Genomic DNA, 57,671 nt, shown 5'->3' with positions numbered 1-57,671 from the left:
TACGATATGTTTATAACGCTTTGTTGCGACATCTCTGCATACAGCTGAAAGGGAACTATTAACCATAAGCCCACCAGCAAAGGGAGTAATATAAAAATAGAGCGATTTAAAATAAAAAAGAAGTTTGATTTAACGCCACTTACCTTATCAAGCATAAAGCTAAGTGCTACCCCAGATATAAACCATATAAGTAGCATTCTCCAAGGAGCAAACATCAACATAAAATACTCTACGTATTGAGATGTATAAGTACTTTTAAAGTGAAAACCCCAATTTTCGCTGTACAACATACCTATGTGATAAAAAATAAGTACAGCAAACGCAATTACTCTTAACCAATCAAGAAAGTAATGACGATTATTTAAATGAGTTGTGAGGTGTAATTGTTTATTCATGCTTAAGCCAATATATGCGTATTGGTACTAGTAAGGCTTAAACAACTCGCAAAAACTATTCATAAGTGCTTATATTACAAGCAATAGTGATAAAAGGTGGTATTTAGGGATAAACCCACCGCATAAATATAAGCACATATTATGAACCTACAACACTTTCAGCGTTTTCAAACCCTATATGCCTCTGCATTACTTTGCGCATATATTTTGATAAACAATACAATAAACGCTACAACCCAAATAATGGAGGCAAAAAGAGCTGGTGATTTAACATTTTTAATTTGGGAGCCATTTGTATGGGAGTATTCAAGCGCGCTAGGATCATTGCTTATGTTTCCGGCTTTAATTTGGTTTTTGAAAAACACACCTTTTAATTGGCAAAAAGTACCTGCTTCATTGGCTATGTATTTTGGCGCTTCGATTATATTTAGCATGTTACATATTGCTATTATGGTTGGTAGTCGCAAGCTTGTATATTTAGCTTATGGTCGCTCTTATGATTTTGGACTGAGTTGGTTTGAATTAATATACGAATACCAAAAGGATGCTATTAGCTTTGTGTTTTTTATTACGCTAATAAAAGTATATCAATATGTTGTTCAGCAGTTATTAGGGGAGGCATCTTCTATAGAAGAAAGCGAGCAACAAGCAACACCCACTCTAAACCGTTTGCTCGTAAAAAAGCGTGGCAAAGAATTTATTGTAAAAATAGACGATGTTGATTGGCTTGAATCATCAGGTAACTATGTAAACTTATATATTGGCACGTCTATTTACCCTTTAAGAACGACCCTTACAGTACTAAGTAAGCAATTAGAAGATAAAGGCTTTTGTAGAGTCCACCGCAGCCATGGCGTAAACCTTGATAGAATAGAGTCTATTACACCGCTACCTAGTGGTGATAGTGAAATAAAGCTAACTACAGGTAAAGTACTTAACCTATCTAGACGCTACAAAGAGCAATTTAAGCTAAAGCTGAAATAAAAAAGGCTACCTAAGTAGCCTTTCATTATTATTTTTTAACTGGTCGTTTCCAGCCGGTTAAATTACGCTGTTTAGAGCGTGCTATTGCAAGCTGCTCATCTTCAACGGTACTGGTGATCACAGAGCCTGCACCTATTGTTGCTGTTGCACCAATATTTACAGGAGCAACAAGTGATGAATTTGAACCAATAAAGGCGTTATCACCAATAATGGTTTTTGCTTTATTAACTCCATCGTAGTTACAGGTAATTGTACCTGCGCCTATATTCACTTTTTCGCCAATTTCAGCATCGCCTAAGTAACTTAAGTGGTTTGCTTTAGAACCCTTACCTAAGCGGGTTTTTTTCATCTCTACAAAGTTACCAATGTGCGAGTCTTCTTCCATTACCGCACCTGGGCGTAAGCGGGCGTATGGGCCTAGCGTACATTGAGCAGCTACGCTTGCATCTTCAATTAGGGTATTTGCTTTTATTACAACGTTGTCGCCTATGGTACAGTTTTTAAGTACGCAGTTAGGGCCAATTTGTACATTATTACCAAGAATAACATTGCCTTCAAAAATAACGTTTATATCAATTAATACGTCTTCGCCTGTTTTAACGTTGCCACGAACATCTATACGGGCTGGGTCGGCGAGGGTGGCACCATTTAACATTAGCTCTTCTGCTTGCCACGCTTGATAAGCTCGTTCAAGGCCTGCAAGTTGTACGCGGTTGTTTGCGCCTTCAACTTCCATTGCATGATCTGGCTGCGCCGATGCAATTTCTACACCTTCACTGTGTGCCATCGCAACGATATCGGTAAGGTAGTACTCGCCTTGTGCATTGTTGTTAGATAGATTGCCTAACCATGTTTTTAAAAGCTTGCCGCTAACCGCCATAATGCCGGTATTTACTTCGCTAATAAGTAACTGCTCAGCGCTTGCGTCTTTTTGCTCAACAATACCAACAAGCTTGCCATTTTCGCGCAGCATACGGCCGTAGCCATTAGGGTTAACCAAATTAACGGTTAATACCGCTAAACCATTATTAGGTGTTGCAGCTAATAAGCGCTCAAGCGTTGATTGCTTTGTTAGCGGAACATCGCCGTATAAAACTAATACGGTATCGTCATCATTAATATGAGGATTTGCTTGTGCAACAGCATGGCCGGTACCAAGTTGTTCTGCTTGCAGTACCCAGTTTACGTCGTTATCGGCAAGTTGTTGTTGTAATAGTTCGCCGCCATGCCCGTAAACTAAATTAGTGGTGGTTGCACCCAATGCCTTTGCGTTATCTATAACATGCTGCACCATAGGTTTACCTGCCACTTTGTGCAGTACTTTTGGTAAAGCAGAGCGCATACGAGTACCTTTACCCGCAGCAAGAATTACTGTTGTTAGAGCCATTAAAACAATTTCCTTTTTCCGTTGTTTTATTGATGAGTTAATGAAAGTGAGTTTGTCAGATTACGCATGTCACTCCATGTATACATACTCAGTCATATAATAAAAAATAATGACTGAATCTATGATAAACAAACTGTTCATAATAATTACACTTATTGTAACCAGCTTTGCCAACCGATATAAGTGTAAAGCCAAATTACAGGCACAAAAAAGCCCACATAATGTGGGCTTTTTAAAACCGGATAGGCTTACTTTTTACGTAATTGCTGAATTACGCGAAGTTGTGCAATAGCTTCTGCTAATTGCATCGCTGCTTGTTGATAATCAAACTCAGCAGCTGACGCATTAGCCATTTGGCTTTCTGCGTCACGTTTAGCTTGCTCTGCCGCTTGTTCGTCAAGGTCTTCACCACGAACAGCTGTATCTGCAAGTACGGTTACTATGTTCGGTTGAACTTCTAGTGTACCGCCAGCAATATAGATCAGTTCTTCTTCACCATGTTGCTTAACTAAACGTACCATACCAGGTTTAAGGGCAGTTAGTAGTGGGGCGTGACCGGCATTAACACCTAGCTCACCTTCACTACCAGATACTTGAATCGATTCAACTAGACCAGAGAACAAGCTCTGCTCTGCGCTTACTACGTCAAGGTGTACAGTCATAGCTGCCATACTACCCTCCTAATTACATGCTTTTAGCTTTTTCTTGAGCTTCTTCGATAGAACCAACCATGTAGAACGCTTGCTCTGGAAGGTCATCGAACTCACCGCTTAGAATACCTTTAAAGCCAGCAATTGTGTCTTTTAGTGATACGTATTTACCTGGCGCACCTGTAAATACCTCTGCCACGAAGAACGGCTGAGATAGGAAACGCTGGATTTTACGTGCACGAGATACAAGCTGCTTATCTTCGTCAGAAAGCTCGTCCATACCTAAGATTGCAATGATGTCTTTAAGTTCTTTGTAACGCTGAAGAACTGTTTGAACGCCACGTGCTGTATCGTAGTGATCTTGACCAATTACTAATGGGTCAAGTTGACGTGAAGATGAATCAAGTGGGTCTACCGCTGGGTAAATACCAAGTGATGCGATATCACGTGAAAGTACTACTGTTGCATCTAAGTGAGCAAAGGTAGTTGCTGGAGATGGATCCGTTAAATCATCCGCAGGTACGTATACCGCTTGGATTGATGTAATTGAACCTGTCTTCGTTGAAGCGATACGCTCTTGAAGCACACCCATCTCTTCAGCTAGTGTAGGCTGGTAACCTACCGCTGATGGCATACGACCAAGTAGTGCAGAGACTTCTGTACCAGCAAGCGTGTAACGGTAGATGTTATCTACGAAGAAAAGTACGTCGCGACCTTCGTCACGGAACTTTTCAGCCATAGTAAGACCTGTTAACGCTACGCGTAAACGGTTACCTGGAGGCTCGTTCATCTGACCGTATACAAGCGATACTTTATCAAGTACGTTTGAATCGTTCATCTCATGGTAGAAATCGTTACCCTCACGAGTACGCTCACCAACACCTGCGAATACTGAGTAGCCGCTGTGCTCGATTGCGATGTTACGGATAAGTTCCATCATGTTTACGGTTTTACCTACACCGGCACCACCGAATAAACCAACTTTACCACCTTTAGCAAATGGACATACAAGGTCGATTACCTTGATACCAGTTTCTAAAAGTTCTACTGAACTTGATTGCTCTTCGTATGAAGGCGCTGCACGGTGAATAGACATACGGTCTTCTTCGCCGATTGGGCCAGCTTCATCAATTGGCTCACCAAGTACGTTCATGATACGACCAAGCGTTGCTTTACCAACTGGAACTTGAATCGCTTCACCTGTATTTTCTACCGCTGCGCCACGACGTAAACCGTCAGTAGTACCTAGTGCGATAGTACGAACAACACCGCCACCTAGCTGTTGTTGAACTTCTAAAGTCAAACCAGCTAAATCGCCATCTGTTACTTTTAGTGCGTCATATACGGCTGGCACGTTGTCTTGAGAAAACTCAATATCTACAACGGCACCGATAATTTGGACGACCTTACCTAAACTCATGTCTATTCCTCTCGTTAATCTTTGCCTGAAGCATTAAACTGCGGCTGAACCAGAAACAATCTCACTAATTTCTTGTGTGATTGCTGCTTGGCGGGCCTTGTTATAAACAAGCTGTAACTCATCCATAAGGTCGCCGGCATTATCTGTTGCAGCTTTCATTGCAACCATACGGGCAGCCTGTTCAGAGGCAGCGTTCTCAACCACACCTTGGTACACTTGAGACTCAACAAAGCGTACAAGCAAAGACTCTAATATAGCGTCTGGGCCTGGCTCGTATAAGTAATCCCATGTGTGGGCAGATACTTCTTCTTCAGCTTTTGGCAAAGGGAGTAACTGATCTACTGTTGGCTCTTGCTTCATGGTATTAACAAAGTTGTTATATACCAGGAATAAACGGTCAATTTTACCTTCAGAAAATGCATCTAGCATAATTTTTACAGGACCAATTACGTCTTGTACTGAAGGCTTATCTCCAAGGCCTGCTTTTTTAGCAAGCACTTGACCGCCAAAACGTTGAAAGAAGCTAGCCGCTTTGCTACCTAAAGTTGCAAAATCAGCGTCTACGCCTTTTTCTTTCCACGCTTTAATGTCTAATGCAACTTTTTTAAACTCGTTTGAGTTTAAGCCGCCACATAGACCACGGTCAGTAGAGATAACAATATAACCAACTCGTTTTACTTCACGCTCTTCTAAGAACGGGTGAGTAAAATCAAGATTTGCTTGAGCAACACGACCAATTACTTTGCGTAATTTGTCAGCGTATGGACGGCTTGAAGCCACTCGTTCTTGCGCCTTTTTCATTTTAGACGCAGCAACCATTTCCATTGCGCTAGTGATCTTTTGAGTATTTTTAATACTCCCGATCTTGCTTTTAATCTCTTTTCCGCTGGCCATGACTCTCTCTCCGAATCAAGGTGTGCTTTAGTAAACTAAAGCGCACCATTAATAACTAAATTACCAAGTTTGCGTAGACTTGAACTTCTCAAGAAGTTCTTTAAGTTGCGCTTCGATCTCGGCGTTGTAGTTACCAGTTTCATTGATTTGAGCCACAAGCTCTGCGTATGTGCTACTTGCATAAGAAAGTAAAGCCGCTTCGAAATCCATAATCTTAGAGATTTCGATGTCTTGTAAGTAACCTTTCTCAGCTGCAAATAACGACAAAGACATTTCAGCAACAGACATTGGTGCGTACTGTTTCTGCTTCATTAGCTCTGTTACACGCTCACCATGCTCAAGTTGAGCACGAGTAGCATCATCAAGGTCAGACGCGAACTGCGAGAACGCAGCTAATTCACGGTACTGAGCTAGGGCTAGACGGATACCGCCACCTAGTTTCTTAACGATTTTAGTTTGTGCAGCACCACCAACACGCGATACCGAGATACCAGCATTTACTGCCGGACGGATACCTGAGTTGAATAAGTCAGTTTCTAAGAAGATCTGACCATCGGTGATAGAGATAACGTTTGTCGGTACGAACGCAGAAACGTCGCCGCCTTGAGTTTCAATGATTGGCAATGCCGTCAATGAACCAGTTTGTCCTTTCACTTCACCATTAGTGAACTTTTCAACGTAATCAGCGTTTACACGCGATGCACGCTCTAAAAGACGCGAGTGAAGGTAGAATACGTCACCTGGGTATGCTTCACGACCTGGTGGACGCTTAAGTAGTAATGAGATTTGACGGTAAGCAACAGCTTGCTTAGATAAATCATCATATACGATTAATGCGTTTTCACCACGGTCACGGAAATATTCACCCATAGTACAGCCCGAGAACGGTGCTAAGTACTGAAGTGCCGCAGACTCAGAAGCAGATGCTACAACTACGATAGTATTTGCAAGTGCACCGTGCTCTTCTAATTTACGTACTACGTTAGCAATAGTAGATGCTTTTTGGCCAACCGCTACGTACACACACTTAACGCCTGTGTTCTTTTGGTTGATGATTGCATCGATTGCTAGTGCAGTTTTACCTGTTTGGCGGTCACCGATTACAAGCTCACGCTGACCACGACCAACTGGAATCATCGCATCGATAGATTTGTAACCAGTTTGAACTGGCTCATCTACAGATTGACGCTCGATTACACCTGGTGCAATTTTTTCTACAGGTTCAAAACCGTCGTTATCTAAAGCGCCTTTACCGTCGATAGGAGCACCTAGTGTGTTTACAACACGACCAAGTAAGCCAGCACCAACAGGAACTTCTAGGATACGACCAGTTGTGTATACTTTTACGCCTTCAGTAAGGTCAGCGTATGGACCCATAACTACTGCACCAATTGAGTCACGCTCAAGGTTTAGTGCGATAGCATAACGGTTGCCTGGAAGCTCAATCATCTCACCTTGCATACAGTCAGCTAGACCGTGGATGCGGATGATACCGTCAGTAACAGATACGATAGTACCTTCGTTACGAGCTTCACTTACAACTTCGAACTGCTCAATACGTTGTTTGATCAGATCTGAAATTTCAGTGGAATTAAGTTGCATGCTCTTTTTCCCAATTACGATTGTAGTGTTGTGGCTAAGCGGTTTAATTTACCGCGTACTGAGCCGTCGATTACAGTGTCACCCGCCTTAATAATAAGGCCACCAACTACTGCAGCGTCTTCACTACAATTCAGCTTAACTTTGCGTGCGAAACGTTTTTCAAGTGTCGCTACCAATGACTCTTGCTGCTCTGCAGCAAGAGGGGTTGCCGAAATCACATCTACATCGATTTCTTTGTCATACTCTGCTTTAAACGCAGCGAATAACTGAGCAACCTCAGGCAGTGCAATCAAACGTCCATTTTCAGCCATCACCTTAACTAGGTTCTGACCTTGTTCGTTGAGCTGCTCAGCACATAAGTTAATAAATAACTCAGCTTGTGCAGTAGCAGTAGGCAATCCAGCTAGAATGGCTGATGCTTGTTCATTGCTGGCAACTTCGCCTGCAAAAAACAACATGTCATTCCAGCTTTCAATCGTGCCTTTTTCAACGGCAAGTTCAAAAGCCGCTTTAGCGTATGGGCGAGCGATAGTAGTCAATTCAGACATGCTCATACCCTCCTAATTACAGCTCAGCGACAAGTTTTTCAACGATGTCACTATGTGCGGCTTGATTGATTTCACGCTCTAAAATTCTTTCTGCGCCAACCACTGCCAGAGTTGCTACTTGCTTACGTAGCTCTTCTGTTACACGGTTACGCTCTGATTCGATTTCAGAGTGCCCTTGAGCAATAATTTTTTCACGCTCTTCTTGTCCACGAACAGTTTCTTCGTCAACAATAAGCACGGCACGCTTTTTAGCTTGTTCAATGATATCAGCCGCTTGAGCTTTTGCATCTTTAAGCTGCTCAGCAGCTTTTTGTTGCGCAAGTTCTAAGTCTTTTTCGGCTCTATCAGAGGCAGCTAAACCATCTTCAATTTTCTTCTGGCGAGACTCAATTGCATCATTAAGTGGTGGCCATACATATTTCATACAAAATAGTACAAACACCGTAAACGCAATTAATTCACCGATAAGAGTGGCTGTTATGTTCACGACCGCTCCTCCTTAAAATAGTAAGCTGTTCAAAAAATAAAATTAAAGTACGAACAGGATTACCATTGCGATACCAACACCGATCATTGCTACCGCATCGATTAGACCAGCTAGGATGAACATCTTAACTTGTAATGAAGGTGCAAGTTCAGGCTGACGCGCACATGCTTCTAGGAATTTACCACCCATGTTACCGAAGCCGATAGCAGTACCGATTGCACCGAAGCCGATAAGTAAAGCAACTGCGATGTACTTAAGACCTAATACTAGTTCCATTTTTTTCTCCAAAGTTTCAATTGTTAAAGTTAAATATAAAAAGTGTATAAATTAGTGATTGTCAGAGCTTGCCATGCTTAGGTAAACAATGGTTAGCATCATAAATACGAATGCTTGTAACACGATTACTAAGATATGGAATACAGCCCAAACAAAGTGCAACGGAAGTTGCATTAAACCAACTGCGCCGATAAGTATGAATATCAATTCACCAGCGTATAAGTTACCGAATAAACGCAGTGCTAACGAGAAAGGCTTAGACACTAAAGCGATTGTTTCTAGTAATAGATTACAAGGAATTAAGAAAATCATAGCTACTTTGCTATTAGAGCTAAACGGGTGAAGTGTAAGCTCTTTAATGAAGCCACCAACCCCTTTAATTTTAATAGAGTAACCAATCATCAGAATAAACACACCCAATGCTAATGCAGCGGTTAAGTTTATGTCTGTGGTTGGTACAATTTTCATGTAAACGTCGTGTGAGTCCATGCCAAAGGCTTGCTCACCAACAAAACCGGCAAATGCAGGTAAGAAATCAACTGGGATTAAATCCATTAAGTTCATTAAGAACACCCAAACAAAAATTGTTAAGGCTAATGGAGCAATTAATTTGCTTTTACCATGGTAAGTGTCACGTACGTTGTCACCAACGAACTCAACAATCATTTCAATAAAACATTGAAATTTACCAGGTACTCCTGTGTGTGCTTTTTTTGCGGCGCTACGGAAGATCCATAAAAATATTAGACCTAGTCCGATTGACCATGCGAGGGTATCTATATTCCATGTCCAGAAACCACTGTCTGCACACGCTTTGTTGAAGGCAAGACCTGAGTCGGTCATACACATCTTAGCGTTTGTTAAGTGATGCTGGATATGGCTTGATATAGTAACTTCTTCTGCAGCCATGTTATATCCCAAAGTTAATGTTTAAAAAAAACGGGCGCGAACAATCCACTAAAGAGCACCAATACATAAACACAAAAAAACGGCACTAAAACGACCGTGGTTGACTTGAGTATCAGTGCAAACAATACGATTGTTAGCATAAATTTTAATCCGTTACCGCGTTTTAACGAGGTATACGCTTGATTTGCTTTGCTTGCACCCATATATCTGAATGCATAAAGCGCAAATACTAGGTGAGGAAGTATTGCAACGCTGCTACCAGCAAGTGCTGATGTACTGGCGTTAACTCCCCAACCAACAAAAATAATTACTGCAGCTACAAGTGCTACGATACCCTGAAGACAAATTAATTTAAATGCGGCAAGCCGATAAGGTCTTGCTAACTTATTAGTCACGTTTAGTTAACCTTTATGGCGTTCTAATTGTTAGGGTGTGAAAACTGGCGAAATTATACTTAATCCTACCAGTTTTGCAACTTGAGTAGACGCTTTGTAACACAAAATAGCTACAAATGTCTCTTATTGGACATGTAAAATTTTAATGGTCGGTATTGCTGTGATTTATACGATTTAAAATGCCATCAAGCTCATCTAAGTTGGTGTAAGAAATAACCAATTTACCTTTACCTTTCGCATTGTAATTTATTTCTACTTTAGCCCCTAAGTTGTCGGCTAATTTTTGCTCTAAACGCTTAACATCTGGGTCTTTTTCAGGTGCCTCTTTCGCGACTACCGGCTCTAAAATTGAGCGTACTAATTTTTCTGTTTCGCGAACAGTCAGCGCTTTAGCAACAGCTAATCGTGCAGCGTCAGATTGCGCTTCACCTTCAAGTGCTAATAAACAACGTGCGTGGCCCATTTCTATGTCGCCATGCTCTAACAAAATTTTAACATCGCTATTTAAATTGTTTAATCGTAGTAAATTAGTCACGGTAGTGCGCGATTTACCCACTGCATCGGCAACTTGCTGATGCGTTAATTCAAATTCATTTAATAATCGGTTTAACGCAATCGCTTCTTCCATTGCGTTTAAATCTTCACGCTGAATGTTTTCAATAAGCGCAATAGCAACAGCCGCTTCATCTGGCACTTCTTTTACAATACAAGGTACGCTTTCAAGTTTTGCTATTTGCGCAGCACGCCAACGACGCTCACCAGCAATGATTTCAAAGCTATTTTCTGCAACAGGTCGTACAACAATTGGTTGAATAATGCCTTGTGAGCGAATAGAGCTTGCTAGCTCCTCTAGCGCTTCTTCAGACATATCTTTACGAGGCTGGTATTTTCCTGAATGCAAAAACTCGATAGGCAGATTTTGCAATTCATTCGTAATAGGCTGAGCAACAGCTTGTACAGTTTCAGTCACATTGACTGTGTCTTGTTCCTTGCTTGAGCTTGGCGCTGGTTTTGATGAACTTAAAAGGGCATCGAGTCCTCGGCCTAAACCTCGTTTTTTAGCAGACATGTTATTTTTTTACCTTAAAGTTAGGCGACTACCGGCGCTGTTTTTTCTTTTCTGCGTAGCATTTCGCCCGCAAGTGCTAAGTAGGCTTTTGCACCACTTGATGCGCGGTCGTAGTACATTGCTGGTGCACCAAAACTCGGTGCCTCGGCAAGACGCACATTACGTGGGATCACGGTGCGGTATACTTTATCGCCAAAATGTTGTTTTAATTGTTCTGATACATCATTTGCTAATCGATTGCGCGGATCGTACATAGTACGAAGAATGCCTTCAATTTGTAAGTTAGGGTTAACTAACTTTGCAAGTTGCGTAATAGTGTCCATTAATGCGGTTAACCCTTCAAGCGCATAATATTCACATTGCATAGGTACTAAAATAGAATCAGCAGCAGCCATGGCGTTTACTGTTAACATATTTAGTGAAGGCGGGCAGTCGATAAAAATAAATTCGTATTTATCTTGTATTTTTTCAAGCGCATTACGAAGGCGTACTTCGCGTGCAAACAATTCCATTAATTTTACTTCGGCTGCGGTTACATCACCGTTGGCCGCTATCATATGATACTCACCCGAGGTTTCAGTGATTATCACCTCATCCATTGGTTTTTCTTCAATGAGTAAATCGTAAATGGTGGCGACATCGCCATATTTGTCTACACCGCTACCCATTGTAGCGTTGCCTTGGGGGTCGAGATCTATTAACAGCACTTTACGCTTCGTTGCAGCCATAGATGCAGCGAGATTAACAGCCGTTGTTGTTTTACCAACGCCGCCTTTTTGATTTGCTAATGCGATGACTTTTGCCACTATGTCTCTGATCCCTAGTCTTTAGAAAGAATAATTAAATGTCGTTGTGCATCAAGCTCAGGCACTACTAGTGAGATTTTCTCTTCAAATTTTACACCCTCAGGTAGCGACTCTAGCTCTTCACTAGGGAACACACCTTTTAGTGCAATAAATTTGCCTGAGTGATCAATTAAGTGTGAACACCAATCAACCATATCTTGCAGTGAAGCAAACGCACGACTGAGTACGCCATCTAATTTAACACTTGGTTGATATTCTTCAACTCTTGACTGCACTGGGGTGACATTATTTAGCCCAAGCTCATGTTTAACTTGCATTAAAAAGCGAACACGCTTGCCTAAACTATCAAGCAACACAAATTGCGTATCAGGTAGTGCAATAGCTAACACAATACCCGGTAAGCCAGGACCTGTGCCTACATCAATATAATGATGACCGGGTAAATGAGGTGCAACAACTAAGCTGTCCATAATGTGCTTAATCATCATTTCTTCTGGTAAGCGCACAGACGTTAAATTATACGCTTTGTTCCATTTGTTTAGTAACTCAACGTATTTAACTAATTGCTGTTGTTGTTTTTCGGTTAGCGCAATATCAGTTTGCGCTAACAATGTTGATAATTGTTGCTGTAACACAGTTTACCTTTACCGTTACGCAGTCTTGCGTAATAAGCCTTGCTTCTTCAGATACACTAATAATAGCGAAATCGCCGCTGGGGTGATACCAGAAATACGAGAAGCTTGGCCAATAGTGTCTGGACGCGCATCTGTTAACTTAGCAACAACCTCGTTTGATAAACCCGATACCGTTGAGTAATCGAACTCTTTAGGCAAAATGGTTTCTTCATGACGAAGTTGTTTATTGATCTCATCTTGCTGGCGCGCAATGTAACCTGCGTATTTAGTGTGGATCTCAACTTGTTCAAGTGCAGCTTGGTTTGTAAACTCAGATCCTAATCCATCAATAGCCATTAAATCGTCGTAACGAATTTCTGGACGGCGAAGTAGATCCTCTAAACTTGCTTCACGAGTAAGCGGTGTTTTTAATAAGGCGTTTACTTGATCAACCACAGCATGATCTTTATGGATCCAGGTTTCTTTAATACGCTGTTTCTCTTTTTCGATCACTTCCATTTTTTCATTAAATGCCTGCCAGCGCTCATCGTTAACTAAACCAAGTTCACGGCCTTTTTCTGTTAAGCGAATATCAGCGTTATCTTCACGCAGTAATAAACGATATTCTGCACGGCTAGTAAACATGCGGTACGGTTCTTTTGTACCAAGCGTTGCTAAGTCGTCAATAAGTACGCCCACATAGGCTTCATCACGACGTGGAGTCCACGCGTCTTTGCCTTGCACTTGTAAAGCGGCGTTCATGCCGGCAATTAAACCTTGTGCACCGGCTTCTTCGTAACCAGTAGTGCCATTTATTTGGCCTGCAAAGAATAATCCGTCTATAAATTTAGTTTCTAGTGACTGCTTTAAATCACGTGGGTCAAAGAAGTCGTATTCAATAGCATAACCAGGACGACAAATATGTGCGTTTTCAAAACCATCTATCGACTGCACAATTTGTAACTGCACATCAAACGGTAAGCTGGTTGAAATACCGTTAGGGTAAAGCTCATAAGAAGTTAATCCTTCTGGCTCTACAAATATTTGATGTTTGTCTTTATCAGCAAAGCGCACAATTTTATCTTCTATTGAAGGGCAGTAACGTGGTCCAATGCCTTCAATTACGCCAGAGTACATAGGCGAGCGATGTAAATTGTTACGAATAACCTCATGGGTCTTTTCATTAGTGTAGGTGATATAACACGGTATTTGCTGTGGGTGATCGCTTTGTTTACCAATAAACGAAAATACCGGTGTAGGTGCATCACCTGGTTGCTCTTGCATCTTGCTAAAATCAACTGTACGGGCATCAATACGTGGTGGAGTACCGGTTTTTAAACGGTCTACTCTAAACGGTAATTCACGTAAACGATCAGCAAGTGCAATTGAAGGGGGATCGCCTGCACGTCCACCTTTAAAATTCTCCAAACCAATATGTATTTGTCCACCAAGGAAAGTACCTACAGTTAATACAACGCTTGGTGCGCTAAAACGTAATCCCATTTGGGTTACTACACCAATAACTTTGTTATTTTCAACAATAAGATCATCACACGATTGCTGAAATATTTTTAGGTTTTCTTGGTTTTGTAAGGTGTTTTGAATTGCTGCTTTGTATAAAGCACGATCAGCTTGTGCTCGAGTTGCGCGAACAGCAGGTCCTTTTGAAGAATTTAAGGTACGAAATTGAATACCGCCTTTATCAATAGCTTGTGCCATAGCACCGCCAAGGGCATCAATTTCTTTAACCAAATGGCCTTTGCCTATGCCACCAATTGCAGGGTTGCAAGACATTTGACCAAGTGTATCCATATTATGAGTTAGCAGCAGGGTATTCATCCCCATACGTGCAGCAGCCAATGAGGCTTCAGTGCCTGCATGTCCACCACCTACTACGATAACGTCAAACTTTTCGTGAAAAATCATTAATGGGATCCTACTTAATCAAACCAGTAAACTTCAAAAGGGAGCGTATTCTACCTAGAAATTAGCAGAAGATAAATGATTAAACAGTGGCCAAGATCTAAGTCACTGATCACTTATAATATAAAGGATCTTTTAAAGAGATCTTTTAATACTATTACTACTAGTGATCGGGTTTTCTGTTGATAAGCTCTATTTATTCATTTAAAACATAAAATTAGATCAGATCTAAAGGTGTTAATATGATCGGATCATCAGGCAAATAAGCTCTGATCAAAAAGGGGGTTTATACACAGCCCAATATCGATTGGATCTTATCCCATGGATAAGCATGCTTAAAAATGCAGTTTGATCAGAGGTTATCCACAAAATCTATTAAATTATTAGTAAATTGTGGGTAACTTTGTTTATGCATTTTAACCGATCACATTACTTTAATTGCGTTTTCTCTATCCACGAGTCTAACCACTCAAGCGCGGTATCTTCGGGTAATGCCTCATCAAGAATATTTAATTCAAGCCTTGGCGCTATGCATTTTGCGCCTTTGCTGGCCATTAAACTATTTATATTGCGCCCAGCAAGGTTATAGGTGTCGTAGCTAGTATCACCTAAGCCAATGACTGAGTATTTAATTGCTGACAAGTCACTTTGCTGATTTAGCTGCTCAATAAAGGGTAAAAGGTTGTCGGGGTAATCGCCCGCGCCATAGGTCGATGTGCATATAAGCCATATTGTATTGTGTTGATCAATATCAGATAAATTAGGTTGATCATGTAGTTCAGCACTTATACCTTGGTTATTTAACTCATCACATAGTTGTTCTGCTACATATTCTGCAGATCCCATTTGACTACCCACGATTATATTTACAGAACTCATATTTAAACTGATCACACATTACTTATTTGCCCGCTATGATAACTGAGTTAGGCTTGCAGTAAAGAAAACCTTTGTAATTTTGTATAACTATTTTTGAGTTGTTTTTACTCTTTGTTGAAATTCAATATATAAGCTATTGAATTTAAATGAGTTAACAAAAACTATTTAAATGTAATCTTCTGATCAAGTTGTTGATAAGGTTGGGGAAAGTTCTGCTTAACTACTGCTTTTAGACGATCTAAATATAGCTAAGTTATTGATTTTTTATTATACGTGAGTCCACCAGCGCATGAATTTATATAGCTAGCCTGTGGTTGATCATAATGTGGATAGTAATCTTGTTGATAACTCAAAAAGCGATCAAAAAATTATTTTTAAATAACGATCTCTTTAAGCTGATCAGCCTTAAAAAAGTGAAATTAAGTGTAATAAACCACGCTTTTATATGGATCGTGACTGTTTAAGCGTATAAATGGGCCGCTATTTTTGATTTATTAGCCATAAAGTAGGCGATTGTGGATAATATTTTTAATTAGTTCCGTTAATTTTTTATGTTAGGCGAGGAGTTTGGCTGGTGGATCAATTAAAAATGGGAGCGTGGGCATTAATAGTAGCGGTTACTTTTGCTAATAAACTCACTAACTTTAGCTAAAATGATCTACTTAAGCTTAGCGTTTAGCGCCATATCAGCACTTTTTTTAGCTATATAGAGCGCCAATTATATGCTTTACCTGGTGTTTTTTATATTATGAGAGATTAAATAGGTGAGTTGTAAACGCTAAAATTAGGCGCGTTTTTATTTAACTTTAGCCCTTTTTTAGCTTTTTAAATTTCTATACTGGGTATAAAAAAGGGCACAAATGTGCCCTAAAGTAAGTGTTATTTTATGCTGATTTAGCGAGTTATTTACCAATACAGGCCTTTAAATGATCGCGTAGCAGCGCTTAAACTAATTACCTGGTATGGCTGGTTTTCATCCATACCTACCGCATCGCCCGATAAATTGGCTTTATTTCTGATAACGGTCACACCCATACCTGCGGTAATTTTTCCATAAATTCAGGCCAAACTGCGTGTGGGTCGGTGAGTATTATTACACACAGAGATTGTCTAAGCGCATCGTGTTCTGGTTTATGTCCTAGGAATGCGCTAATTAGAGGCAATCTAAGATTGTCTATAAAAACTACGTTGAAGCATAATTTGATGGTGGGGTATTACAAAATTGAGTTCTAGGGTAATTAGGTATTGCTAATATATAAGTTATGCCCATTATTGTTATATTACTTTAACTTATTTGTGTTTTATTGTACGGTTTATAGATTACAAACGATCTTAACTTTTTCCTATAAACGGATTTAAATAATATATATGGAGATGAAATTATGTCAGCTTATGCGAATAGAGCTCTAAATCAAAAAGCACGCTTAGAAAGTACCAAGCGTGAGATAAAAAATGCAGGGCATTATACTTATTTACAGATGAATAGTGATGAGTTTTTGGATCTTTACGTACATTCTAAGCTTAAAAAAGGGAAAACGAGACAAGAAATTGCCGATTATATGCGCCATTTATTTGAAGCGAACAATAGTTTGCCTATAAACTGGACAGAAATATACGATTGGGTAAAAAAAATAACTTTTCAAACTCCACTTATAGGTGACATTAAAAACTTATCGATTTTAGCTAGAGATTTAAGTGCTAAAAGTGGGATTTTATCAAAGTACAAAGTTAAAGTTTATTCCGGCACCCCGACTGTAATAATGGAAGTTACGCCATCACTTAAAAGTCATTTAACAGGTACTTTATACTTAGCCAAGAATCCAAAGATATTTACGATCGGTTTGGGTTACCAAGCGGCTAAAAGTGCTTTGAAAGGGGGGGTTGTGTTTACCCTATTGGCTTCTCCGTTATTTCGTTCTATAGACCAAATGTTAGAAGACCGTTTAACATGGCATCACTTTGTAGGTGGAGTTGCTGTCGACTTGACTATAGCTTTAGCTTCTGTTGCAGCTTCTGTTTTAACATTGGCGGCTGGTGCAGTTTTAGTTGGTACTACTATAGCTGCCGTTCCTCTGCTGATTGTAGTATTTGTCGGGGGAGTCATAGGTATCACTGCTACATTTTTCTTAGAAGAAGAGCTTAATTATTTAGTTGAGGAAATTGCACAGTATTTAATTAAGCATGAAAGCGAGTTATTGAAAAAAATTAGCAGAAGAACATTTATTTCTCCTGAAAAGCAACCAATTGAAAAAGTTAACAATATAAAGCGGTTACTTGGAATTCCTAGTATTGGAGACATGTTTTGAGAGCGTATGAAACTGTTTTTAAACCAGAAGATAGTTTAATAAAAAAAGTAACTTATATTACTCTTTTTATAAGTCTCACATTACTATTTCTTTTTCTCGCATACTTATTTTTTAGTGAAGCTTTAAAGATGAAGCAAACTATAAATGATATAAGTGAAGGCAAAGTTTATTTTCTGAAACAAAAAGGAAGAGTTTTTGGGTTTATTTGCTTTATTCCACTTTTACTTATACTTGCATATATGTTTGCGCATGGTGTGTGTAATAGACGGCCAACGAAAATAATAATAGGCTTAGTAGTGAAAGTGGCTGTATTTTGTATTTTTATAGCTATACCTACGAGTATATTTTCCAGTATATATATGACAGATTATTTACATGAAAAAGGGTTTGTTGAATGTACTTCTTACTCACCGGGGATATCATCAGACTTTTATGTTTATGATGAGCAGTTTTGTGATGAAGAAGGTGTTGTAATAAGCTACAAGATAAAGAAGTGGTTATTGAAAAAAAATGGGCAAGGTGAGCCAAGCTTAGATGAATTTAAAGAAATAATGACTCTCTATTTATCTGAATATTATGAGCTATTTAACTAAAGGGGTAAATTATACATACCCCTTTAAGAGCTTATTTACCAATACAGAACGAGCTAAATATTTTGCCTAGTAGGTCGTCTGAGGTAAATTCACCGGTTATTTCGTTTAAGTACTGCTGCGTTAGACGTAGCTCTTCGGCTAATATTTCGCCGGCTACGTGCATTTCTAACTGTGTTTTACCAGTATCTAAGTGATAGGCCGCATGTTCAAGTGCATCTAAGTGTCGACGGCGTGCCATAAAGCCACCTTCTGTAGCGCCCTGAAAACCAATACAAGCTTTCAAGTGGTCGCGAACAAGTTCAATACCTTGTGCATTTTTAGCGCTTAAACTAATTACAGGGTATTGTTGGTTTTCATCCATACCTACTGCATCGCCCGATAAATCGGCTTTATTTCTGATAACAGTAACACCCATACCTTGCGGTAATTTTGCCATAAACTCAGGCCAAATTGCGTGTGGGTCGGTGTCGGTGGTGTCGGTACCATCAAGCATAAATAACACGCGGTCAGCTTGGTTTATTTCATCCCATGCGCGCTCTATACCTATTTGCTCTACACGGTCTGGGCTCTCACGTAGGCCTGCGGTATCGATAATATGCAGTGGCATACCATCAATATGTATGTGCTCTCGTAATACGTCGCGGGTGGTACCTGCTATTTCAGTTACTATTGCTGCTTCTCGACCTGCTAGGGCATTAAGCAAGCTTGATTTACCAGCATTAGGACGCCCAGCAATAACAACACGCATACCTTCGCGCATTATACTGCCTTGCTTAGCTTGGTTCGTTACGGTGTGTAATTGGGTGATAATGGCATCTAAATCACCCGATACTTTGCCATCGGATAAAAAGTCAATTTCCTCGTCAGGGAAGTCGATGGCAGCCTCTACATACATACGTAAATGAATCACTTTCTCTACTAGGGTTTCTATATGTTTAGAAAACTCACCTTGTAGCGATTGTAGGGCACTTTTAGCAGCTTGCTCAGAGGTTGCATTAATTAAATCGCTAATAGCCTCTGCTTGGGTTAAATCAAGCTTGTCGTTCATAAAGGCGCGCTCAGAAAATTCACCAGGTTTAGCTAAGCGAACGCCTTCTATTTGACTAATTTCTTTTAATAGCATGTCCAGTACAACGGGGCCGCCGTGACCTTGCAGTTCAAGTACGTCTTCACCGGTAAATGAGTTTGGGCCTGCAAAATAAATAGCAATACCTTGGTCGAGTTGCTCACCACTTAAACTTTTAAAAGGCACGTAGTCGGCATAGCGAAGCTTAGGTACTTTACCTATTATTTTTTCGGCCACGCTTTTAGCAAGGCTGCCAGAAACCCGAATTATACCTACGCCACCACGCCCGGGAGCGGTTGCTTGTGCTGCAATTGTGTCTTGATTGATCATGCTATTTATTTGCCAACGAGAGTAACTTTAATGGCGCTATTGTAACCTATGCATTTATTGGTAGCGAATAGCTGTGGTAAAAAATAGGCAATAAAAAAGGCGACCTAAGTCGCCTTTATATAAGTAATATACCCAAACCATCTTGATGTGGCTTGGGTATAGGCAATTAGCCTCTTACTTTTATTCCTTTCTTTTCCATGCCACGGTAGATGATAAGCATCTGGACAATAGAAATTAAGTTAGACACTAACCAGTAAAGTACTAAACCAGATGGGAACCATAAGAAGAATACAGAGAAGATAACCGGCATAAAGGTCATCATTTTTTGCTGCATTGGATCGGTAACCGTCATTGGTTGTAGCTTTTGCGTTACAAACATACTTGCACCAAACAATATTGGTAACACGTAGTATGGGTCTTTTGTTGAAAGGTCAGTTAGCCAAAGTACAAATTCAGCATGACGTAGTTCTGTCGATTCTAAGAATACGTAAAATAGCGCTAAGAAAATAGGCATTTGTAGCAAAATAGGGAAACAGCCACCCATAGGGTTAACTTTTTCTTTGCGGTACATTTCCATAGTAGCTTGGCCGAACTTTTGACGGTCATCACCATATTTTTCTTTAAGGGCAGCCATTTTAGGCTGAAGGGCACGCATTTTAGCCATTGATGTATATTGCGCTTTAGTAAGTGGGTACATCAACGTTTTGACGATAATTGTGATGGCAATAATAGCAACACCCCAGTTACCTAAAATGCTGTGTAACCATTTAAGAAGTACAAATAAAGGCTGCGAAATAAACCATAGCCAACCGTAATCTACAGTAAGGTCTAAATCTGGATGAAGCGCTTCTAATAAGTCAGACTCTTTAGGGCCCATGTAGTAGGTCGCACTGAGTGTTTGCTCACTGCCGGCTTGTACATTTACAGGCGCTGCTTTTGTACCAATAATCGCAGCATTACTTTTAGTAATTAAACTGTAAAGCGTGTGTGTTTCGTCTTGCTTAGGTACCCATGCACTTACAAAGTAATGCTGAATAAATGCTACGTAACCGCCTTGGGTATTTTTATTTAGGTTTTTGTCAGCCATATCTGAAAAGCTGTATTTTTCGTACGACTCTTCATCAGTACCGTAAGCAGCACCTAAGTAGTTTTGATCTACTAAACTGCCTTTTTCTTGTACGGTACGCTTAATTTGCGTGTATAGCTGTACTTGTACTGGCGCACTTGTCGTGTTGTTTACTGTGTACTCTAGGTCTACATCGTACTGACCTTTTTTGAATACATATGTTTTAGTAAAACTTACGCCGTTACTATCAACATAGGTAAGCGGTACACGTAACTCATCACCATTTAGCGTGTAAGCTTGTTGCGTGGCTTGGTAAGTAGGACGACCATTTGCTGATGCATCTGGGCCATTTAAACCAATTAGACCGCTTTGTGAAAAGTATTGTTTGCCCTCAAACTCACCAAGTAGCATATAAGGTATATCGCTGCCTTTAGTATCTTCGTACTGGAGTAAGTCTGTTTCAACAATGTCACCGCCTTTGGTGTCGATTTTTACTGTGAAAACGTCAGTTGTTATTTCTATAACTGAGCGCTTAGCAGCAGTAGCCGAAGCAGGTAAACCTGAATCTGACGATGACGGTATATAATCATCAGACTCTGGTGACGTTGTGTTTAGTGTTTGTGTAGTGGCACTTGGATCGGCTTTAGGCGTGTTGTAATCGTTATTCCATTCTTGAAATAATAAAAACGACACTAACATTAAACCGATTAATAAAAACGTGCGTTGCGATTCCATAACAGCTCTTATTTCTCGTGTTGGTGGTTAATACGGGTTAATTTTTCAGGAACGGGGTCTTCTCCGCCTGAATGTAAAGGATGGCATTTTAATATGCGTTTAAGTGCTAACCAACTCCCTTTTACAAATCCATGCAAATTAATTGCTTGAATAGCATAATGGGAGCAGCTTGGATTAAAACGACAATGCGGGCCTAGTAGTGGGCTTATCCACATTTGATAACCGCGGATAAATAACACTAAACAACGCTTTGGTATAGCAACAAGTGGTTTAAGTAACCTCATGGTGTTTATGCCCCTGCGAATATTTAGTGAATAGATACCATGTATTTAAAAGCTCAATTAAAGATTTTAAACGCATGATTAAAAGGTGAGCTAAAGATACCCTAATTAACCCTGCAATTCTATTGCTATCGGGTTTGTTTATTAGATTTAGCTGATTTGTTTGGGCGTTTTTTAAAGGGTGGTGGCTTAGGTGCACCCGGTTTGCAGCGTTCATTAATTTTGCGCCACAATTTTGTAAGTTGTTTGGTTATTTCTTCGTTAGACTGCTCATCAATACCATTTTTTACCATAAGCACAATATCAATATTATCGATGGTGTGTTGATTTAAACGAAAACTTTCGCGAGCGAGTCGTTTAATACGGTTACGTTGGCATGCCTTTTTTACACGTTTTTTAGCAACAGTAAGTCCTAACCTAGGTTTATCTTGGTCATTAGGTTTAGCTAAAAGAGTAAATAAAGGAGTTGCAGCCCGAGCGGGTTCATTAAATATGCGAGAGTAATGCGAGGGAGTTAACAGACGTAACTCCCTGCCAAAGCTAAAGTCTTCCACTTATATATTAAGCAGAAAGTACTTTGCGGCCTTTAGCGCGGCGACGTGCTAATACTTTACGGCCATTTACAGTTGCCATGCGAGCACGGAAGCCGTGAGCACGTTTGCGTTTTAAAACGCTAGGTTGAAAAGTTCTTTTCATAACAATCTCATCCGATCGGTTAAAGTTAAAACATCCTATGCAGGTCGCGATCCTGGCACAGGTGCCATTGCGAGCGCGAGATATTATAGATTAAGCACTTTAAAGTCAATCATAATTGCGCTGTAAACACCGTGTTTATTACATTTTTTGTGCGCTGGCTTGATATTTATGGATTAAATTTAAAGCAAAATGGTCTGCTTTTATGCAAAAAGGCGAATTAATAGCCTGGAGCGACTAAAAGAATGTGGATCGTAATAAAGTAGGGTGATCAACTAGGATCATCATAATAAAGAAGTTTTCCACAGCTGATGTTTAAAAAGTGAATAAAAGCATGGGAAAACTCATTTAGATCGTAAAATTGGTTCGCGATCTGCCTGTGTTTTTGTTATGATCTGTTATCTGGCTTTAAAATAAAAGTCGATATAAATCAGTCTATTAAGATATTTATACACTGATATCAACAATTTTATAAAAATCAATCTTTTACTTGTGGATAAAGTGCCTTCATAATACGCGGTCTTGGGTCGCGTAGCTGGCCAATTAAACGCAATAAATGCATGATTTTTAATCATTATTGATGTGCGGGAATAAAAATTATACCTCTGGGAGTTTAACTGTGTATCTGTCGGTTTGGCAAAGTTGTTTATATGTATTGCAAGATGAGTTGCCTTCGCAACAATTCAGTATGTGGGTAAGACCGCTACAAGCAGAAAGTACCGAAGATACCTTAACGATTTACGCACCTAATCGCTTTGTTCTTGATTGGGTAAGAGAAAAGTATTTAAACCGTATTAATGAGTTACTGGTAGAAATTTGTGGTGATGAAGCGCCCGAATTACGTTTTGATGTAGGTAGTAAACCACTACTCAATACTCAAGCGGCGGCGCCAAGTGTTGAAGCCCCTGCATCACCTAGTGCACAGACACCTGCTAAACAGCAACCTGTAGAGCAAAAAGCACCAGTAGAGCCTGCGCCTAAATCGGGCTATAAATCTAATATAAAAGAAAACTATACCTTTGACAGTTTTGTTGAGGGTAAATCTAACCAGCTAGCAAAAGCGGCTGCAACACAAGTTGCAGATAACCCTGGCTCTGCCTTTAACCCAGTATTTATTTACGGTGGTACAGGCTTAGGTAAAACTCACTTATTACATGCAGTAGGTAATGGCATTATGGCAAACAAGCCCGATGCTAAAATTGTTTACATGCATTCTGAGCGTTTTGTGCAAGACATGGTAAAAGCACTACAAAATAACGCCATCGAAGAATTTAAACGTTATTACCGTAGTGTAGATGCGCTAATGATTGATGATATTCAATTTTTTGCTAATAAAGAGCGCTCGCAAGAAGAGTTTTTTCATACCTTTAACGCATTATTAGAGGGTAATCAGCAAATTATTTTAACCTCTGATCGCTACCCAAAAGAAATTGAGGGCGTAGAAGACAGGCTTAAATCACGTTTTGGTTGGGGTTTAACGATTGCGATAGAGCCGCCAGAACTTGAAACGCGCGTTGCTATTTTAATGAAAAAAGCGCAGCAGAGTAAAATTAACTTACCGCACGAAGTTGCCTTTTTTATCGCTAAAAAATTACGTTCAAACGTACGCGAACTAGAGGGTGCACTTAATCGTGTAATAGCTAATGCTAATTTTACCGGTCGTCCGATTTCTATCGACTTTGTGAAAGAAGCATTGCGCGATTTGTTGGCACTACAAGACAAACTTGTCACTATAGACAACATACAACGCACCGTGGCTGAGTATTACAGAATACGTGTGTCTGACTTGTTATCTAAGCGCCGCAGCCGTTCTATCGCAAGGCCGCGTCAGGTAGCCATGGCATTATCTAAAGAATTAACTAATCACAGCTTACCTGAGATTGGTGACGCATTTGGTGGGCGTGACCACACCACCGTATTACATGCGTGTCGTAAGGTTAAATCACTACGTGATGAAAGCCACGAAATAAAAGAAGATTATCAAAATTTAATAAGAACGTTGTCATCTTAGGGCTGACTTTATTATGCAAATAACCATTTCAAGAGAACAATTTTTAAAGCCATTAGTGCAAGTATCGGGTGCGATTGAGCGTAAACATACGTTACCTATATTATCTAATGTATTGTTAGTGGTAGAAAACGGGCAACTTTCAATGACAGGTACAGACCTTGAAATTGAACTCGTTGCAGGTGTTTTTGTTGGTGATGATATTGCTGATACAAAATTAACGCTACCTGCTAAAAAATTACTCGATATTTGTAAAAGCCTACCAGATGGCTCTGAGCTCACATTGAGCTTACAAGAGCACCAACTGCTATTAACCAGTGGTAAAAGCCGCTTTTCATTGACTACACTTGCCGCGGAAGACTTTCCTAATTTAGAGCAATGGGATGGCGAGGTAGAGTTTCAATTAACGCGTTTAGAGCTACGCAAGTTGCTTGAAAGCACGCATTTTTCGATGGCAAATCAAGATGTGCGTTACTATTTAAATGGCATGTCGTTTGAAGTTGATAATACTGACATTAAAACAGTGGCGACCGATGGCCACCGTTTGGCAATAGCGCAAAAAGAATTAGGTCAATCGTTAAATACGCAGCGCCAATTAATCATACCACGCAAAGGTGTGCAAGAAATTATGCGCCTTATGGTGGCTGATGAAGAATTAGTTACTATTCAATTTGGCGCTAACCATATTCGTATTATCGATGTGGAATTTACTTTTACAAGTAAGTTAGTGGATGGCCGTTTCCCGGATTACCGCCGTGTATTACCACGTGGTGGAGATAAAGTGATTACTGCTAACCGCGAGTGGTTACGTAATGCGTTTCAACGTGTGTCTATTTTATCAAACGAAAAGTTTAGAGGTGTACGCCTAAACTTAGCTAACGGCTTACTTAAAATTACGGCTAATAATCCTGAGCAAGAAGAGGCTGAGGAAATAGTAGAAGTAATGTACGAGGGTGATGAACTAGAAATTGGTTTTAATGTGTCGTATGTATTAGATGTACTAAATACATTAAAAACAGAAGATGTACTATTTACATTAGCTGATTCAAACAGCAGTGCACTTATTGAAGGTGCGGGCGATGAAGAGGCAATGTACGTGGTTATGCCTATGCGATTATAAGATACCCATTATAAATGAGTTTAAGTCACTTGAGCCTCAAGTATTTTCGTAATATTGAGGCACTGACGCTAGAACCAGTCAACGGCGTTAATATAATTTATGGTGAAAACGGCAGCGGAAAAACCAGCCTTTTAGAGGCTATTTATTACCTTTCTCATGGCAAATCTTTTCGAACACCTAAACATAAAAGTATTATTCAACATCAACAAGATCAGTTTGTAATACATGGCCGCAAAGCGCTACACGACTTGTCTATTCCTATTGGGATTAGTAAAACCCAAAGCGGTGAAACTAATTTAAAAATACAAGGCAAAGCCAGTCGAAAAATCTCTGAGCTTGCACAGTTAATGCCTGTGCAAATTATTACACCCGAAAGCTATTCATTATTTTTTGGTGGCCCAAAAGAGCGACGTAAATTTTTAGATTTGGGTTTGTTCCACGTGGAACATGAGTTTTTTTATTTATGGCAATCGTTTAATAAAGTACTTAAACAACGCAATGCACTTTTAAAAAGTAAGCCAAAGAATTATTTTGACCAAATTAGGTTTTGGGACAAAGAATTTGTTAGACTGGCAGAACAAATAAATAAATTAAGAATGGCGTATATAAGTAGGTTTAAGCAGCAGTTTTTTGATAAAATGTGTGCAGAATTAACGCTTATACGCGATTTAGAAATCAACTTTAATGCAGGCTGGAAAGACAGCGAGTCTTTAAGTGATGCATTAGAGCAAAACTTTGAGCGAGACGCTCGCCAAGGTTTTACTAGTAAAGGCCCTCATAAGGCCGATTTTAGTTTTAGTGTCGCTGGCAACAGTGTAGAAAATACGTTTTCGCGCGGTCAATTGAAGTTATTGCTTTATGCGTTAAAAGTAACGCAAAATAGTTTAATTGAGTCAGAGACAGATAAGCAATCTATATTGCTAATAGATGATCTACCTTCAGAGTTAGGCGAAGATACAAAAGAGAAAGTGGGGCAATTATTGGCTCATTGCAGTTCTCAAATTTTTATCTCTTCAATTTTGTCTGAAAGTATTTCTGCTGTGGTGGAACCCATGCAACGAGAACTACAAATGTTCCACGTGAAACATGGCAACCTAATAACAAGATAAGTGGGATTAACCATGTCTGAGAATTACGATTCGTCGAGTATTAAAGTACTTAAAGGATTAGACGCAGTTAGAAAGCGTCCTGGAATGTATATAGGGGACACCGATGATGGCACAGGCTTACACCACATGGTGTTTGAGGTCGTTGATAACTCTATCGATGAAGCCTTAGCAGGTCATTGTGATGATATTTATGTAACGATTCACTTAGACGGTTCAGTCTCGGTAAGAGATAACGGCCGTGGTATCCCAACTTCTATCCATGAAGAAGAAGGTGTGTCTGCTGCCGAAGTTATCATGACGGTACTTCATGCTGGTGGTAAGTTTGATGATAACTCTTATAAAGTATCAGGTGGCTTACACGGTGTTGGTGTATCAGTAGTAAATGCATTATCAGAAAAACTAACACTTACTATTCGTCGTGAAGGCAAACTACACGAGCAAACTTACAGCATGGGCGTACCAAACGCACCATTAGCTATTATTGGCGACGCTGACACAACAGGTACAGAACTACGTTTTTGGCCGAGTGCTGAGACATTTACAAACCTAGATTTTCATTACGATATTTTAGCTAAGCGTTTACGCGAGCTATCGTTTTTGAATTCAGGTGTAAGTATCATTTTAACTGATGAACGCGAAGAAAATAAAACCGACCACTTTAAATATGATGGCGGTATTCAAGCGTTTGTTGAATACTTAAACCGCAATAAAACACCAGTACATAAAGGTGTTTTCCACTTTACTCACGAGCGTGAAGAAGATGGTATTAGCGTAGAAGTTTCAATGCAGTGGAACGATGGCTTCCAGGAAAACATTTATTGTTTTACTAATAATATTCCACAACGTGATGGTGGTACTCACTTAGCCGGCTTTAGATCTGCGCTAACACGTACACTTAATAACTATATGGAAAAAGAAGGCTTTAACAAAAAAGCTAAAACAACCAGTAACGCGACGGGCGATGATGCGCGTGAAGGCTTAACAGCGGTTGTAAGTGTTAAAGTACCTGATCCTAAGTTCTCATCACAAACTAAAGACAAGCTAGTATCAAGCGAAGTTAAATCTGCGGTTGAGCAAGCAATGGCTGAAAAGTTTTCTGATTTCTTATTAGAAAACCCAATGGATGCCAAAATTGTTGTTGGTAAAATTATTGATGCAGCACGAGCACGTGAAGCCGCGCGTAAAGCCCGTGAAATGACTCGTCGTAAAGGCGCTATGGATTTAGCAGGCTTACCTGGTAAATTAGCAGACTGCCAAGAAAAAGACCCTTCATTATCTGAACTATATATAGTGGAGGGTGACTCAGCTGGCGGTTCAGCTAAGCAGGGTCGTAATCGTAAAAACCAAGCAATTTTGCCACTTAAAGGTAAAATCTTGAACGTAGAGAAAGCACGCTTTGACAAAATGCTTTCTTCACAAGAAGTAGCAACGCTAATTACAGCACTAGGTTGCGGTATTGGCCGTGATGAATATGACCCTGAAAAGCTGCGTTATCACAGCATCATAATCATGACCGATGCGGACGTGGATGGCTCTCACATTCGTACATTGCTATTAACGTTCTTTTACCGCCAGATGCCTGAAATTGTTGAGCGTGGATACATTTACATTGCACAACCGCCACTTTATAAAGTGAAAAAAGGTAAGCAGGAGCGTTATATTAAAGACGATCCTGCGCTTGTAGACTACCTAACATCACTTGCGCTAAATAATGCAGCGCTTTACACAAGCGAAAATGCAAGTGCGATTGAAGGCGAAGCGCTTGAGCAAATAGTACAAGATTACCAAAACACAGTTAAAGTCATTGAACGTTTAAAACGTAAATACCCTAACACGGTAATGGAACGTTTGATTTACCAAAGCGAGTTAAAAGTAGAAGACTTATCTAACGAAGCTAAAGTAATTGAGTGGACTAAAGAACTTGTTGATGACTTAATAGCACGTGATGAAGATGCAACAATTTTCCATGCTGGCACAGAGCACGATGCAGAGCGTAACTTGTACTTCCCAGTTGTGAATATTCGTCAGCACGGTGTTGATAAAGCCCATGTATTACACTATGACTTTATTGCCTCGCGCGACTACCAACGCATTGCTGTGACTGGTACTAACATTGCTAACATCCTTGGTGAAGGTGCATATATTCAACGTGGTGAGAAAACAAAACCTGTTGATAACTTTGTGGATGCTTTAGAGTGGTTGATCGCAGAATCTAAGCGCGGGATCTACATTCAGCGCTATAAAGGGTTAGGTGAAATGAACCCTGATCAGCTTTGGGAAACAACCATGGATCCTTCAGCGCGACGCATGCTACAGGTTACAATTGAAGATGCTGTAGCGGCGGATCAATTGTTTGCAACCTTAATGGGCGATCAAGTAGAGCCACGCCGTGACTTTATTGAAACGAACGCTCTTCGCGTAGTTAACCTAGACGTATAAAAAATTATACTCATATCTTAAAAGGAGCCTAATGGCTCCTTTTTTATTTTAACAACCGCACAAACTGCTTAAAACCTGCGTGTGCACAAGGTATACTGAGGGTAATTTTCACGCTACTTTCAGATAGTAAAAAGCCAAATATGCAAAAATATGACGTTAAAACCTTTCAAGGTTTGATCCTGGCTTTACAGGATTATTGGGCACAGCAAGGCTGTGTCATTATTCAACCACTTGATATGGAAGTGGGCGCAGGGACATTTCACCCGCAAACATTCTTAAAATCTATTGGCCCTGAGCCAATGTCGAGCGCATACGTGCAACCGTGTCGTCGTCCTACCGATGGCCGCTACGGTGAAAACCCAAACCGCTTACAACATTACTACCAATTTCAGGTAGTTTTAAAGCCATCACCAGATAACATTCAAGAGCTTTACCTAGGCTCACTAGAAGCAATGGGTATTGATACCCTAACGCACGAAGTGCGCTTCGTAGAAGATAACTGGGAATCACCAACGCTAGGCGCATGGGGCTTAGGTTGGGAGATTTGGCTAAATGGTATGGAAGTAACGCAGTTTACTTACTTTCAGCAGGTAGGGGGATTAGAGTGTTCTCCTGTAACCGGTGAAATTACTTACGGCCTAGAGCGTTTAGCAATGTACATTCAAGGTGTAGACAGTATTTACGACCTAGTATGGGCAGATGGTCCATTAGGGCGTGTAACTTACGGCGATGTATTCCATCAAAATGAAGTAGAACAATCTACTTACAACTTTGAACACGCCAACGTAGATGACTTATTTGCACAGTTTGATAAATGTGAAGCAGAAAGCCAAAAGCTAATTGAAGCAAATTTACCACTACCTGCATACGAGCAAGTAATGAAAGCATCGCATGCATTTAACTTATTAGATGCGCGCCATGCAATTTCGGTTACTGAGCGTCAACGTTATATTTTACGTGTAAGAGCGTTATCAAAAGCATGTGCACAAAGTTATTACGATGCACGTGAAGCGCTTGGTTTCCCGCTGTGTAAGGATAAGTAAGCATGTCAGCACAAAATTTATTAGTAGAAATTGGCACCGAAGAGCTGCCACCAAAAGCACTGCGTAAATTAGCAGAAGCCTTTGCCGCAAACCTAACAGCTGAGCTTGAAACACTAGAGCTTGGGCATGAAGGTGTAAGCTGGTATGCATCGCCTCGTCGTTTAGGTTTACAAGTAAAAGCGCTTGAAGCTAAGCAGCAAGATAAAGAAGTTGAAAAGCGCGGCCCTGCAACGAAAGCAGCGTTCGATAGCGAAGGTAACCCAACGAAAGCAGCGATGGGTTGGGCACGTGGTTGTGGTATTGAGGTAAGTGAAGCACAAACTCTCGAGACCGATAAAGGCGCTTGGCTTTTACATATTGCTAAAGTAGCAGGACAAGAAACCAAAACCCTAATGAGCGATGCCATTGCAAAGTCATTAGCAAAGCTACCAATTCCTAAGCCGATGCGTTGGGGCGCGAATAAAACACAATTTATTCGTCCAGTTCATACCGTCACTATTTTGTTTGGTGATGAACTTATTGAAGGCGAAATTTTAGGTAAGCAAGTAACTAACCAGTTACAAGGCCACCGTTTTCACCACCCAGAAAAAATCACCATTAACCACGCAGATGACGTGTTCGACGTATTAAAATCTGCCTACGTTATTGCTGATTACGAACAACGTAAAGCGCTAATTCGTACACAAATAGAAGACGCTGCAAGCGCAGTGAATGCGGTTGTTGCAATGGATGAAGACTTATTAGAAGAAGTAACATCACTGGTAGAGTGGCCAGTAACGTTAACGGCAACATTTGAAGAGGCATTTTTAGATGTACCTGCCGAAGCACTAATTTACACCATGAAGGATGATCAAAAATACTTCCCGCTATTAGATCAAGACGGCAAACTTTTAAATAAGTTTTTGTTTGTATCTAACATCGAAAGTAAAGATCCAAGCGTGGTAATTTCAGGTAACGAAAAAGTAGTGCGCCCACGTTTAGCTGATGCGCAGTTCTTCTTTGAGACTGATAAAAAGAAAACCTTAGAAAGCCGACTAGAGTCACTTGATACTGTTTTATTCCAAAAGCAGTTAGGTACGCTTAAAGATAAATCTGTACGTATTAGCGAACTTGCTGGCTACATTGCAGAGCAACTAGGTGCCGACAAAGACCTTGCAAAACGTGCCGGCCTATTAAGTAAAACTGACTTAATGACCGAAATGGTGATGGAATTTACCGACGTGCAAGGTGTGATGGGTATGCACTATGCACGCTTTGATGGTGAAGCAGAAGATGTAGCTATTGCACAAAACGAGCAATACATGCCTCGCTTTGCAGGTGATAACCTACCTACAAACCTAATTAGCTGTGCAGTCGCTATTGCTGATAAGTTTGATACGCTGGTGGGTATTTTTGGTATAGGCCAAGCACCAAAAGGCGACAAAGACCCATTTGCGCTTCGTCGTGCTGCCATTGGTGCACTGCGTATCATGGTAGAAAAAGAACTACCACTGGATATTTTAGACTTAGTAGCAAAAGCACAAACACTGTTTGGTGATAAGCTAACTAATCTAAATGTATCAACCGACGTATTTGATTTTATGCTAGGGCGCTTTCGTGCATGGTATCAAGATGAGGGTATTGAAGTCGACGTAATTCAAGCTGTGCTTGCACGCCGTCCAACTAAGCCTGTTGATTTTGATCGCCGAGTTAAAGCAGTAAGCCACTTCCGTACATTAGACGCCGCAGAAGCGCTTGCAGCAGCTAATAAGCGTGTAGGTAATATCCTAGCTAAAAATAATATTACTGCGGCAGGCGATGTGAATGAGAGTTTGTTAAGTGATGACGCAGAAATAGCACTTGCTTCACAAGTTGCTAAATTTGCCACTGAACTTGCACCACTTTACGCTGATGGAAACTACCAAGAGGCATTGAGCCAATTAGCCGGTATCCGTCAAAGTGTTGATAACTTTTTTGACAACGTCATGGTTATGGCCGACGATGAAGCTGTAAAGCAAAATCGCCTTGCGCTATTAAGCCAGTTAAGCCGCTTATTTTTAGATATTGCAGATATATCTGTACTACAAAAATAACCTCGCTTAAGCCAATAGAAAGCCAGCGTTTTGCTGGCTTTTTAGTTTTAACAGAACAAAGGACTTCAATTAATGATGCCAATGAAACGAATTTTAACGCTTGCTATTGCCAGCTTACTAACCGCATGTACTAGCCAGGTGTCTATTAACGATGTGCTGCCACAACAAGAGTTGGATAAAACAATTTACCTTAGAGGCGACTTTACACTTTGGGACGCAGAACCTCAGTACCAATTTATGCCTGTGGGCGGCGCGCTTTACCAAGCAGAAGTTAAATTTAGTACCCCGGGTAAAGTGTACGAATTTAAAATAGCCGACGCCGATTTTAGTGAAGGCTACAACTGCGGCTACAGCGATGCCCAACCGGCAGGGCAAAAACTAACGCTCGGCCAATCTGTACTTGCAGACTGTAATACTATTTATAATTACTTTAGCTACTCGCCCGCAATAAAAGGCACGTATATAGTAAGCATTGATTACAGTGATTATGATGAGCCAAAAGTGACGATAACGAAGAAATAGCTAATAGTTGGGAGCTGTCAGCTTTTAGCTGCCCGAGTGGGCATATAGATTTGTGACAAGGATGTCGTAGGTTGGTTAGAGTGAAACGAAACCCAAAATGTGCGTCGAGTAAAACTGGGCTACTGGTTATCAAATACGTTGGGTTTCGTAAAACTCAAACCAACCTACATCAATAATAATTTTTATTGATTGCTATAAACATACAATCAATTTATGAGCTTAGTTAGTCTAATTACAGTCGTAAATCAAAAGCGTTATAAAAGATAAGTAGATTTTAAGTAGGTTGGGTAGAGTGAAACGAAATCCAACATATGCGGCGAATAGAACTATGCTGGTGGTTATCAAATTCGTTGGGTTTCGTAAAACTCAACCCAACCTACATCAATAATAATTTTTATTGATTGTATGTTTATGAGCTTAGTTAGTCTAACTACAGTCGTAAATCAAAAGCGTGATAAAAGATAAGTAGATTTTAAGTAGGTTGGGTAGAGTGAAACGAAACCCAACATATGCGGCGAATAGAACTGTGCTGGTGGTTATCAAATTCGTTGAGTTACGTAAACTTGTCTTGATTACAATTAACAAAACTAATCTATACTCTTATTTATCTGTTTATTTTATGGATAAAAATATGCGTTATAAGCGTATGTTAGAGGCGGGCGCATGTTATTTTTTTACGGTAAATTTAGAAGATAGATCTCAGTCTTTGCTTGTGGAAAATATAGAGTTATTACGCCGTGTATATTCAAAGGTGGCAAAAAAGCATCCAATAAAGACGATTGCAATTGTTATCATGCCCGATCACCTTCATGCTATTTGGCAATTACCTAAAGGTGATAGTAATTACGCAATGCGTTGGCGACTTATTAAATCAGGCTTTTCTCGAGAGCTGCCATCAACAGAGTTTTGTAATAAAAGTCGAATAGCCAAAGGTGAGCGCCGGATTTGGCAGCGTCGCTATTGGGAACATAAAATTAGGGATGAAGAAGACTTAGACAACCATATTAATTATATTCACTACAACCCAGTGAAACATAACCATATTATTAAAGTGAATGATTGGCCATTTTCAAGTTTTCATCAATACGTCAAAAATTCTAAACTAAGCCAATATTGGGATTGCAATAGTGATTCGTGCACTTTGTATGATGAATAATATTTCGGTGGGATAAAACAAGTTGGGTTTCGTAAAACTCAACCCAACCTACATTTGGCTTATGCTCTTGACGATGCGTTAAATATTAAAAAACCAACTTACTAAACTAACTTTCAAACCTTAAAGCCCTTTCTTCACCACATACCTATACGGTGCTTCTTCAACATCTTTAGCCACCAGCGTGTGATCCATGAACGTACAAAAGCTTGGAATATCGCGAGTGGTTGAAGGGTCGTCGGCAATAATAAGTAGTGTTTCGCCATCATTAATTTTGCGAATAGCAGCGCGAATCATCATTACAGGTTCTGGGCAGCGTAGGCCCATGGCGTCTAATTGGTGATCGGGGTTATCAAAGCTCATAAAAAGTTACCTGTAAAAATAGTCGCGGCTTGGTTAGGTCGGGTAGTTTAGCGCAATTAATCTGTTTGGTTAACTGTTTTGCATATAACGGGTAAGGGTAAAACAGTAAAAAATAATCTGGTTTAATACACCCGATCACATTATTCATATCAGCAATAAGCTGGTGGCATAAAAAAGGCGAACTAACTTGCGCTAGCTCGCCTTTTTAATCACCAAGATGGTTTTACATGTTTAAGCTAATAGTTAGTCTTGAACACGTTCAAATACAGTCGCGATGCCTTGGCCTAAACCAATACACATAGTGGCTAAACCGTATTTTGCATTTTTATCTTCCATTAAGTGGATAAGCGAGGTGCTAATACGCGAACCCGAACAACCTAGTGGATGACCAAGTGCGATTGCGCCGCCGTTTAAATTCACTTTTTCATCAACCACGTCTGCTAAACCTAAGTCTTTAAGTACAGGCAGTGATTGTGCCGCAAAGGCTTCGTTAAGCTCTGCTACGTCAATGTCATCAATAGTAAGACCTGCTTGTGCAAGTGCTTTTTTACTTGCTGGTACTGGGCCGTAACCCATAATTGATGGATCGCAACCTGCAACAGCCATTGCTTTAACGCGCGCACGAATTGGTAAACCAAGCTCTTTAGCTTTTTCTTCGCTCATTACTAACATCGCTGAAGCGCCATCAGAAAGTGCAGAAGACGTACCCGCAGTAACCGAGCCAGAAGCCGGGTTAAATACTGGGCGAAGCTGAGATAAACCTTCTACCGTTGTTTCAGGACGAATTACTTCATCATCTTCAACTAAAATTAAAGAACCATCAGCTGCGTGACCTTCCATTGCTAAAATTTCGCGGCGGAAACGGCCTTCAACTGTTGCAGCATGTGCACGTTGATGTGAGCGGTATGCAAATTCGTCTTGCTGCTGGCGGCTAATACCGTGGATAGTCGCAAGGTATTCTGCAGTTAAACCCATAGAGCCAGATGCTTGTGCAATTGAAGTTGCTAAGCCAGGGTGAAAGTCGTTACCGTGAGTCATAGGAACATGACCCATGTGCTCAACACCACCAATTAGGTAAGTGTCGCCAGCGCCTGTCATAATAGCGCGTGCTGCGTCATGCAATGCTTGCATTGACGAGCCACATAAACGGTTAACGGTTGTAGCAGGTACAGAGTGTGGAATACCCGCAAGTAACGAGGCGTTACGTGCAACGTTAAAGCCTTGCTCTAGTGTTTGCTGTACACAGCCCCAATAAATATCGTCAATTGATGCAGGGTCAACTGCTGGGTTGCGCTCTAATAACCCTTTCATAAGGTGAGCACTTAAATCTTCCGCACGCTTGTTTTTAAATACGCCGCCTTTTGAGCGACCCATTGGTGTGCGGATACAATCTACAATTACTGGATTATTCATGATATTAACCTTCCACCTTATAGAAAACACGACCTTCTTCGGCCCATTTGCGAGTTTGCTCTGATACTTGGTAAATCGCACCTAGGTGAGCATATTTGTCTGCTGCTGCAACAAAGTTAGCTAAACCTGTTTGATCTAAGTAACGGAACGCGCCGCCTCTAAATGGAGGGAAACCAACGCCGTATACAAGGGCCATATCAGCTTCTTGAGGAGAAGCAACAATGCCTTCTTGTAAACAAAGAAGCACTTCGTTGATCATTGGAATCATACAACGGTCAATGATTTCTTGTTTATCAAATTCTTTCGGTGCATCAGTAATTGGTGCTAGTAGCTCAACTGCTGTTGCATCGCTTGATTTTTTAAGACGACCACGACGGTCTGTTTCGTACTTGTAAAAACCTGCTTTGTTCTTTTGACCAAAACGTTTTTCGTTAGCAAAAACAGTCACCGGATCTTTTTCTGCACGTGCCATACGCTCAGGGAAACCGTCTGCCATTACACCAGTACAGTGGTAAGCTGTATCAATACCTACAACATCAAGTAGGTAAGCTGGGCCCATTGGCCAGCCAAATACGTTTTCCATTACTTTATCTACTTTTGCAAAGTTAGCGCCTTCAACAACGAGTTTGCTAAAGCCTGCAAAGTAAGGGAATAAAACACGGTTTACAAAAAAGCCTGGGCAATCGTTTACAACAATTGGTGACTTGCCAAGTTTAAGGGCGTAATCAACAACAGCGTTAATTGTTTTATCAGAGGTTTTTGTACCACGGATAATTTCTACTAATGGCATTTTTGGCACTGGGTTGAAAAAGTGCATACCACAGAAGTTTTCTGGCTTATCGAGTGCTTCTGCGAGTAAATCAATACAGATAGTCGATGTGTTTGACGTAAGTACCGTACCTTCTGGCAGGTTCTTTTCAAGGTCGGCTAGTACTGCTTGCTTAACTTTAGGGTTTTCTACAACGGCTTCAACAATAATGTTGGCGTTTTGAAGGTCTGCATCATTAAGCGTTGGCTTAATTTTGCTAAGCGTTGCCAGCATTTTTTCCATTGGCATGTGGCCGCGTTTAACTTTTGCACCAAGTAGTTTAGATGCTTCACCCATACCTAAATCAAGCGCATCCTGTTGGATGTCTTTCATTACAATTGGTGTACCTTTATAAGCAGACTGGTATGCAATACCGCCGCCCATAATACCCGCGCCTAATACAGCCGCTTGTTTAATTTCTACATCGCTGTGTTTAGCAAGCTTGCGTGCTTTACCTTTAATAAACTGGTCATTTAAGAAAATGCCCGTTTGTGCAGCAGCTTCGTTAGTACGTGCAAGTTTTGCAAAGTTAGCATTTTCGATTGCCATTGCTTCGGTGCGATCACAGTTGGCCGCTGCTTTAATAGTGCGAACTGCCATAACCGGTGCAGGATAGTGGCCTTTGGTTTTACCCATTACCATACCTTCTGCCATCGCAAAGCTCATGCCTTGCTCAACACGGTTTAATTTAAGTGGCTGAAGTTTTACGTTACGTTTTGCTTGCCAATCTAACTTGCCTGCAATTGCTAATTCAAGTGTTGCTAGGCTTGACTCTAGTAGTTTGTCAGCACTAACTACCGCGTCAAACGCACCTACTTTTAGTGCATCAGCGGCGCGATTTTCTTTACCTGAGGTAATCCAAAGCATGGCGTTATCAGCGCCAATAATGCGTGGTAAGCGCACTGTGCCACCAAAACCAGGCATTATGCCAAGTTTAACTTCTGGTAAGCCCATTTTTGCAGTTTCACTTGCAACACGATAATCGGTAGCAAGTGCCCACTCACACCCGCCACCAAGTGCCAAGCCGTTTATAGCGCTAAGAGTTGGGTATGGTAAGTCTTCGATTGCGTCAAAAACGTCGGTTGCGTTTTTAATCCACGTTACTAATTCTTCTTCTGGTTTAGTAAATGTTGGTAAAAATTCGAAGATATCTGCGCCAATTATAAAGTGGTCTTTATCACTGGTAAAAATCATGCCTTTGATATCAGAATTAGACGCTAATTCTTTTAATGCTGCTGCACAATCTGAAAGAGTTTGCTGAGATAGTGTGTTTACAGAGCCTGCAACACAAAACTTAAACTCGGCGATGTTTTCCTTTAGGAAGCTAACTTCAAAGGAATCGCTTTTATATAACATTATTATTCTCCCTAGTTGACGAACTAAGACTGGTACGATGAGTTTGCATTTCGACCAGTGTGCTTGCTTTAAAATTAAAATGCAACGAAAAATTTAACTCGGTTACAAACGGCTGGTTAAAATATAGCTGGTTTGGTGCTAAGGTGTACTGGAATGTGCGAAAGGTACTCATTAATTATCATGAGTGCGTAAATTAAATGATGTTCATATTTTATTAAAGGCACTCTCATTATTGTTTTAGTGTCCCAATCTGGAAATTATTAACCCTGACAGGTCATTAAACCTAAAGGATATTATGAAAAAAATTTTATTAAGCGCTGTGGCAGCTGCCTTTATTCTTCCTTTTAGTTCTGCCCAAGCGAGTATCGATAATGACGCGTTTTTAGATGCAGAAAAGAAAGTGCGCTATGGAAGTTACCAAGACTTTAAAGAAGCAATAAACGGGTTAGATCATCCGCTAAAGCCGTATGTCGAAAAAACATATTGGCAACGCCATCCTAATATTAAGTATCAAAGCGAAATAGAAAACTACCTAACCATTTATGAACATACCCCGCTTGAGTGGCCGGTACGTAAAGCATGGTTGGAGTATCTTGAAAAAAATAATAAAAAAGCCGCTTATATAAAAAACTACCGAGAAACGTCTAACGCAGCGCTAACATGCACGTTTTTAGATTTTCAACTTGATTTAGGGGCGCCAGAAAAAGCCATTTTTAATCAAGTTACCGATTTATGGACGGTGGGTAAGTCGCAACCAAATGAATGCGACTCGCTATTTTCACAATGGCGCAAAAAAGGCTATTTAAATAATGAGCGTGTATGGAAGCGCATAACGCTTGCAGCGCAGGGCGGTACCCAAAGCTTACTGCCTTATTTAAAAACGTTGTTACCTAAAAACGAGCGTTACTTAGCCGATTTATATTTAAAAGTACGCCGTGACCCAAGTGCTGCAGCGGGGTTATATCGGTATAAAAATAAGTCGGCAAAAGAAGGCGAAATAGCCATTTACGGAGTTAAGCGTCTAATTTGGCGCGATAAAGCGCTGGCTTTAAGGGCCTGGCAAAAGCTAGAAAAAATGTTTAACTACAGCGACGAAGAAAAAGCAGATTTATATTACACGTTTGCTTTATCGCTTGCTTCAAGTGGGCACAAGCAAGCCAGCTTTTGGCTTAATAAAGTGCCAAAAGCGCGGCAAGACAAAAAGTTAATTCAGTGGCAACTTGGTAATATGCTCAAAACCCAAGACTGGGAAGGCATAGCAGCTTTTTTTACGGGTAAAGATAATTTAAGTTTAGGCCAGCAGTATTGGCTGGCTTATAGCTATGCTAAGCGAGGGGAGCAACAAAGAGCAGAAGAAATTTGGGCTAAAGTAGCCACAAATCGCGATTACTATGGTTTTTTAGCGGCGGCACGTTTAGGGCTGCCGGTCGATTTAAACAATCACCCTTTAGAGGTTGACCAAAAACTGGTGGATAAAGTGATGAATGCGCCGGGCTTTAAACGCGCAAAAGCACTTTACGAACTAGAGCGTTTCACCTCAGCACGCCGAGAGTGGAATTACTTAACCAATACCTCTACCGACGAAGAAAAACTGGCGGCCTCAAAAGTAGCAGCGCAAAACAATTGGCACGATAACGTTATATTTACGTTAGCTAAAATAAAAGCGTGGGATTATGTCGAACTGCGTTTTCCGTTTGCATTTCAAGATATTTTTGAACGTTATAGCAAGCGTAACAAAATAGATCCCGCGTGGAGTATTGCCATTGCGCGGCGTGAAAGCTCGTTTGCACCCGATGCACGATCCCACGCTAATGCACGCGGTTTAATGCAGCTGCTACCTAGCACGGCAGAATACGTTAACAAAGCGACGGTATCGAGTACGCGTTTGTATCAACCTAAAACCAATATACGCTTAGGTACTAGTTACTTGCAGTACTTGAAAAAGAAAAACAAAGGTAATGAAATACTCGCTACGGCATCTTATAACGCAGGGTATCATCGTATTAAACGTTGGTTACCTGACGAAGCTATACCCGCAGAGCTATGGGTTGAGCTGATCCCCTATAGAGAAACACGAGATTACGTAAAAAACGTGTTTGCTTATCGCCAAGTTTACCACACCCGAATGGGCCGAGAAGGAAACGTGCTCGCGCCGTTACTCAATATGAAAATGGGTGGGTAAATTATGTAATACTAATAGCCTTAAATATTTAGCAATTCGAGCGTGCTAAATAAAGGGCTAATAACTTAACACGATGGGTATAAGTATTAGGGGGATATTTACATGTTAAATATCCCCCTTTTTTGAGCGCTTTACGTTTAAGTGGTAGACTCAAAGCAAGTTAAATTTAACAGATGGATTAACAATGGATAAATTAGCCGTTTTATATGCAGAGCATATTGCCACATTACAACAACGTACGCGTACAATTTGTGACCGTGAAGGGCTCGAGGGTTTAGTTATTCACTCAGGCCAAGCTAAGCGCCAGTTTTTAGACGACATGTATTACCCATTTAAAGTTAATCCACACTTTAAAGCATGGCTTCCTGTTATTGATAATCCACATTGTTGGATTGTGGTAAATGGGAGCGATAAACCTAAGCTTATTTTTTACCGCCCCGTTGATTTTTGGCACAAAGTGCCCGATGAGCCACGCGATTTTTGGGCTGAGTACTTTGATATAGAATTATTGCTACAGCCTGATCAAGTTGAAAAACTATTACCTTACGATAAGGCTAAGTATGCTTACATGGGCGAATACCTAGAGGTAGCACAAGCGCTAGGTTTTAGTATTATGAATCCAGAGCCAGTACTTAATTATTTTCACTATAACCGCGCCTATAAAACACAGTACGAGCTTGAATGTTTACGCCAAGCTAACCGTATTGCGGTAGATGGGCACAAAGCTGCACGCGATGCCTTTTACAATGGTGGTAGCGAATTTGATATTCAACAAGCGTACCTTATGGCTACACGCCAAAGCGAAAACGAAATGCCGTATGGCAATATAGTTGCGCTTAACGAAAATTGCGCTATTTTGCATTACACGCATTTTGAGCCAACAGCACCACTTACTCATAATTCGTTTTTAATCGATGCTGGCGCAAACTTTAATGGTTATGCCGCAGATATAACCCGTACGTACGATTTTAAAAAGCAGGGTGAATTTGCTGAGCTAGTACAAACAATGACGCAAATACAAATTGAGCTAGGCAACGCCTTAAAGCCAGGCATGTTGTATGGCGATTTACACGTTGATTGTCATAACCGTATTGCCCAAGTACTGAGTGACTTCAATATTGTAAACTTACCTGCCACAGAAATTGTTGAGCGTAAAATTACTTCAACGTTTTTTCCTCATGGTTTGGGCCATCACCTGGGTTTACAGGTGCATGATATGGGCGGTTTTATGCGTGATGATAAAGGCACGCACCAGCCATCGCCTGAAGGGCACCCATTTTTACGCTGCACGCGCTTAATAGAGAAAAACCAAGTGTTTACTATTGAACCAGGGCTTTACTTTATAGACTCGTTATTAGGTGATTTAGCGCAAACCGACAGTAAACAGTTTATTAACTGGGATAAAATCGAGACGTTAAAACCATATGGCGGTATTCGTATTGAAGACAATATTATTGTTCACGAAGACAGCCTAGAAAATATGACTCGAGATTTAGCGCTCGACTAAGCTAATAAAGACGAGTTCGCTAATACGCGCTAAAATACGCGAATACAAAGGGGCCTTTTGGCCCCATTTTTAATTGAGCTTTAATTATGTCTGAATATAAATACCCGGCTGCTGATGTGTTTCATCAAGAAGAAATTAAAAAGAGCACCTTTATTGTGCATATTGCCCACACACCAGACCTTAATGCAGCTAAAGCCTTTATTAAAAGTATTGAAGAAAAGTACCCCGATGCACGTCATAATTGTTGGGCCCACGTAGCGGGTAACCCAGGTGGCAGCCATGTTTATGGTTTTTCTGATGATGGCGAGCCTAATGGCACTGCAGGAAAACCCATGCTTAATGTGCTGGTGGGCTCTGGGCTTGGCGAAATTACTGCAGTAGTTACCCGTTATTTTGGTGGTATAAAGCTTGGTACTGGAGGGTTAGTGCGTGCCTATGGCGGATCGCTAAATAACGCACTTTCGCAGCTAAAAACGGTAACAAAAGTACCAAGTATCGAGATTGTTGGCCAAAGTGAATACAGCATGCAGGGCGCTATAGAGCAGTTGTTAAAAACCAACTATCAAGTACTTAATATAGAAAAACAATTTACTGCTAATATTGAATGGGTTATTACTATTGATAGTCGCCAAGCTAATCAGGCCATTAAAGATATTTTTGATTTAAGCCATGGCGCAGTTGAGTTAACTATCAAAGAGTAAGACAATAACTTATACCAATCCGCATAATTAAGTGATCTATTTTGAGGATGGATAAACGTGTTGATAGCAAGGCAAAAAATTCGCTATTTAGTTATTCTAAATGAGAATTTTTTAACGCAGATAGCGACACGTTTAGCCCCTGAAAATGATTAAATATTATTGCGGATTGGTATTACACACTTATATTTACTAATAATAAAAGCGATAAGCTACATGCAATTTCGTACCATCATAAAAATCCTTGGCCAACTAGTTGCGCTGTTTAGTATTACCATGGTGCCACCTGCGGTGGTGTCTTTATTTTATAAAGATGGTGGCGGTGTTCCTTTTGTATTAGCGTTTATATTTAGTGTGGTAATTGGTTTAACAGCCTATTACCCAAACAGGCATGAAAACGGCGACTTAAAAGCGCGCGAAGGCTTTTTAATTGTTGTCTTGTTTTGGCTGGTACTAGGGGCGTTTGCATCGTTACCGCTGATTTTTTTACAAGAGCCTAACTTATCTATGGCCGATGCGGTGTTTGAGGCCTTTTCGGGCCTTACAACAACTGGTGCCACTGTACTTACCGGTATTGAATACCTGCCTAAGTCTGTTTTGTTTTATCGCCAGCAATTACAGTGGTTTGGCGGTATGGGTATCATTGTACTTGCTGTTGCTATACTGCCTATGCTTGGGGTCGGTGGTATGCAGTTATACCGAGCTGAGATCCCAGGTCCTGTAAAAGATTCAAAAATGACCCCCCGCATTGCCGATACCGCAAAGCACCTTTGGTACATTTATGTGTCACTAACTATTTCGTGCATGTTGGCCTATTGGGCGGCAGGAATGGAGTGGTTTGATGCCATATGCCATGCGTTTTCTACCGTGGCGATTGGCGGGTTTTCTACTTACGATGCCTCAATAGGGCACTTCGACAGCCCTGTGATTAATTTTATTTGTGTATTCTTTTTAATTATTGCTGCGGTTAACTTTTCGTTGCACTACGCGGCAGTAGCAAGTCGTAATATTCAGGTGTACATTCGCGACCCCGAATTTAAAGTTTTTTTACTGATACAGTTAGCGCTGGTGGTTATTTGTTTTACCGTGCTTTCATCTAACGAAATATTTGCCGATGGCGATGAAACACTCGACCAAGCCTTGTTTCAGGCTGTTTCTATGAGTACCACAGCCGGCTTTGCTACCGACAACTTTTCCACATGGCCGTTGTTTTTGCCTATATTACTTATTTTTTCGAGCTTTATAGGTGGCTGTGCAGGTTCAACCGGTGGTGGTATGAAAGTCGTACGCGTGTTTTTACTATACCTACAAGGCATACGTGAGCTTAACCGCTTAGTGCACCCACGCGCTATATACTCTATTAAGCTGGGTCGTAAAGCCTTACCCGATAAAGTAGTCGAAGCCGTATGGGGGTTTTTCTCAGCGTATGCATTGGTGTTTATTATTATAATGCTGGCGCTAATGGGAACCGGTATGGACAACATTACCGCGTTCTCGGCTACAGCGGCGTGTTTAAATAATTTAGGCCCGGGCTTAGGTGATGTTGCATCGCACTATGGGGCAGTGAGCGATGGTGCTAAATGGCTATTAACGATTGCCATGGTATTTGGTCGCTTAGAAATATTTACCTTACTCGTGCTATTTACGCCGACCTTTTGGCGTGGGTAATAATATATAAATGATGCTTAGGAACAGGCATGCCACATTCTAATTTAGATAAATTACACCAGTTAACAACAGGGCGAGTAGTCGACTTGGAAATTGTTACGCCTACTAGTAGTAAACGTGTAAAAACAGAGTTTATTGGTTTGCTAGAAAACAAGTTTATTATTTTAAATTACCCAAGTTCAAAACGATTACCTGCTGCTAATGATTATTTGCGTGACGGTGTAATGGTCGTAGTAAGAGCGGTTATTGAAGGCAGTGGCGGGCAAGTAATAGCATTTAGGCAGCAGGTGATGTCGATAGCTTCACATCCTACTAGGCTCATTTTTATTAATTACCCTACACAAGTTCAGTTATTTGCTTTGCGCGCGCAAACACGCATACCGACCTTATTACCTGCAAAATTAACGCTCAGTGACGATAGAGTACTTGAAGGGGTGATTAAAGATATTTCGCTTACCGGGGTGATGTTTGATGTACGCGGCGATCAAAGCGACGAAAATATAAAAGATATGCAATGTACGGTGACGGTTGATACCAACAATAAAGCATTTACTGGCGAAATATGCAGTGTAAAACCGCACGCCGCGGGGGTTAATTGCGGTATTAAGCTTTTAGCCAGTGAAGAGGAAATGAAGGCGTTTATGAAAGAGCATTTTATTGATCCCGCTATACTCGAGCTGCCATTAGATTAAGCGGTTTCGCTTAATAGCAACAAATGGTCGTTTTTTACTTTAATGACCATAAAATTTTTTAAAAAACACAAAAATTAATTTTTTATTACTATAAAATCAATCATATAGCTGTCTTTTACTAGTAAGCTAATTTTATATTTTAGCTCCCCTTACACCTAAATTTTAGCCTCCTTTCTTGAAAACTTATCACTGTTGCAATTTAAGCTAAAAATTGTAGCTTTTTTATTATGTGTAAGTTATTGAATTAATTGCACTTATAAAATAAGTAATTCTTCTTGTTGCTAGTTTGCAACAAAAAAATCGCCTCAATTTATTAAAAATCGCTAAAACCTATTTTAACTATATGAAAAATATAATGTTTTAAAAACTGGCATTTAAGTTGTAATAGTCTGGTTGTACTGAACAAACGTGATTTAAAGTAAACCACTTAATCGCACACATATACTTGAAGGAATTATATTATGAAAAGCATTAATAAAACTTTAGCACTTATCGCCCTAGCTTCATCATCAGCAGCATTTGCAGCAACCGATTTTGATACGTTAGATGTAGATGGCAGCGGCACAATCAGCAAATCAGAAGCATCTATTGATGCAAAACTGATGAGTATGTTCTCAGAATTAGATACTGACCAAAATGGTGAGTTATCAAAAGAAGAATTTTCAAAAGCTTAATATGTGATAACAATCCTGAGTTGCCAATGACAACCTAAGTAGGCAAGGGAGCTTACGAAAAAGGATAACAAGGATGTGAAAATCATTAATTTAAAAATATGACTTATTAAACTTAAGTAACTTGTATATTGAAGGATTAAATTATGAAGCATTTAAATAAAGCGCTGGCACTAATAGCAATTGCCTCTTCTTCAGCTGCAATTGCAGCAACAGATTTTGATACGTTAGACGTAGATGGCAATGGTGCAATCAGCCAAGCTGAAGCATCGGTTGATGCGGATTTAATGGCTGAATTTGTTGAACTAGATACCGATGGAAATGGTGAGCTTTCAAAACAAGAGTTCTCTAAGTACTAATCTTTAATTTGTATAAATACTTGATAATGTAAATTGTCAAAAGCACTTTTAGTTAATTTTTTAAACTCATGGATCTCAGAAAAGGATTTCCTCTTAATTAGGACACAATTATGAAAACATTCAATACAGCCCTTGCCGTTATCGCATTAGCTTCTTCATCAGTGGCGTATGCTGCAGTCGATTTTGCCTCGTTTGATGCCGACGGTGATGGTGCAATTTCAAAGCAAGAAGCGCAGGTAAATTCACAGCTAGTGAAAATTTTTGACCAGTTAGACACTGACGGTAATGGTGAAATTTCTGAGCAAGAATTTTCAAAAGTACAGTAAGTCTTAGTTGCTGAGCAAGGAAGCTTAGTAAGCAAAAAAACATACTCCACTAAAGCCGCCTTAGTCAGCGGCTTTTTTGTGTTTAACTATAAAAATATAGCACTCACTTGGAATAGCTTTTCGACTACATTGATGTGCTTTTTATCAATTAAAAACATAATAACGTGATCGCCAGACATAATAACAGTGTCGTCGTGGGCTATTAGTACGTCGTCATTGCGTACAATAGCGCCAATTGTTGTACCTGCAGGTAGCTTGATATCGGCGATAGCACGACCAACTACTTTTGATGTGTTTTCATCGCCATGGGCCACGGCTTCAATAGCCTCTGCTGCCCCTTTACGTAACGAGTACACGTTAACAATATCGCCACGGCGCACGTGCGTTAGCAGCGCTGAAATAGTTGCTTGTTGTGGTGATATAGCAATATCTATTTCACCTCCTTGCACTAAATCAACATATGCCCCACGCTGTATAAGCACCATGGTTTTTTGTGCGCCCATGCGTTTTGCAAGCATGGCCGACATTATATTTGCTTCATCGTCGTTGGTTACGGCAATAAATACATCAACTTGCTCTATGTGCTCTTCTGAAAGTAACTCTTGGTCTGAGGCGTCACCACAAAACACAACGGTGTTATCGAGCATTTCAGAAAGTTGTTCTGCACGCTCTTTACTACGCTCTAGTAACTTAACGCTGTGGTTTTTTTCGAGTGAACGAGCAAGGCCTGCACCAATGTTACCGCCACCAGCTATCATAATTTTTTTGTAGGAACGTTCAAGCTTTTGCAGCTCATTCATAACGGCGCGAATATGTTTAGTGGCAGCAATGAAAAATACCTCATCGTCCGCTTCGATTACTGTGGTCCCTTGTGGTTTTATGGCTTTACCTTGGCGGTAAATCGCTGCTACGCGAGTTTCTACATTCGGAATATGTTCTTTTAAAGCAGAAAGCGCATAACCGACTAATAAGCCGCCATAGTAGGCTTTTACTGCTACAAGTGAGAGCATACCATCGGCAAATTGCAGTACTTGCAGTGCGCCTGGGTAATCTATTAAACGGCGAATATATTTGGTAACAAGCGCTTCGGGGGCAATATAATGATCAACCGGAAGGTCGTCGTTATGAAATAGTTTTTCGCGGTATTTTAAATATTGCTCTGATCGGATACGGGCTATTTTAGTTGGCGTATTAAAAATACTATACGCAACTTGGCACGCCACCATATTGACTTCATCTGAGCTGGTTACTGCAATAATCATGTCGGCGTCTTCAGCACCCGCACGTCTGAGTACGTCTGGATGGGCACTGTGACCAGCAACCCCTTGTAAGTCGTACTTATCTTGCAGCTCTCGTAAGCGGTTGCCATCTATATCAACAACGGTTATTTCGTTTTGTTCGCCAACTAAGTTTTCAGCAAGCGTACCACCGACTTGTCCGGCACCGAGTATGATTATTTTCATTATTTACCCGAATTACTGTTTAATTAAAAAATAGCCATTTACTGTTTAATAAATGGCTATTGAGTGTACGGCTATTAGGCTTTTTTAACTAGCTTAGCGTAATAAAATCCGTCGCTTTCACCTGGTAGTAATTGTAAACCAGGGTTGATAACCGTGTCGTTGTCGTGCAGTGGTATATGCTCAACGTCACTATTATTAGCTAAAAATTTAGCGACTTGCTGTTGGTTCTCTTGCGGCAGTACCGAACAGGTTGCGTATATCATAGTGCCACCTGGCTTGAGTAGCGGCCAAATGCTATTGAGTATATCGCTTTGTAGTTTAGCTAAATCTTCAATGTCTGATGCGCGGCGAAGCCATTTTATATCTGGGTGGCGGCGTATAACACCGGTTGCCGAACACGGCACATCCAATAAAATACGGTCAAACTGTTGATCGTCCCACCATGTGTGCGGCTGCGAGGCGTCTGCACATTGTAGGTCTGCGCCTAAGCCGATACGGGTCAAATTTTGTTTAACACGCTCTAGACGAGTGGCGTCACTATCAAGTGCTAATACTTCTGCATCGGCAAGCTCTAATATATGACATGTTTTACCGCCAGGTGCTGCACAGGCATCTAAAATGTATTCATCAGCTTGAGGAGCCAAAAAACGTGCGGCTAATTGCGCTGCAGCATCTTGCACCGAGCAGGCGCCCACATCAAATTCTGGCAGTGAGAATACATCACGTGGCTTAGCTAGTTTAATACCATCAACAAACTCTGGATTTAATGTGTGTTCAATATCGTTAGCCGTTAACATTTCGCTGTATTGTTGCGTGCTGTATTGGGCTTGATTAACACGTAACCACATAGGAGCTTGTTGTTGGTTTTCTTCAAGAAGCGCTTCCCAGTTGTCTGGGTAGGCAGCTTGCACTTGCTTAATAAACCAGTTTGGATGGTTATATAAACACACTGGTATTTGCTTGGCTTTTTCTTCCAGCTCGCTTTGTTGGCGCTGAAAACTTCGCAAAATAGCGTTGATTAAGCCTTTTAAACCTAATGCACGCATTTGGCCTAGTGCATTAACGGTTTCTGAAATAGCGGCATGCGGTGGCACGCGCATATGCTGCAGCTGATAAATACCTACATACAACAAAAACTGAAAAATACGGCGTTTACCCTTAAGTGGCTGCTCTACTAAATGTTGGCAGTAGTTTTCAAGGCTAGGTAGGTAGCGTAATACGCCATAACAAATTTGCTGTAATAGTGCTTTGTCTTTCGGGGGCAGCCCTTGACTGGCAAATGGCAGTTCTTGATTTAGCGATGCGCCTTTATCAACCACGTTATATAAAGTTTCTGCGGCAAGCGCACGTACGTTTTGAACATTACTCATTGTTTTCGCCTAATACGGTGCCTGGTGTTACCCAGTCACTACGACCATTTAAAAAGTCGCTAATTGCCATTGGTTTTTTTCCTTGTGGTTGCAGCTGTGTAATACACAATGCCTGCTTACCACATGCCACTACAATGCCGTTTTTATCGCTTGATAAAACTTCGCCGGCACTGCCTGTTTGTTCAACGACTGAAGCTTGGTAAATTTTTACGCTTTGCTCACCCATTTGAGTAAAGCACACAGGCCATGGATTGAACGCACGAATATTACGCTCAATTTGAACGGCATCCATTGTCCAATCAATATTTGCTTCCTCTTTTGAAAGCTTTTTAGCGTAATTTGCCTGCTCGTCGTTTTGTGGCTCAGCAGTAAGTTCGCCATTGGCTAACTTATTAACGGTTTGAATAAGCGCTCCGGGACCAAGTTCAGCTAGTTTAGTGTATAAGCTGGCACTGGTTTCATCTGCAGCAATAGGGCAGCGGCTAATATGTAACATGTCGCCGGTATCAAGCCCTTCATCCATTTGCATTATGGTTACACCGGTTTCTTCATCGCCAGCCCAAATTGCCCGCTGTATTGGCGCAGCACCGCGCCAGCGCGGTAAAATAGAGCCATGCACATTTAAACACCCTAAGCGTGGCGCCTCCAAAATGGCTTTGGGTAAAATTAAGCCATAAGCCACCACAATCATGATATCGGCATTTAAGCTTTTAAGCTCTGTTAGGGCCTCTTCATTTTTTAATGATTGTGGCTGAAAAACAGGTAGTTCATGTTCAAGCGCAAGCGCTTTTACTTCACTGGCTTTTAGCTTTCTACCCCGCCCAGCAGGACGGTCTGGTTGGCTGTAAACACCAACAATTTGGTGTTCGCTTTGAATTAACGCTTGTAGGTGACGAGCGGCAAAGTCCGGCGTACCGGCAAATATAATGCGTAGTGGTTTTGTCACTGAGTTTTCCTAAGGTGCTTATTACTTCGCGGCAAATTTAGCTTCTTTTTCAAGCTTTTTGCGAATACGTTGACGCTTTAATGGCGATAGGTAATCAATAAATAGTTTACCTTGTAAGTGATCGAGTTCGTGTTGAATACAAATAGCTAATAACTCATCTGCATCTAGTACAAATTCTTCACCGTTTTCGTTAAGAGCAGCAACGGTTACGGTTTCAGCACGGTCTACTTTTGCGTAAGAGTTAGGCACTGATAAACAGCCTTCTTCGCTAATTGTTGAACCATCTTTTTTAATAATTTGTGGGTTAATTAAAACCAGTGGTTCGTCGCGTTCTTCTGATACGTCGATCACCACAATACGTTGATGAATATCAACCTGTGTAGCAGCTAGCCCAATGCCGTTTTCATCGTACATTGTCTCTAGCATGTCTTTTACTATTTGGCGAACGTTGTCATCAACCTGTGCAACTTCTTTTGCTACCGTACGTAAACGCTCATCTGGAAATCTTAAAACTTCTAACCTAGCCATAGTTACCTTTTTACACTTGTGCTTAATTTAGGGTATTGTATGCTCTTATTTTAGCCATTCGCGTTCCCCTTTAACAGGTTTTGGTCAATAATAATGAAAAAACAATACAAGGAAGCCCAATGAAATCCCAATTGGCTGCAATTATGTTTGCACTAAGCACTGCCTTTCCAGCAGTTGCTGATGTTTTACAAATAAAAAAAGATGCTCCAAAACAATATGTTGTAAAAAAAGGCGATACCCTTTGGGATATTTCCGGCATTTATCTAGAAGAGCCATGGCTGTGGCCAGAGCTTTGGCAAATGAACCCGCAAATAGATAACCCGCACCTGATTTATCCAGGCGATGCACTCGCGTTAGTGTATGACGCCGACGGTAACCCGCGTTTAGTCATTAATAAAGCGTACAGAAAATTATCGCCACAGGGGCGTATTACACCAAAAGGTAATAACGCCATTACCACTTTGCCACTTGAAATAATTAAACCTTATTTAAGTTATGAGCAAGCGATTAACAGCGATGACATAGATGATAAGCCGTATATTTTAGGGGCAAACGAAAATACTAAAACGCAAACGTTAGGTCATATTTTATACGCCAAGGGCGATTTAAAAGTGCATAAAGCGTATGCTATTTATCACAAAGGCGAACCTTACATCGATACCCAAACTGGTGAAGAGCTAGCTACTCGCGCTACGTATGTAGGCATGGCTCGTGCATTTAGAACGGGCGATGAAAGCAATGGGGTTCCGTCCTCTTTACGTGTTGAGTCAGTAAAGCAAGAGATTCAACAAGGTGATTTTTTACTTCCCGCAATGCAAGGACAAATGTTACCAGCGTACTTTAATATGCATCGTCCACAGCAAAGTGTATCAGGGCGTGTTATTGCATCTCCACGCCAAGTAAGAGAATTCAGCACAATGGATGTAGTGGTGCTAAACTTAGGTGCTGAGCAACAAATAGAAGTTGGTCATATCCTCGATTTAGAACGCCAATCACCCACTGTTATTGATGGCCCGCGAGGACCGCGTTATCCAGAGGATTCGAGCAAGTTTGAAAAGCTTTTATCTGATGCGGGTGAATTTTTTGGTAGCGAGCCAAATGAAGACACCACAACATGGACAATGCCATACGAAAAAGTGGGTGAGTTAATAGTATTTAAAGTGTATGACAAAGTAAGTTATGCATTAATAACAAAAAATCAGCACCCAATTCGCGTTGGAGATAGTGTAGTAATTCATTAAGTTGTAGCGAGTCGGTGCTCTAGGAGAGAGCATGGATCAGTCATCTGGCAAGCTAGCCCACTGGCTTGCCTTTTATATGTGTAAAGGCTTAGGTATTAAAACACTGCTAGCCTTATCACATACTCACCCCCTCGAATCATTATTTGATTTAAACCAAAGTGAATTACAACAGCTTGGCCTAACCCAAAACCAAGCCTGCAACTTACTCAATACAAACTGGCAGCAAGTAAACCATTACGAGCAACAAATTCAGCAGCTGAACATTACGGTAGTATGTATTTTTGATGCGCTTTACCCCGCTGAATTAAAACACATAGCCAGTGCCCCTTTATTACTATTTTGCAAAGGCGATATAGCGCTATTATCTAGTCCTCAAGTGGCCATAGTTGGTAGTAGAAACGCAACACCTACGGGGCTTGAAATAGCTTCGGAGCTTGCATATCAGCTTACTTTAGCCGGTATTACTGTTACCTCGGGCATGGCGCGGGGAATTGATGGTGCCGCGCACAAAGGGGCATTAGCCAATAATGGCAATACAATTGGTGTATTAGGGACTGGGGTTGATATTTACTACCCCAAACGCCATAAATTATTAACAGACCAAGTATTAGAGCATGGCTTATTAATCAGTGAGTTTTTACCGGGGACCGCTGCTAATGCGCATAACTTTCCGCGCAGAAACCGTATTATATCGGGGTTGTCTTTAGGCGTGGTTATTGTAGAGGCTGAAATCAAAAGCGGTTCATTAATTACGGTGCGTTACGCTATTGAGCAAAATAAAGAGGTCTTTGCTGTGCCGGGCTCTATTAAAAACCCTTTATCGCAAGCGAGTCATTTTTTAATAAAGCAGGGCGCTAAGTTAGTCGAAAATGTAACAGATATTTTAGATGAGGTGAGCTTTTCTTACCAAAGCGGTCTATATAATAAAGAGGAACCTGTAAGTAAACAGCCGCAATGTGAGGTGTTAAATAGTATAGGGTATGAGGTGACGAGTGTTGATGAAATTGTAAATCGCACTAAGTGGCCAATCGATAAAGTGTTGGCAAGGTTACTCGATTTAGAATTAGACGATGAAATAGAGCGAGTATTAGACGGGTATATAAAGCTAAGCACAGGAAGGTAATATGTTTGATATTCTCATGTATCTTTTTGAAAACTACATTCACAGTGAAGCTGATATTTATATTGAAGAAAACGAGCTTACCGATGAATTACTTCGCGCGGGTTTTAATAAGACCGAAATTTATAAAGCGTTAAATTGGCTTGAGCAATTGGCTGATTTGCAACGCAGCGATGAGTCGCCTTACCTAATTACAAAGCCACACCAAGCAATGCGCATATTTACCGATAGCGAATGCAAAATGTTAAACGTTGAATGCCGTGGTTTTTTAATGTTTTTAGAACAAATAAGGGTGGTTAACAGTGTAACCCGTGAAATGGTCATGGACCGGCTTGCCGCATTAGATAAACTTTATATTTCGCTCGACGACTTAAAGTGGGTGGTGCTTATGGTGTTATTTAACGTACCAGGCTCAGAAGAGGCCTACGAGCAAATGGAAGACCTCATATTTGACGAACCCACCGAACTCCTACATTAAAATTGTATGCCAAACCACTTAAACATATATGCACAGCTTGTATCTTTAAGTGGTTTGGGTATATTAGGCGAAAATTCATCAACCCATTAGGAACCTCATGAGTAAAATCGACCATTCGCTTTTCTCGGCGGATAAACACGCCTTAGAAAAAGAATACGAAGTCTGCCCACAATGTGGTTCTGAATTAGTTATCCGTAACTCTAAAACAGGCCCGTTTTTGGGTTGTGCTAGTTACCCTAAATGCGATTTTATTCGTCCATTAGCGCATCACGACAGCAACGAAATTAAAGTTCTTGAAGATTCAGCCTGCCCACAGTGCACAAAACCGCTGGTGGTTAAAAACGGCCGTTATGGCATGTTTATTGGTTGTACAGGGTACCCTGAGTGTCATTACATCGCCCACGATGATGAGCCGAATAATAACGATGAAGTATTACCTAGCTGCCCTAAATGCAAAAAAGGGCAGCTTGTTGCACGCAGCAATAAATTTGGTAAAACGTTTTACTCATGCGACTGTTACCCGAGTTGTAAATACACTCTAAATAACAAACCCATAGCCAAGCCATGCCCTAAGTGCGATTGGCCGCTTGTTATTGAGAAAAAAATGGCCAATGGTATTGTGCTACAGTGCCCACAAAAAAGTTGCCTGCAAAAACTTACCACTACTGATTAATACAAATTTCTGGAGCATATTTTGTCAGACCTTTCTACATTGCCTACGGCTATATCTTGCTTAGAGCAAGGCGACGTTATTTTATATCCTACTGAAGCCGTTTATGGCTTAGGGTGTGATCCAGATAATCAGCAAGCTGTTGAGAAATTGCTAGAAATAAAACAGCGTCCCGTTGAAAAGGGCCTTATTCTAATCGCTGATAACTACGGTCAGTTATTAAAGTATGTTGACGATGTAAAGCTACCAATGGATAAGCGTGCTGATATTTTTTCTAGTTGGCCTGGTGCTATTACTTGGGTCATGCCTGCTGCTAAAAATACGCCTAAATGGTTAACAGGCCAGTTTGATACTATTGCTGTACGAGTAACAAATCATCCAAGTGTTAAGCGCTTATGCCAGAAATTAGGTAAGCCGCTGGTTTCTACTAGTGCTAATTTAACTGGTCAGCCCACGGTAACTAGTATTGAACAGGCGAAGCAGCAATTTGCAGAGCAAGTTGGCTTTTATGTTGACGAGCCGTTAGGCGGGAACACGCAACCCAGTACAATAAAAGATGCCATGACCGGCAAAGTGTTTAGAGGTTAATATGCAAAGCGAATTATTAGAACAAGTAAAAGCCTACTTTATGGCTTTGCAAGACACTATTTGCCAAGGCTTAGAGAAGGCTGATGGCAGTGCAAAGTTTGTAGAAGACAGTTGGCAGCGCGCTGAAGGTGGCGGTGGTCGTACCCGAGTGACCACTAACGGCAATGTAATAGAGCAAGGCGGCGTAAACTACTCGCATGTGTTTGGTGCATCTATGCCGGGCTCTGCGACCGCTCATAGGCCAGAGCTTGCAGGGCGAAGCTTTCATGCATGTGGTGTTTCATTAGTTATTCATCCAAAAAACCCACATGTTCCTACAAGTCATGCCAATGTACGCTTTTTTATAGCCGAAAAAGAAGGCGAAGAGCCTATTTGGTGGTTTGGCGGCGGGTTTGACTTAACGCCGTTTTACCCCGTTTTTGAAGATGTACAACACTGGCACCAAGTCGCACACGACATTTGTGCACCTTTTGGTGAACAAGTGTATCCAAAGTACAAAACCTGGTGCGATGAATATTTTTATCTAAAACACCGCGACGAAACACGCGGTGTGGGTGGCTTATTTTTTGATGACTTAAACGAGTTAGGATTTGAGCAGAGCTTTGCATTTATGCAGTCGGTTGGTAATGGCTTTTTAGATGCTTACTTACCTATTATTGAGCGCCGTAAAAATGATGAATTTACACAGCAACAACGTGACTTTCAATTGTATCGCCGCGGTCGTTACGTAGAGTTTAACCTTGTGTGGGATAGAGGCACTTTATTTGGCTTGCAAAGCGGTGGGCGCACAGAGTCTATATTGATGTCGATGCCGCCACTGGCGCGCTGGGAATACAACTATAAGCCCGCGCCCGACAGCGCAGAGGCTAATTTGTATCAATACTATTTACGTCCACAAGAGTGGCTAAGTACTAAACAGGCTGATTTAATAGCCAGAGAGTGGCAATTGTAAATAATAAAATGAGTTAAAAAAGGCGCATATCAGCGCCTTTTTGCTAAGTAGTTAATAATTAGTGCTCATTAATCATATGCGTGGCAAGTTGTCCAAAAGATTGCTTTAACCCTTCACGCAGTAGGGGGTTGTCTACTTCTATATCGAGGGTTTTATTCATACAATACATCCACTGATCGCGCAGGTCTTTATTTATATTAAACGGCATATGGCGCTTGCGTAGCATAGGTTGGCCATGCTTTTCAGTAAATAGGTTAGGCCCGCCTAACCAGCCTGATAAAAATTCAAAAAACACTTGGCGAATTCTATCTAATGGCAGAGGATGCATATCATATAATGGTTTGGCGTATTCATCGCTGGCCATTATGTCGTAGAATCTATTAGCAATAGCACGGGTACCTGCTTCTCCACCAATTATTTCATACGGTGTTTTCTCAGGAGTGGGCGCTGGTTGCTCAGGGGCTGGTTTAGATTTTGAAAAAAGTCGTTTAATCATATTACTTATCATCGTTAATAGGCAGTATATAGCTGCAAAGAGGTTGTTTTAAAATGGACAAATATGCGGTTTTTGGAAATCCAATCAAACATTCAAAATCCCCCGCGATACATAAACAATTTGCTGTATCTTTGGGTGAGCAAATCGACTACCGCGCAATATTAGCACCTATCGATGATTTTGAAAAAACAGTAACTGCCTTTTTTGAGCAAGGCGGGGTAGGCGCAAATGTAACTATGCCATTTAAAGAGCAAGCGTATGCCATGGCTGATGAACTCACCCCGCTTGCTAAAATTGTTGGTGCCGTTAATACACTTAAAAAACGCAAAGATGGCACGTTATTAGGCGATAACACCGATGGCGTAGGCTTTGTAAACGATTTACTTGCCAATGAAGCGATAATTACTAATAAGCGTATTTTGATTATTGGTGCGGGTGGCGCAGCAAGAGGGGTAATATTACCTTTACTTGAACACAACCCTTCAGAAATCATTATTGTTAATCGTACGGCAAAAAAAGCGCAAGACTTAGCTTTGCTATTTGCTGAATATGGAAAAGTTTCAGGCTATGGATTTGATGATTTGCCAGTAAGCGATTACTCACTAATCGTAAACTCTACATCAAGCAGTATGAATAACGAACTTCCGGCGCTTGATAAAAAACACTTAACTCGCTGTGATGTAGCTTACGATATGTTTTACTCCCAGCAAAATACCGTGTTTATGAACTGGGTTGCACAGCATAATACAAATACTAAGCTGTTAGATGGTAGTGGTATGTTGGTAGGTCAAGCCGCACAGGCATTTTTTGTATGGCGTAATAAAATGCCAGCCATACTTCCTGTTGTTAAAGCACTTAAACAAGGCATGCTTAAATGAATCAAGCCATACAGTTTATAGATAGACTTGAGTTCAGAGAACCTTCCCACCAATTAGTCTTTTATGCACAAGTAACAGGAATGTTGGTGGAGTGTATTATAGATTTACGAAAGCTAGGGCTTCAAGATGAAAGCCACGCAACGCAGCATTTTGATAAGTACCGATTTGATTATGAAGAATGTGCCGAGCAACTTATAGAAGATGAAAGTTATAACTCGGCAGGCCAGATAGAAGTGAATCTAGCCGATCTCAGCTAGATACTCGTCTTTTAATTGCACATAGTTATCTGCCGATACTTTTAAAAAAGCAAGCTCTTGCTCTGTTAATGGGCGAGCTTGTTTAACTGGACTACCAACATATAAATAACCAGACTCCAATCGTTTATTTGGCGGTACTAATGAACCCCCACCAATGATAACGTCGTCCTCTACTATTACATTATCCATTACAATAGCACCCATACCGACAAGTATACGGTTTCCAAGTGTACATCCGTGCAGCATAACCTTGTGTCCTACTGTCACATCATCACCAATAATAAGTGGGTAACCATCTGGGTTGTTTTTAGTGGCGCGCGATAAATGAAGAACACTACCATCTTGTATATTGGTACGTTCACCAATACGTATATAGTTAACATCACCTCGTGCTGCTACTAGAGGCCACAAACTAGAGTTGTCACCAATAGTAATATCGCCTACCAAAACAGACGATTCATCAACATAAACAGACGAATTGAAAGAGGGAGTTATACCTTTATAAGAACGGATAGCCATATATATACCTTTTAAATACCAGTTATAGTTGTTTGAGTGTAACAGCAACACTTAAATAGTGGCCAGAAAAGGCCTGTTTTGGTTATAAAACTACCTGTTATAGAAGGTTTAGTTTATATATTGACCGAACAGTGCTTTTTTTTAGTTTTTCTTTAAAAAAGTGCTTGCGTAAAAATCTGTTCTCCCTATAATGCGACCCCACTGAGACGGGGTACGGCGACGCGCAGCGGACAACGCATGGCGAGGCACAACGGCTCAGAGAGTTAAGTAAAACTTAGGTTTTAAATCATCGCAAGAAAGTTTAAAATTAAGTGTTGACTCGAAAAATAAAGGATGTATTATACGCAT

The 57,671-nt window shown here is 40.7% G+C and carries 57 protein-coding genes and 1 pseudogene (1 of these 58 running past the window's edge); 27 read left to right on the top strand and 31 right to left on the bottom strand.

Annotated features, from left to right (window positions below):
- Nucleotides 1–395, bottom strand: partial view of an acyltransferase family protein gene (locus AN391_RS15410; protein ID WP_082429336.1) — the 5' portion only. It extends 829 nt beyond the left edge of the window; only the first 395 of its 1,224 coding nucleotides appear in the window; its start codon is at nucleotides 393–395; its stop codon lies beyond the left edge, outside the window.
- 141 nt (nucleotides 396–536) lie between these two features.
- On the opposite strand from AN391_RS15410, the gene AN391_RS15405 reads away from it, so the two are divergent.
- A complete protein-coding gene (locus tag AN391_RS15405) occupies nucleotides 537–1,379 on the top strand; it encodes a LytTR family DNA-binding domain-containing protein (RefSeq protein ID WP_055016223.1) in 843 nt (280 codons plus the stop codon).
- A 28-nt stretch (nucleotides 1,380–1,407) separates the two neighbouring features.
- Here AN391_RS15405 and glmU read toward each other — a convergent pair whose 3' ends face one another.
- From glmU to trmE, 16 genes and pseudogenes are all read right to left on the bottom strand, one after another.
- Nucleotides 1,408–2,766 carry a bifunctional UDP-N-acetylglucosamine diphosphorylase/glucosamine-1-phosphate N-acetyltransferase GlmU gene (gene glmU / locus AN391_RS15400; protein WP_055016222.1) on the bottom strand — a complete coding sequence of 453 codons (1,359 nt, stop codon included), beginning with the start codon at nucleotides 2,764–2,766 and terminating at the stop codon, nucleotides 1,408–1,410.
- A 248-nt stretch (nucleotides 2,767–3,014) separates the two neighbouring features.
- Nucleotides 3,015–3,437: a F0F1 ATP synthase subunit epsilon gene (locus AN391_RS15395; protein ID WP_055016221.1), complete on the bottom strand. Its 423-nt coding sequence runs from the start codon at nucleotides 3,435–3,437 to the stop codon at nucleotides 3,015–3,017.
- Between the two features lie 13 nt (nucleotides 3,438–3,450).
- Nucleotides 3,451–4,836 carry a F0F1 ATP synthase subunit beta gene (atpD, locus tag AN391_RS15390; RefSeq protein WP_055016220.1) on the bottom strand — a complete coding sequence of 462 codons (1,386 nt, stop codon included), beginning with the start codon at nucleotides 4,834–4,836 and terminating at the stop codon, nucleotides 3,451–3,453.
- Between the two features lie 33 nt (nucleotides 4,837–4,869).
- Complete coding sequence (atpG, locus tag AN391_RS15385) at nucleotides 4,870–5,730, bottom strand: F0F1 ATP synthase subunit gamma (RefSeq protein ID WP_055016219.1); 861 nt, start codon at nucleotides 5,728–5,730, stop codon at nucleotides 4,870–4,872.
- A gap of 60 nt (nucleotides 5,731–5,790) precedes the next feature.
- Nucleotides 5,791–7,332, bottom strand: coding sequence for a F0F1 ATP synthase subunit alpha (gene atpA, locus AN391_RS15380; protein WP_055016218.1), 1,542 nt, complete (start codon nucleotides 7,330–7,332; stop codon nucleotides 5,791–5,793).
- Nucleotides 7,333–7,346: 14 nt separating this feature from the next.
- A complete protein-coding gene (gene atpH / locus AN391_RS15375; RefSeq protein WP_055016217.1) occupies nucleotides 7,347–7,880 on the bottom strand; it encodes a F0F1 ATP synthase subunit delta in 534 nt (177 codons plus the stop codon).
- Between the two features lie 16 nt (nucleotides 7,881–7,896).
- On the bottom strand, nucleotides 7,897–8,367 hold the full coding sequence (gene atpF, locus AN391_RS15370; RefSeq protein ID WP_004588072.1) for a F0F1 ATP synthase subunit B: 471 nt from the start codon (nucleotides 8,365–8,367) through the stop codon (nucleotides 7,897–7,899).
- 42 nt (nucleotides 8,368–8,409) lie between these two features.
- Nucleotides 8,410–8,643, bottom strand: a complete 234-nt coding sequence (atpE, locus tag AN391_RS15365; protein WP_004588071.1) for a F0F1 ATP synthase subunit C — start codon at nucleotides 8,641–8,643, stop codon at nucleotides 8,410–8,412.
- 51 nt (nucleotides 8,644–8,694) lie between these two features.
- Nucleotides 8,695–9,552, bottom strand: a complete 858-nt coding sequence (atpB, locus tag AN391_RS15360; protein ID WP_055016216.1) for a F0F1 ATP synthase subunit A — start codon at nucleotides 9,550–9,552, stop codon at nucleotides 8,695–8,697.
- A gap of 14 nt (nucleotides 9,553–9,566) precedes the next feature.
- Nucleotides 9,567–9,947, bottom strand: coding sequence for an ATP synthase subunit I (locus AN391_RS15355; RefSeq protein ID WP_055016215.1), 381 nt, complete (start codon nucleotides 9,945–9,947; stop codon nucleotides 9,567–9,569).
- A gap of 142 nt (nucleotides 9,948–10,089) precedes the next feature.
- Nucleotides 10,090–11,016 carry a ParB/RepB/Spo0J family partition protein gene (locus AN391_RS15350; protein ID WP_055016214.1) on the bottom strand — a complete coding sequence of 309 codons (927 nt, stop codon included), beginning with the start codon at nucleotides 11,014–11,016 and terminating at the stop codon, nucleotides 10,090–10,092.
- A gap of 20 nt (nucleotides 11,017–11,036) precedes the next feature.
- Entirely contained in the window at nucleotides 11,037–11,822 is a 786-nt protein-coding gene (locus AN391_RS15345; RefSeq protein WP_004588067.1) for a ParA family protein, read from the bottom strand.
- Nucleotides 11,823–11,836: 14 nt separating this feature from the next.
- Nucleotides 11,837–12,457 carry a 16S rRNA (guanine(527)-N(7))-methyltransferase RsmG gene (gene rsmG, locus AN391_RS15340; protein ID WP_055016213.1) on the bottom strand — a complete coding sequence of 207 codons (621 nt, stop codon included), beginning with the start codon at nucleotides 12,455–12,457 and terminating at the stop codon, nucleotides 11,837–11,839.
- 15 nt (nucleotides 12,458–12,472) lie between these two features.
- Entirely contained in the window at nucleotides 12,473–14,362 is a 1,890-nt protein-coding gene (gene mnmG / locus AN391_RS15335; RefSeq protein WP_055016212.1) for a tRNA uridine-5-carboxymethylaminomethyl(34) synthesis enzyme MnmG, read from the bottom strand.
- A gap of 426 nt (nucleotides 14,363–14,788) precedes the next feature.
- Nucleotides 14,789–15,238, bottom strand: a complete 450-nt coding sequence (mioC, locus tag AN391_RS15330) for an FMN-binding protein MioC (RefSeq protein WP_055016211.1) — start codon at nucleotides 15,236–15,238, stop codon at nucleotides 14,789–14,791.
- A 908-nt stretch (nucleotides 15,239–16,146) separates the two neighbouring features.
- Nucleotides 16,147–16,323, bottom strand: a pseudogene (trmE, locus tag AN391_RS20900) (tRNA uridine-5-carboxymethylaminomethyl(34) synthesis GTPase MnmE); the annotation flags it as partial.
- A 297-nt stretch (nucleotides 16,324–16,620) separates the two neighbouring features.
- On the opposite strand from trmE, the gene AN391_RS15325 reads away from it, so the two are divergent.
- Nucleotides 16,621–17,544 (top strand): hypothetical protein, encoded by a 924-nt coding sequence (locus AN391_RS15325; protein WP_055016210.1) that lies wholly within the window; start codon nucleotides 16,621–16,623, stop codon nucleotides 17,542–17,544.
- Nucleotides 17,541–18,137: a DUF1240 domain-containing protein gene (locus tag AN391_RS15320; RefSeq protein ID WP_055016209.1), complete on the top strand. Its 597-nt coding sequence runs from the start codon at nucleotides 17,541–17,543 to the stop codon at nucleotides 18,135–18,137. Before AN391_RS15325 ends, AN391_RS15320 begins: the two co-directional genes overlap by 4 nt.
- Nucleotides 18,138–18,168: 31 nt before the next feature.
- Here AN391_RS15320 and mnmE read toward each other — a convergent pair whose 3' ends face one another.
- The 5 genes from mnmE to rpmH form a co-directional block, all read right to left on the bottom strand.
- Entirely contained in the window at nucleotides 18,169–19,533 is a 1,365-nt protein-coding gene (mnmE, locus tag AN391_RS15315) for a tRNA uridine-5-carboxymethylaminomethyl(34) synthesis GTPase MnmE (RefSeq protein WP_055016208.1), read from the bottom strand.
- 166 nt (nucleotides 19,534–19,699) lie between these two features.
- Entirely contained in the window at nucleotides 19,700–21,334 is a 1,635-nt protein-coding gene (gene yidC, locus AN391_RS15310) for a membrane protein insertase YidC (RefSeq protein WP_055016207.1), read from the bottom strand.
- Between the two features lie 8 nt (nucleotides 21,335–21,342).
- Nucleotides 21,343–21,618 carry a membrane protein insertion efficiency factor YidD gene (gene yidD / locus AN391_RS15305; protein ID WP_004588061.1) on the bottom strand — a complete coding sequence of 92 codons (276 nt, stop codon included), beginning with the start codon at nucleotides 21,616–21,618 and terminating at the stop codon, nucleotides 21,343–21,345.
- A 125-nt stretch (nucleotides 21,619–21,743) separates the two neighbouring features.
- Nucleotides 21,744–22,169: a ribonuclease P protein component gene (gene rnpA / locus AN391_RS15300; RefSeq protein ID WP_082422755.1), complete on the bottom strand. Its 426-nt coding sequence runs from the start codon at nucleotides 22,167–22,169 to the stop codon at nucleotides 21,744–21,746.
- Between the two features lie 7 nt (nucleotides 22,170–22,176).
- Nucleotides 22,177–22,311 carry a 50S ribosomal protein L34 gene (rpmH, locus tag AN391_RS15295; protein WP_004335215.1) on the bottom strand — a complete coding sequence of 45 codons (135 nt, stop codon included), beginning with the start codon at nucleotides 22,309–22,311 and terminating at the stop codon, nucleotides 22,177–22,179.
- A 616-nt stretch (nucleotides 22,312–22,927) separates the two neighbouring features.
- On the opposite strand from rpmH, the gene dnaA reads away from it, so the two are divergent.
- The 8 genes from dnaA to AN391_RS15255 all read left to right on the top strand — a co-directional run bounded on the left by dnaA (nucleotide 22,928) and on the right by AN391_RS15255 (nucleotide 33,777).
- Nucleotides 22,928–24,319: a chromosomal replication initiator protein DnaA gene (gene dnaA, locus AN391_RS15290; protein ID WP_055016225.1), complete on the top strand. Its 1,392-nt coding sequence runs from the start codon at nucleotides 22,928–22,930 to the stop codon at nucleotides 24,317–24,319.
- A 13-nt stretch (nucleotides 24,320–24,332) separates the two neighbouring features.
- The gene (gene dnaN, locus AN391_RS15285) at nucleotides 24,333–25,436 is read left to right on the top strand and encodes a DNA polymerase III subunit beta (protein ID WP_004588058.1); all 1,104 of its coding nucleotides are present in this window, start codon (nucleotides 24,333–24,335) and stop codon (nucleotides 25,434–25,436) included.
- 14 nt (nucleotides 25,437–25,450) lie between these two features.
- Complete coding sequence (gene recF / locus AN391_RS15280; protein WP_024032132.1) at nucleotides 25,451–26,545, top strand: DNA replication/repair protein RecF; 1,095 nt, start codon at nucleotides 25,451–25,453, stop codon at nucleotides 26,543–26,545.
- A gap of 12 nt (nucleotides 26,546–26,557) precedes the next feature.
- Nucleotides 26,558–28,984, top strand: a complete 2,427-nt coding sequence (gene gyrB / locus AN391_RS15275; protein WP_055016206.1) for a DNA topoisomerase (ATP-hydrolyzing) subunit B — start codon at nucleotides 26,558–26,560, stop codon at nucleotides 28,982–28,984.
- Nucleotides 28,985–29,124: 140 nt separating this feature from the next.
- Nucleotides 29,125–30,027: a glycine--tRNA ligase subunit alpha gene (gene glyQ, locus AN391_RS15270; RefSeq protein ID WP_004588055.1), complete on the top strand. Its 903-nt coding sequence runs from the start codon at nucleotides 29,125–29,127 to the stop codon at nucleotides 30,025–30,027.
- A 2-nt stretch (nucleotides 30,028–30,029) separates the two neighbouring features.
- Entirely contained in the window at nucleotides 30,030–32,099 is a 2,070-nt protein-coding gene (gene glyS / locus AN391_RS15265; protein WP_055016205.1) for a glycine--tRNA ligase subunit beta, read from the top strand.
- A gap of 72 nt (nucleotides 32,100–32,171) precedes the next feature.
- Nucleotides 32,172–32,621: a hypothetical protein gene (locus AN391_RS15260; protein ID WP_055016204.1), complete on the top strand. Its 450-nt coding sequence runs from the start codon at nucleotides 32,172–32,174 to the stop codon at nucleotides 32,619–32,621.
- Nucleotides 32,622–33,252: 631 nt separating this feature from the next.
- Nucleotides 33,253–33,777 (top strand): REP-associated tyrosine transposase, encoded by a 525-nt coding sequence (locus tag AN391_RS15255; protein ID WP_055016203.1) that lies wholly within the window; start codon nucleotides 33,253–33,255, stop codon nucleotides 33,775–33,777.
- Nucleotides 33,778–33,897: 120 nt separating this feature from the next.
- On the opposite strand, the gene tusA is transcribed toward AN391_RS15255, so the two are convergent.
- The 3 genes from tusA to fadB all read right to left on the bottom strand — a co-directional run bounded on the left by tusA (nucleotide 33,898) and on the right by fadB (nucleotide 37,714).
- Nucleotides 33,898–34,137, bottom strand: coding sequence for a sulfurtransferase TusA (gene tusA, locus AN391_RS15250; protein WP_055016202.1), 240 nt, complete (start codon nucleotides 34,135–34,137; stop codon nucleotides 33,898–33,900).
- A 243-nt stretch (nucleotides 34,138–34,380) separates the two neighbouring features.
- Nucleotides 34,381–35,550: an acetyl-CoA C-acyltransferase FadA gene (gene fadA / locus AN391_RS15245; protein WP_055016201.1), complete on the bottom strand. Its 1,170-nt coding sequence runs from the start codon at nucleotides 35,548–35,550 to the stop codon at nucleotides 34,381–34,383.
- 4 nt (nucleotides 35,551–35,554) lie between these two features.
- A complete protein-coding gene (gene fadB, locus AN391_RS15240; RefSeq protein WP_055016200.1) occupies nucleotides 35,555–37,714 on the bottom strand; it encodes a fatty acid oxidation complex subunit alpha FadB in 2,160 nt (719 codons plus the stop codon).
- A gap of 295 nt (nucleotides 37,715–38,009) precedes the next feature.
- Between fadB and AN391_RS15235 the strand changes: the two genes are divergently transcribed.
- From AN391_RS15235 to AN391_RS15200, 8 genes are all read left to right on the top strand, one after another.
- Nucleotides 38,010–39,896 (top strand): transglycosylase SLT domain-containing protein, encoded by a 1,887-nt coding sequence (locus tag AN391_RS15235; protein ID WP_055016199.1) that lies wholly within the window; start codon nucleotides 38,010–38,012, stop codon nucleotides 39,894–39,896.
- A 184-nt stretch (nucleotides 39,897–40,080) separates the two neighbouring features.
- Nucleotides 40,081–41,403, top strand: a complete 1,323-nt coding sequence (gene pepQ / locus AN391_RS15230) for a Xaa-Pro dipeptidase (RefSeq protein ID WP_055016198.1) — start codon at nucleotides 40,081–40,083, stop codon at nucleotides 41,401–41,403.
- A gap of 86 nt (nucleotides 41,404–41,489) precedes the next feature.
- Nucleotides 41,490–42,104: a YigZ family protein gene (locus AN391_RS15225; protein WP_055016197.1), complete on the top strand. Its 615-nt coding sequence runs from the start codon at nucleotides 41,490–41,492 to the stop codon at nucleotides 42,102–42,104.
- 213 nt (nucleotides 42,105–42,317) lie between these two features.
- Nucleotides 42,318–43,769, top strand: coding sequence for a TrkH family potassium uptake protein (locus AN391_RS15220; RefSeq protein ID WP_055016196.1), 1,452 nt, complete (start codon nucleotides 42,318–42,320; stop codon nucleotides 43,767–43,769).
- A gap of 29 nt (nucleotides 43,770–43,798) precedes the next feature.
- Entirely contained in the window at nucleotides 43,799–44,461 is a 663-nt protein-coding gene (locus AN391_RS15215; protein WP_055016195.1) for a flagellar brake protein, read from the top strand.
- A 461-nt stretch (nucleotides 44,462–44,922) separates the two neighbouring features.
- Nucleotides 44,923–45,135, top strand: coding sequence for an EF-hand domain-containing protein (locus tag AN391_RS15210; protein WP_055016194.1), 213 nt, complete (start codon nucleotides 44,923–44,925; stop codon nucleotides 45,133–45,135).
- A 143-nt stretch (nucleotides 45,136–45,278) separates the two neighbouring features.
- A complete protein-coding gene (locus AN391_RS15205) occupies nucleotides 45,279–45,491 on the top strand; it encodes a calmodulin (protein ID WP_055016193.1) in 213 nt (70 codons plus the stop codon).
- A gap of 110 nt (nucleotides 45,492–45,601) precedes the next feature.
- The gene (locus AN391_RS15200) at nucleotides 45,602–45,817 is read left to right on the top strand and encodes an EF-hand domain-containing protein (RefSeq protein ID WP_055016192.1); all 216 of its coding nucleotides are present in this window, start codon (nucleotides 45,602–45,604) and stop codon (nucleotides 45,815–45,817) included.
- Nucleotides 45,818–45,903: 86 nt separating this feature from the next.
- Here the strand turns inward: AN391_RS15200 and trkA are convergent, their stop codons facing one another.
- The 4 genes from trkA to def form a co-directional block, all read right to left on the bottom strand.
- Nucleotides 45,904–47,280 (bottom strand): Trk system potassium transporter TrkA, encoded by a 1,377-nt coding sequence (gene trkA / locus AN391_RS15195; protein WP_055016191.1) that lies wholly within the window; start codon nucleotides 47,278–47,280, stop codon nucleotides 45,904–45,906.
- 74 nt (nucleotides 47,281–47,354) lie between these two features.
- Entirely contained in the window at nucleotides 47,355–48,650 is a 1,296-nt protein-coding gene (gene rsmB / locus AN391_RS15190) for a 16S rRNA (cytosine(967)-C(5))-methyltransferase RsmB (RefSeq protein WP_055016190.1), read from the bottom strand.
- Complete coding sequence (gene fmt / locus AN391_RS15185; RefSeq protein ID WP_055016189.1) at nucleotides 48,643–49,596, bottom strand: methionyl-tRNA formyltransferase; 954 nt, start codon at nucleotides 49,594–49,596, stop codon at nucleotides 48,643–48,645. Before fmt ends, rsmB begins: the two co-directional genes overlap by 8 nt.
- 21 nt (nucleotides 49,597–49,617) lie before the next feature.
- Complete coding sequence (def, locus tag AN391_RS15180; protein WP_055016188.1) at nucleotides 49,618–50,124, bottom strand: peptide deformylase; 507 nt, start codon at nucleotides 50,122–50,124, stop codon at nucleotides 49,618–49,620.
- Nucleotides 50,125–50,243: 119 nt separating this feature from the next.
- Between def and AN391_RS15175 the strand changes: the two genes are divergently transcribed.
- From AN391_RS15175 to hemF, 6 genes are all read left to right on the top strand, one after another.
- Nucleotides 50,244–51,365, top strand: a complete 1,122-nt coding sequence (locus AN391_RS15175; protein WP_055016187.1) for a LysM peptidoglycan-binding domain-containing protein — start codon at nucleotides 50,244–50,246, stop codon at nucleotides 51,363–51,365.
- Between the two features lie 31 nt (nucleotides 51,366–51,396).
- Nucleotides 51,397–52,488, top strand: coding sequence for a DNA-processing protein DprA (dprA, locus tag AN391_RS15170; protein WP_055016186.1), 1,092 nt, complete (start codon nucleotides 51,397–51,399; stop codon nucleotides 52,486–52,488).
- A gap of 1 nt (nucleotide 52,489) precedes the next feature.
- The gene (locus tag AN391_RS15165; RefSeq protein WP_055016185.1) at nucleotides 52,490–52,963 is read left to right on the top strand and encodes a DUF494 family protein; all 474 of its coding nucleotides are present in this window, start codon (nucleotides 52,490–52,492) and stop codon (nucleotides 52,961–52,963) included.
- Between the two features lie 97 nt (nucleotides 52,964–53,060).
- Complete coding sequence (locus AN391_RS15160; protein ID WP_055016184.1) at nucleotides 53,061–53,636, top strand: type I DNA topoisomerase; 576 nt, start codon at nucleotides 53,061–53,063, stop codon at nucleotides 53,634–53,636.
- 21 nt (nucleotides 53,637–53,657) lie between these two features.
- Nucleotides 53,658–54,221 (top strand): L-threonylcarbamoyladenylate synthase, encoded by a 564-nt coding sequence (locus AN391_RS15155; RefSeq protein ID WP_055016183.1) that lies wholly within the window; start codon nucleotides 53,658–53,660, stop codon nucleotides 54,219–54,221.
- A 1-nt stretch (nucleotide 54,222) separates the two neighbouring features.
- Nucleotides 54,223–55,173, top strand: coding sequence for an oxygen-dependent coproporphyrinogen oxidase (gene hemF, locus AN391_RS15150; protein ID WP_055016182.1), 951 nt, complete (start codon nucleotides 54,223–54,225; stop codon nucleotides 55,171–55,173).
- A 58-nt stretch (nucleotides 55,174–55,231) separates the two neighbouring features.
- Here the strand turns inward: hemF and AN391_RS15145 are convergent, their stop codons facing one another.
- A complete protein-coding gene (locus AN391_RS15145; protein WP_055016181.1) occupies nucleotides 55,232–55,669 on the bottom strand; it encodes a group II truncated hemoglobin in 438 nt (145 codons plus the stop codon).
- Nucleotides 55,670–55,722: 53 nt separating this feature from the next.
- On the opposite strand from AN391_RS15145, the gene aroE reads away from it, so the two are divergent.
- Both aroE and AN391_RS15135 read left to right on the top strand, forming a co-directional pair.
- Complete coding sequence (gene aroE, locus AN391_RS15140) at nucleotides 55,723–56,547, top strand: shikimate dehydrogenase (RefSeq protein ID WP_055016180.1); 825 nt, start codon at nucleotides 55,723–55,725, stop codon at nucleotides 56,545–56,547.
- Nucleotides 56,544–56,804 (top strand): DUF1488 domain-containing protein, encoded by a 261-nt coding sequence (locus tag AN391_RS15135; RefSeq protein WP_055016179.1) that lies wholly within the window; start codon nucleotides 56,544–56,546, stop codon nucleotides 56,802–56,804. The genes aroE and AN391_RS15135 overlap by 4 nt, the downstream gene beginning before the upstream one ends.
- Here the strand turns inward: AN391_RS15135 and AN391_RS15130 are convergent.
- Nucleotides 56,787–57,323: a gamma carbonic anhydrase family protein gene (locus AN391_RS15130; RefSeq protein WP_055016178.1), complete on the bottom strand. Its 537-nt coding sequence runs from the start codon at nucleotides 57,321–57,323 to the stop codon at nucleotides 56,787–56,789. The genes AN391_RS15135 and AN391_RS15130 overlap by 18 nt on opposite strands.
- Between the last annotated feature and the right edge of the window lie 348 nt (nucleotides 57,324–57,671).

This window comes from Pseudoalteromonas sp. P1-13-1a (genome assembly GCF_001401875.1).
Lineage (GTDB): Bacteria > Pseudomonadota > Gammaproteobacteria > Enterobacterales > Alteromonadaceae > Pseudoalteromonas.
The sequence above is the reverse complement of the archived record's forward strand: the minus strand, read 5'-3'. Positions and strand labels throughout refer to the sequence as shown.

Coding starts and splice junctions, on each gene's coding strand:
- AN391_RS15405 (WP_055016223.1), top strand. CDS start 537: ATGAACCTACAACACTTTCAGCGTTTTCAAACCCTATATGCCTCTGCA.
- glmU (WP_055016222.1), bottom strand. CDS start 2,766: ATGGCTCTAACAACAGTAATTCTTGCTGCGGGTAAAGGTACTCGTATG.
- AN391_RS15395 (WP_055016221.1), bottom strand. CDS start 3,437: ATGGCAGCTATGACTGTACACCTTGACGTAGTAAGCGCAGAGCAGAGC.
- atpD (WP_055016220.1), bottom strand. CDS start 4,836: ATGAGTTTAGGTAAGGTCGTCCAAATTATCGGTGCCGTTGTAGATATT.
- atpG (WP_055016219.1), bottom strand. CDS start 5,730: ATGGCCAGCGGAAAAGAGATTAAAAGCAAGATCGGGAGTATTAAAAAT.
- atpA (WP_055016218.1), bottom strand. CDS start 7,332: ATGCAACTTAATTCCACTGAAATTTCAGATCTGATCAAACAACGTATT.
- atpH (WP_055016217.1), bottom strand. CDS start 7,880: ATGTCTGAATTGACTACTATCGCTCGCCCATACGCTAAAGCGGCTTTT.
- atpE (WP_004588071.1), bottom strand. CDS start 8,643: ATGGAACTAGTATTAGGTCTTAAGTACATCGCAGTTGCTTTACTTATC.
- atpB (WP_055016216.1), bottom strand. CDS start 9,552: ATGGCTGCAGAAGAAGTTACTATATCAAGCCATATCCAGCATCACTTA.
- AN391_RS15350 (WP_055016214.1), bottom strand. CDS start 11,016: ATGTCTGCTAAAAAACGAGGTTTAGGCCGAGGACTCGATGCCCTTTTA.
- mnmG (WP_055016212.1), bottom strand. CDS start 14,362: ATGATTTTTCACGAAAAGTTTGACGTTATCGTAGTAGGTGGTGGACAT.
- mioC (WP_055016211.1), bottom strand. CDS start 15,238: ATGAGTTCTGTAAATATAATCGTGGGTAGTCAAATGGGATCTGCAGAA.
- AN391_RS15325 (WP_055016210.1), top strand. CDS start 16,621: ATGTCAGCTTATGCGAATAGAGCTCTAAATCAAAAAGCACGCTTAGAA.
- mnmE (WP_055016208.1), bottom strand. CDS start 19,533: ATGATCAATCAAGACACAATTGCAGCACAAGCAACCGCTCCCGGGCGT.
- yidC (WP_055016207.1), bottom strand. CDS start 21,334: ATGGAATCGCAACGCACGTTTTTATTAATCGGTTTAATGTTAGTGTCG.
- yidD (WP_004588061.1), bottom strand. CDS start 21,618: ATGAGGTTACTTAAACCACTTGTTGCTATACCAAAGCGTTGTTTAGTG.
- rpmH (WP_004335215.1), bottom strand. CDS start 22,311: ATGAAAAGAACTTTTCAACCTAGCGTTTTAAAACGCAAACGTGCTCAC.
- dnaN (WP_004588058.1), top strand. CDS start 24,333: ATGCAAATAACCATTTCAAGAGAACAATTTTTAAAGCCATTAGTGCAA.
- recF (WP_024032132.1), top strand. CDS start 25,451: ATGAGTTTAAGTCACTTGAGCCTCAAGTATTTTCGTAATATTGAGGCA.
- gyrB (WP_055016206.1), top strand. CDS start 26,558: ATGTCTGAGAATTACGATTCGTCGAGTATTAAAGTACTTAAAGGATTA.
- glyQ (WP_004588055.1), top strand. CDS start 29,125: ATGCAAAAATATGACGTTAAAACCTTTCAAGGTTTGATCCTGGCTTTA.
- glyS (WP_055016205.1), top strand. CDS start 30,030: ATGTCAGCACAAAATTTATTAGTAGAAATTGGCACCGAAGAGCTGCCA.
- AN391_RS15260 (WP_055016204.1), top strand. CDS start 32,172: ATGATGCCAATGAAACGAATTTTAACGCTTGCTATTGCCAGCTTACTA.
- AN391_RS15255 (WP_055016203.1), top strand. CDS start 33,253: ATGCGTTATAAGCGTATGTTAGAGGCGGGCGCATGTTATTTTTTTACG.
- tusA (WP_055016202.1), bottom strand. CDS start 34,137: ATGAGCTTTGATAACCCCGATCACCAATTAGACGCCATGGGCCTACGC.
- fadA (WP_055016201.1), bottom strand. CDS start 35,550: ATGAATAATCCAGTAATTGTAGATTGTATCCGCACACCAATGGGTCGC.
- fadB (WP_055016200.1), bottom strand. CDS start 37,714: ATGTTATATAAAAGCGATTCCTTTGAAGTTAGCTTCCTAAAGGAAAAC.
- AN391_RS15235 (WP_055016199.1), top strand. CDS start 38,010: ATGAAAAAAATTTTATTAAGCGCTGTGGCAGCTGCCTTTATTCTTCCT.
- pepQ (WP_055016198.1), top strand. CDS start 40,081: ATGGATAAATTAGCCGTTTTATATGCAGAGCATATTGCCACATTACAA.
- AN391_RS15225 (WP_055016197.1), top strand. CDS start 41,490: ATGTCTGAATATAAATACCCGGCTGCTGATGTGTTTCATCAAGAAGAA.
- AN391_RS15220 (WP_055016196.1), top strand. CDS start 42,318: ATGCAATTTCGTACCATCATAAAAATCCTTGGCCAACTAGTTGCGCTG.
- AN391_RS15215 (WP_055016195.1), top strand. CDS start 43,799: ATGCCACATTCTAATTTAGATAAATTACACCAGTTAACAACAGGGCGA.
- AN391_RS15210 (WP_055016194.1), top strand. CDS start 44,923: ATGAAAAGCATTAATAAAACTTTAGCACTTATCGCCCTAGCTTCATCA.
- AN391_RS15205 (WP_055016193.1), top strand. CDS start 45,279: ATGAAGCATTTAAATAAAGCGCTGGCACTAATAGCAATTGCCTCTTCT.
- AN391_RS15200 (WP_055016192.1), top strand. CDS start 45,602: ATGAAAACATTCAATACAGCCCTTGCCGTTATCGCATTAGCTTCTTCA.
- trkA (WP_055016191.1), bottom strand. CDS start 47,280: ATGAAAATAATCATACTCGGTGCCGGACAAGTCGGTGGTACGCTTGCT.
- rsmB (WP_055016190.1), bottom strand. CDS start 48,650: ATGAGTAATGTTCAAAACGTACGTGCGCTTGCCGCAGAAACTTTATAT.
- def (WP_055016188.1), bottom strand. CDS start 50,124: ATGGCTAGGTTAGAAGTTTTAAGATTTCCAGATGAGCGTTTACGTACG.
- AN391_RS15175 (WP_055016187.1), top strand. CDS start 50,244: ATGAAATCCCAATTGGCTGCAATTATGTTTGCACTAAGCACTGCCTTT.
- dprA (WP_055016186.1), top strand. CDS start 51,397: ATGGATCAGTCATCTGGCAAGCTAGCCCACTGGCTTGCCTTTTATATG.
- AN391_RS15165 (WP_055016185.1), top strand. CDS start 52,490: ATGTTTGATATTCTCATGTATCTTTTTGAAAACTACATTCACAGTGAA.
- AN391_RS15160 (WP_055016184.1), top strand. CDS start 53,061: ATGAGTAAAATCGACCATTCGCTTTTCTCGGCGGATAAACACGCCTTA.
- hemF (WP_055016182.1), top strand. CDS start 54,223: ATGCAAAGCGAATTATTAGAACAAGTAAAAGCCTACTTTATGGCTTTG.
- AN391_RS15145 (WP_055016181.1), bottom strand. CDS start 55,669: ATGATTAAACGACTTTTTTCAAAATCTAAACCAGCCCCTGAGCAACCA.
- aroE (WP_055016180.1), top strand. CDS start 55,723: ATGGACAAATATGCGGTTTTTGGAAATCCAATCAAACATTCAAAATCC.
- AN391_RS15135 (WP_055016179.1), top strand. CDS start 56,544: ATGAATCAAGCCATACAGTTTATAGATAGACTTGAGTTCAGAGAACCT.
- AN391_RS15130 (WP_055016178.1), bottom strand. CDS start 57,323: ATGGCTATCCGTTCTTATAAAGGTATAACTCCCTCTTTCAATTCGTCT.